This window comes from Candidatus Hydrogenedentota bacterium (assembly GCA_016791475.1).
GTDB lineage: Bacteria > Hydrogenedentota > Hydrogenedentia > Hydrogenedentales > JAEUWI01 > JAEUWI01.
In genome coordinates, this window is record JAEUWI010000058.1 from 1 (window position 1) to 42,893 (window position 42,893).

The window sequence follows — 42,893 nt, forward strand, 5'->3', positions numbered from 1 at the left end:
ACCTCCTTTCCGAGATCCACAGTATGGGGACATTTTCAAAGAGTTAGCAGGGGGACATTTTCAAAGAGTTTCGACACGGACCACGGCGCGCGTAGAGGCGCATGTGGCCCGGCACCCGACCCGCACGGCATGGAAAGTGGAAAGTTTCACGCCGATCATCGTAGCGCGGGCTCCACCCGCAACCGAACGTTTCACCACGAAGGCTTCAGAGCAGCCGTTGGCCGCAACCAAAATACTGGATCATCCGGTTCGAGCGTACATTTCGCGTTACCGGCAGATTCATCGACACGTTGCTTGCTGCATTAGGAAGATCTGAACCACGAATGGACACGAATCCACACGAATAATGAACCGGGATTCGACTCATGAAATGGACGTCTTCTCAGGATCGCAATCGGATCTCCAGGAAATAAAGGTTCATCCGGTTTGAGGGTGCATTTCCATTTGACTGAGAATTGTTTGTGTGTTGTGTTATGTTCTGCTTCATTGACAATCAGGGATTCGGCTCAAGGGCCAGTCGCCGCGCCTAATCCGTATTCGTTTTCGTTTTTGCCCCGGAGGGGCTGAGGAACTTAGCCCAGGGTGAGCGAGGTACGAGCGAAACCCTGGGATCGGGGCCAATAATAACAGCTAACCCCCGAAGGGGGTGACGGAAAACCCGCCAAGGCAGTCAAGATATAGCGATTGGGACACGTTCAGACAATCACGCTACGCGAGCATATCGGACGATGTACCGGTAATATTTTGCGTTGCGATTTTTCCGCCACCCCCTTCGGGGGTTTGAAATTCTTATTGCTTCATACTCAGGGTTCCGCTTAGGCTCCATTCGCCGCGGCGAACTAAGTTCCTCAGCCCCTCCGGGGCCAAGACAAATACCCGTTGAGGCCGAATGATGCCTCGGCATCTGGGCTGGGCTAAGTTCCGCGACCCCTCCGGGGCCAAGAACTTCCTCGATAACTTGAGCGTAAATCATGGCGCGCCTTGCAACAAACGCGAAAAGTACCCTCAAACCGGACGAACCATAAGCTTCACGCGCCTGAGATTCTTGCTGCAATCGAGGCGATTCCCGACTGAACTTGCCCCGCTCGGAACGTTGCGCCTTCGCGTGCAAGAAATACAGGCCTGCAACGTCCCACGGATCTGTGTAAATCTGTGGGAAAGTTCTTGCTTGCGGCCTGCGGCTGCCCAAGGCAGGTATGGCCCGAAAGAGGGGTCAAACGTTGATGGATCCGCTGATCATCAGCGGCTCGGGCTCGCCCAGCGTCTCGATGGTGCTCTTCTCCGTGCGCAGATAGGTCTGGCGCGCGGGAATGCCGTTCTCCCAGGCCTTTGTGACGATCCGGCTCCGGCCCATGCCCTTCTCTTCGTCCAGCAGGTGGCGCCAGGCGCAAATGACGATGCCGGGCGTGAAACAGCCGCGCGCGCGCGCGCCGCCCACCGCCCAACCCTGCAGCACGTGATCGGGCAGGGACACCATGTACTCCGTCCACAGGCGCTCCCGGAGTTCCTCAATGCGGGCCGCGATCTCACGGCAGCTCGCCAGGTAGCCCGTCACGCGCGACATGCGGATTTCCATGGTCCGGAGCAGCACCTTCACATAACGGTCGTTGGCCCGCATCTTGAATAGATCCGCATCGGGCCGTTTGCGCGCCGCCGCCAGAAGCTGGCGCAGCATTTCGACTCGGGAGCACTCCGCCTTCGCCCGTTCCAGCAGCGCGGCCCGGCCCATGGCCCGCTCGATCTCCTGCTCGTCCCGGGCGATCGCCTGGGCCAGCGCGTCGAACTTCTCCTGGACCTCGTCGCACTTGGCCAGCAGCCGTGAGAGCACCTGCTCCACCCCCTGCGGCGCCAGGCCCTTTCGTTGCAACTTGCGGCCCAGATAGAGCACTTCCTCCTTGTCCGCCTGCAATTCGGTGTCGATGCTGCCCTCGTTGGAGAGCATGGTCAACTCCCGGCGCAGATCATCCAGCGTCGCCTGCTCCTCCGCCGAGCCGCTCGACGCCTCCGCGCCGTTGCCCTTCATGGAGGCCATCAGGTTCAGGCGATCCTCCGCCGCCACCATCACCGATCGGATCCCGGAAAGCAGCCGCTCCAGAAAGGAGAGTTTGCGCCGGAGCTTCTCCACATGGTGGACCTGCTCCTTCGTACTTTCCTCCCCCAGGATATACATCAACACGTTGCCCGCCAGGTTGTCCGCCTCGCGTTCCGTGATTTCGATAAGCTCTTCCACATTCGCGAGGCGCTGGCGAAGTTTCATGGCGGAATTCAGCATGCGCCCGGATTCGAGGGTGAGCACTTCGCCGTAGTCCTGGCAACTCAGACCACGCAGCAGGCAGATGTTGATGTTGCGCTCTTCCGTGCACACAAAATTCGCGGCCTCCGCCCACTCGGTCGCGAAAAGTTCGCCGCCGACAAAGTCGCCTCCCACCGTGATCTTCCGGCCGAAGTAACGGCCTCCGATGGCGTTGCCGGTGATTTCGATCTCCCGCGCCGCGAATATCATTCGCGGGTTTTCGGCGGCCATCGCCCGCACCGAATTCTCCTTGGAGATCACCGTGGCCTGATTGAGAATATCCTTCGCGCCCACGCTGCCCCGCCGCGCCACCACGACCCCCGCGAGATTCCCCATGATCTCGCAGCCGACCGTTGTCGCCACGTTGCCCTGGACATCGCCCCGGACATAGCAACTGCCCTTGTCCACCACCACCGTGCAATCCGGGGGCACATCCGAAAGAATCAGGAGATCGCCTTCCCGCATGCACACCGGCCCGCGGATGGGATGATTGATCCCCCCGAAGGTGCGAACATCACGCATTTCCGCCGACTTTAGTTCCTCCGCCGAAAGTACGGCGAGGCGGCGGTGCAGGGCGGGACATCCGGGTATGACCGGTTTGTGTTTGCGCGCATGCTCGATATCCCGCGTGTGGGGCGCAAGGCAGCCCATCGTCCGCCGGAAGAGATCCAGCTTGCCGCTCCGTCGGGCCAGGCCCGCGGCAAAGGAGAGAAAGTCGAGCTCGTCCCGCTCCAGCCGCGTTACGTTGCCTTCGGAAAGCTCCTTGATCAGCGCGCGCGAAAGGGGCTGCTGGCGGTAGCCCATCGTATCCGTTCGGGGGGCCTTGACCTCCGTGACCCAGATATCAAAGATCTGGCGGAGCAATTTGTAGGACTCCTGGACTTCCGGGTTGTCGTGGTGCGATTCATACCAGGCCGCGCATAGAGCGATGTCGTCCAGGAAAAGTTCGGAAACCTTTTCCCTGGGCAGATTCATCACATGGTTTGCGAGGGACTCGTACATGGAGGCCGGCGGTATCCTTCAGGTCGTGTCGAGGCGCCGGAATATCCGGCTCAAACTGATATCGTAAGGCGGGGTTACAATCCCGTACTCAGTGATTATACCCGCTATCAGCGCCGCGGGCGTCACATCAAAGGCGGGATTGTACACCGAAATACCCTCGGGCGCCGTGGACCGGCCGAATCCATGGGTTACCTCCTCCGCGGCCCGCTCTTCAATCGGAATAGCTTCGCCGTCGGTCAGCGTTCCGTCCAGCGTGGAGGTCGGCGCCGCCACATACAGGGGGATATCGTGGGCCTCCGCCAGCACCGCCAGCCCGTAGGTACCGATCTTGTTCGCCGTATCGCCATTGGCCGCGATGCGGTCCGCGCCCACGATCACCAGATCGACCCGGCCTTCGCGCATGACCTGCGCCGCCGCATTGTCGCATATCAGCGTCGTGTCGATTCCCGCCCGGTGCAACTCCCACGCCGTCAACCGCGCGCCCTGCAACAGGGGCCGGGTTTCATCGGCAAAAACATGAAAATTTCGCCCTTCCGATTTCGCCTGGTACAGCACGGAGAGGGCCGTACCCAGGCCGCCCGTCGCCAGGGCGCCCGCATTGCAGTGGGTGAGTACGCCCGCGCCCTCGTGCACCAGGTGGGCCCCAAACTGGCCGATGCGGCGGCACTGTTCGAGGTCTTCGGCAAGAATTGCGAGCGCCTCCGCTTCGAGCGCCTCGAAGAACGCCGCAGGCGTCGCGTTGTCCGCCACCGAGGTTGCCCGGCGCTCCATACGCGCAAGCGCCCAGAAGAGGTTGACCGCCGTCGGGCGGGAACCAGCGAGGCTCCGGGCAACTTCCGCCACCGCCGTCCGCGATGCCGCCAGGCTCTCCGGCTGCCGCTCCGCCAGGCCCACGAGCACGCCAAAGGCCGCGCAGATGCCAATGGCCGGCGCACCGCGCACCTTGAGTTGCGTGATGGCATCCCATACATCCGTCACGGAAGCCAGCTCGATCCAGCGCAGTTCTCCAGGCAGGAGCGTCTGATCGATGATGCTGAGGGTGCCCTCGGTCCAGTTGACTGGTTGGCAAGTCACACTGCTACTCCTTTGCCTTGCATACTCCGTATGCTACCCTAATTCCGATTATAAAACAAATTGCTCACCTATTAATGGATTTTTACCCTATTTCCAGTGCGGCGACGGCGGCAGGCGAGAGGCGCCGGCGAAACACCATGGCAACTGGCGCGCGGGCGGAAGGGTAAGGGGCAGAGGGCAGGTGGAAGGACGGCTAAATCAGCACGAGATTGTCGCGGTGTACAACTTCGTCGTAGAGCTTCGCCCCGAGAATTCCCGCGATCTCGTGGCTCTGGCGCCCCATGATCTTCCGCAGGTCCTCGCTCGAATAGTTTACCAGCGCCCGCGCGATGAGGCCCCCGTCTTCGCCCCGGATCTCCACCGCGTCGCCCACGTGGAAGTGGCCCGTGGAATCGGTGATACCGGCGGAAAGAAGGCTCTTGCCGTGGGTCTGTATGGCGTCGCAGGCGCCCCGGTCGATTTTCAGCGTGCCCTGGGCCGTGCGGCCGAAGGCAATCCAGCGTTTGCGGTGGGAGAGGGCGGACTCGGCCGGTTTGAAGTGGGTGCAACGGGCCTCGCCCGAGAGTACGCCGTGAAGCACGTTGGGCGTGTGGCCGTTGGTGATGATGGTGGGGACGCCCGCCGCGAAAGCGATCCGCGCGGCGTCGAGTTTGGTGCGCATGCCGCCCGTGCCGGTGAGGGTGCCCGCGCCGCCGGCGTACTGAATGATTTCGGGCGTGATTTCCTCGACTTCGGGAATATGGGGCGCATCGGGATTCTTCTGGGGATTGCCCGCGTAGAGCCCGTCGATATCGCTGAGAATAATCAGAAGTCCGGCATTGAGCTTCGCCGCGATCTTGGCGGAGAGGGTGTCGTTGTCCCCGAAGCGCAATTGCTCCACGGCGGTGGAGTCGTTTTCGTTCACGATGGGGATGATACTCTTCATGTTGAAGAGGTTCTTGATCGTGTTGCGGACATTCAGGTAGCTGTCGCGCAGGTCGAGATCGCGCAGGGTGAGGAGGACCTGGGCCGTGTGGAGCCCCTCGCCATAGGTCATGAAGAGGGTCTCATAGTAGTGCATCAGCGTGGCCTGGCCCACGGCTGCGACGGCCTGCTTGTCGGGCAGGGCCGAGGGGCGCTCGGTCATCTTGAGGGTGTTCATTCCGCAGCCGATGGCGCCCGAACTCACGATCAACACGTTGATCCGGTGGTCCTTCTTGAGGGCGCAGATCTCCTTGACGACCGACTCCATCACGTGGCCTTCGAAGGCGCGACGCCCGCTCAAGAGGCTGGTTCCGATCTTGATGACGAGAGTTTCCAGGGCGTCGGGATCAAATTTCATAGGAGTCGATGCTTCTCAGGGCCGAGATTAACAGGTCGCTGCGGGCGCTAGTATGGCCCTTAGTCCGGGTGATACTCAAGTTCCAGATCGCCGATGAAGATGGACTGGCCCTCTTCCGCGCCGAGGCGCTTCAGGGCCCGGAAAATGCCCATCTTCTCCAGCACCTTTTGGAGGTGCTCGGCCCCTTCGGGATTGCCGAAGTCGGTCATGCGCACGGCGCGCACGGGGCGTTCGCCCTCGATACGGAAGCCGCCCTTGATCCGGATGACGTCGTAGGGCGCTTCGTAGGTGTATTCGCGCTCCGGCTCCGGCGCTTTCTCGCCATAGAGCTCCGCGTTGCGGGCCGCTTCCACCTCCGTCCAGAGGTGTTCGAGCAGGGCGGGAATGCCCTCGCCCGTGGCTCCGGAAATCAAGTGCGCATTGGGGAAGGCGTCCTTCACTTCTTCATAGCGCTTCCGGTTTTCGGTGATGTCGGACTTGTTCAGGGCGTAGACCGCCGGACGGCTTTCGAAGACTTCACTGTGCTGGCGAAGTTCGCTCTTCAGCGTTTCCAGCGTCTCCACGGGATCGCCATCCCCCAGATCGATCAGGAAAAGGAGGACCCGCGTGCGCTCGATGTGGCGCAGGAAATCGAGCCCCAGGCCCTTGCCCTCCGCCGCGCCCTCGATAATGCCGGGGATATCCGCCACCGCCAGGGTGCGGTGGTCGCTCAATTGGACGATACCGAGATTGGGCGTTATGGTGGTGAAGGGGTAATTGCCGATCTTCGGCGTCGCCGCCGAGATGGCGGAGAGCAGGGTGGACTTGCCGGCATTGGGCAGGCCGACGAAACCCACTTCCGCGATCAGCTTGAGTTCCAGCACATACTCGCGCTCCTCACCCGGCTCGCCGCGCTCTGCGAAGCGGGGCGCCTTGTTGGCCGAGGTCTTGAAACGCGTGTTGCCCTTGCCCCCCTTGCCGCCCCGGCTCACGCGAAAGGACTGCCCTTCCTCCGTCAGGTCGGCCAGCAGTTCACCCGTCTCCGGATCGTGGACCATGGTGCCGCAGGGCACCGCCAGGATGATGTCGTCGCCGCCCCGACCGTGCAGGCACTTTCCTTTGCCGTGAAGGCCGCGGTTCCCCTTCCAAAGGGGATGGAAACGCAGGTCCATGAGGGAGGTATAACGAGAAGAGGCAGCGATATAAATATCGCCGCCTTTTCCTCCGTCTCCGCCATCGGGGCCGCCGAGGGGGACGTATGCTTCTTTTCTGAAACTGCAGCACCCGTCGCCGCCATGGCCACCGATAACTTTAATTCGGACGCGATCTACAAACATGGCTGCCGGTGCTGCCGGCCGTTATTCGGCCGCCGGTACGATATCAACGCACTGCCGGCCTTTCTTGAAGAACCGGAACTGCACCACACCGTCGGCGAGGGCAAAAAGGGTATGATCCTTGCCGAGGCCGCAGTTCTTGCCCGCGGCAAACTTGGTGCCGCGCTGGCGAACGATGATATTGCCCGCGATGGCCTTCTGGCCGCCGTAGAGTTTTACACCAAGGCGTTTGGACTCACTGTCGCGACCGTTGCGGGAACTGCCGCCTGCTTTCTTGTGTGCCATTGAGAAACCTCTCCCTTATGCTTTGATTTCGCGAATCATGATTTCGGTGAACAACTGGCGGTGGCCCTGGGTGCGCATGTAGCCTTTCCGGCGCTTCTTCTTGAAGACGCGGATTTTCTTGCGCTTGCCTTCGTCGGTGATCTCGGCAATGACGCGCGCGCTGCTGAGCGCGCCCGGTTCGGCCGTGATGCCGTTGCCGTTCACCAGCAGGCAGACCTTGCCCAGTTCAATCTGGCCGCCGACGGGACCATCCAGCTTTTCCACCCGCAGCCGGTCGCCTTCGGCAACCTTATACTGCTTTCCGCCTGTAACCACTACAGCGTACATGGTTAATCTCCATTCTTAACGATGCCCGCGGGCCGCTATGGCGCGCAGGGGTCATGCTCCACGTTTCCTGGGGGCCTGTCCACCCCAGGGGGTCGAATCATGCCCTACTTTATGCACTCACCGCGACCGCGAAAGCGGCCCGTTTCTTATCAGGACTCTTTAAACTGCCGGCAAAACGCCGTTGCGGCCACCCGGAGTTCCGCGCTCGCCGAAAGCGACGCCAGATAGCTCGATTTCGCATTGCGCGGCGACGGCAGATTGATCGTTATCGCCTTCAGGCTCCCAAAGGCGCCCTCGGCATCCACTTCGTGGCTGTTCCGCGTCGCGTTCGGATCGGCGATGACGCAAACCCGCGTCTCCTTCGGCCCGATACCCATCAGACTCAGCGCGCCGGCCACGTTCACGTTGGCCGGAAAGGCTTTCACCGCTTCCAGAGCATTGCCTTCAAAGACGACTCTGGGCTCGGTCAGGTTACTAATATCTATATTGTTCTCAATGAGATAGGGCGCGCCGGCCAATCCTTCCGGCGGCTTGCGCGTGGTCAGCGTGACCATATGCAGGCCGCCTTCCATGGCGGCGCGGATTCCGTCCAGGCCGCACAGGGCGCCCGAAGGTATCCGTACCTGTATTCCGCTCTGCTTCGCCCGTTCGATCTCGTCCGGGAGCGCCATCAGGCCGCCCACGCTCATGACAAGACAGTCCTTGTGGTGGCGAATCGCCACTTCCAGGACGTCCTTTACGACGCTGGCAACCGCGCATTCTACAATAAAATCGACCTGCTCCGCCAGTTCGTCCAGCGTGCAGATTCGGGCATTGAGCTGAAAGGTGCGCACCAGCACGGCGGCTCGGTCCGGATCCACATCCGTCAGCGCCACGACTTCCGCCGGAATCCCCCCTTTATGAAGGGCGATGCAGATGTCGGCGCCGATATTGCCACACCCGACCAAACCGATCTTCATCTTGGTCATGGTGCATCCTCTCATTGCTCAGGTTTTCCCCGCGCGCGGGGCATCAGGAAAGCGCGCCTCGCGCCGGGTCATCGCGCACGGTTCAAAGCGCGCGGCCCGACATTGGGCACAAACCCGAGGATGATAGCATGCGTGGTTCGGGCAAGTCAATGTTGGGACGGTCTTTACATCGCACACCGGGCCGGGGCGCCGTCATAAAAAAGGCGCCCCCGCCTGGGGCGGGGGCGCCGGATCAGATTGCCTGGAACTTACGGATTGATCTGGATGAAATCTTCCTTCGTTTCCGCGATGGACATGGGCGCACCCGTGATGGCGTGGGTGAAGTCCAGCGTCAGGGTGACGTCGTAGATTCCAGCGGTTTCATAGGCGTGGGTCGGATTCTCGCCCGTCGCGATGAATCCATCACCAAACTCCCACAGGCGGCCTTCAATCGGCTGGCTGTTGGTGTCGTCCGACTGGTCGAAGAACTGGATGGCCGTGTCCCGGGTCGCAATGCGGGGGATCGCACTGAAATCGGGTACGGGCGGTTCGTCGATGGCCACATCGTGGGTTGCGGTGGTCACGCTGGTCGGCGTGGTGACCGTGAAGACCACGGTGTAGGTGCCGCTGTTCGCATAGGTGTGGGTCGGTTCTTCCAGCGTGCTGGATTCGCCGTCGCCGAAGTCCCAGGCATAGGAGAAGTCCGCCGCTTCCGTTTCCGTGCCGGGCGTAATCAGGCTCGTGAACTGGAGCGAGTCCGTCGTCAGGGCGCCGTCTTCCAGCACATCCTCGCGCGGCGTGTCCTCGTCCGTTTCCACGGAGAAGTCAACCGTCGGCGGGTCGAAGACGATGGTGACCACCTGAGACGTCGTGACTTCCCGGGTGCCCGTCTGAACGGTCAGCGTCACCGTGAAGTTTCCGGCCGTGGTGAACTCGTGGGTCGGATTCTCCGAGGTGCTCGTGTTGGCGATGCTCGTGGGGTCGCCGAAGTTCCAGAGGTAGACATAGCTGGAACTGGGTTCGCTGCCGGCCACAGTTTCATTCGCGAACTGGACGATGTCCGGGCGGTCGGGATTGGTCGTGCTGAAGGAGAACGCGGGCGTGGGGGCCTGGACCACCTGAATGTACGACGTCTTCGTTTCCGTGTCCGAGTTGTCCGTCGTCACCGGGGTACGCACCGTCAGGGTGACGGTGTAGAAGCCCGGCGCGTTGTACGTGTGGGACGGATTCTGGAGAATACTCAGGTTGTCGTCGCCACTGTCCGGATCGCCGAAGTCCCACAGCCACTGGTTCACCGCCGCGGTGCCGGGGATGGAAAGGTCCTGGAACTGAACCGCCTGGCCCACACTGGGACTGCGGGGCGCGCCGGAGAAATTGGCCGTCGGGGGCTGGAAGGACACGGTAACCACTTCGGTGGCCGTGTCGGAGCCGTGATCGCTGACGACCGTCAGCCGCACATTGAAGGGGCCCGCGCTGTTGTAGGTGTGGGTCGGGTTCTGCTGTGTGCTGCTGGAGCCGTCGCCGAATTCCCAGAGGTACTGCTCGATGGGCGCGGAGCCCGCCAGGGAGCCGTTGGTGAACTGGACTTCCGTCAGGATGAAGGGCGTCCTGTCGCTCACGCTGAATGCGGCCGTGGGCGGAACCGTAACCACGGTAACCGTCGTGGTCACCGTGCTGCTGCCGTGGGCCGAAACCACATAAAGGGACACCTCATAGTCGCCACCGGCGGCGAAGGTATGGGTCGGATTCTGTACCCGGCTCGTCGCGCCGTCGCCAAAATCCCAGAACCACTGCTGAATCTCCGCCGAACCCGCGTCGGAAATGTCCGAGAAGCGCGCCGTCGTCAGGGCGACGGGGCTGGAGGGGTTGACGGCGATCCGGGCAATCGGGGCAAGCTTGCGCTGCACCACGATAAGATTCGTCTTGGATTCGGTGCTGCTGCCGTTGGCCGTGTTGACCGTCAGGCTGACCGTAAATACGCCGGGCTCCGTGTACTGGTGGGTCGGGCGGGATTCGGTGCTGGTGCGGCCATCGCCGAAGTTCCACAAGACGCCGGTGACGGGTTCGGTGGGGGCGATGGAGAGGTCGGTAAAGGTGACCGATTCACCCTCGTAAATATTGGTTGTGCTCGCTTCGAAGTCCACCACGGGCGCGGGGCTGCCCACGGTGACCCACGCGGCCTTGCGGATCGTCTCTTCGCCGTTGGCGGTCGTCACCGTCAGTGTGATGCTGTAGAGTCCCGGCGTGCTGTAAACGTGGATCGGGTCGGTCGCCGTGCTGGTGTTGCCGTCGCCGAACTCCCAGAGCCGCGAAACCACATCGCCCGCCGCATCGGTTTTCTCGCTGGCGTCTTCGAAGGTTACCGCCTGGCCCACGGCGGGGCGGCGGTTGTTCACCCGGAAGTCGACCTGGAGCATATCCTCCGCGTAGACCGTGATCTTCTGATCCGCCGCGCCGCCCGTGCGAACGATGATTTCGCCCCGGTTCGTGCCCAGCAGCATCAGATTGCGATCAACGCGGACGGGCACCAGAAGGCGATCAACAATGCCAACGCCGAGGCAATTGTCCGCCGAGTCGGTGCACAGTTGGGGAATGATCCAGGGCTGATTGCTCGAAACGACCACGGGCTCCACCGGCGAATTGGTTAAATTGCGGTGCACCTGAAAGGTGAGGGTGTCCTGGTCGGCCTCGAAGTTCAGAACCTGCGGTGTCAGCAGCAGGGCCAGGCCGTTATCCCCCTTCCAGGGGCATCCGGCGAGGATGGCCGTCAGACAAGCGGCTAACATCAAACGAGTTACACTACCCCGATTCACAAACATGCAACAGACTCCTTGCTTCCGCGACGGTTGTATATTACGGCGGATCCCACTGGTCCAATCAGGCACCACGATTCATGTTGGCATCATGCCATTTTCACAGTTCAGTGTCAACAATATATTATACGGCAATTTACCTGTTCATTCCCCAATGAGAACCATCATAAGAAATCACACCCACCGATTGCACACTTTGAAGTCCGGACTGGTATAATGGGGAAATTCCAGCGCCTCACTATCGGGGGCGCGCCCCCTGTAACAGCCCCGCCACAGTACTGCGGGTACCGCCCGAGTGGTGGTGGTATCCGCCGCGGTTCGCGTAATAAAGGCCGCGCGCGCAGGTATGGTGTGGCGACCCTTAACGGCCCCAGCGTTGTGCGGCAGGCCGCTCCCCCCGCCACCGAGACCAACGCTCCCCGCGCTCCGGCGTCGTAGACGAAAGGAAATGATTCTCCCATGCGAAAGACCTTGTGCTGGATTCTTGGCACCGCCATGCTTGCGGGCCTGGCTGGTTGCAACCAGTCGGAAAAAGGCACGGTCAGCGCCTTGAACGCGGAGAAGCCCGCCCGGAACCCCTTTCTGGTGGAGGCTTCGAAGCCCGAGCGCCGCGACATCTCCGAATATCTGACCGAAACGGGGAACATCACCGCCGAGCGGCAGGTGGAGGTACTGGCCAAGGGTACGGGGCATTGTATGGAGATTCTGGTGGAGGAGGGCGATCATGTGGAGAAGGATCAGGTGCTGGCCGAGATCGACAAGGCGGAGATGCAGGTCAATATCCAGCAGTCCCGCGTCAATGTGAAGCACCAGGAGAATATCTACCGGCGCACGGAGAATGGCTGGAAGCAGGGTATTTTCAGCGAGGCGGAGAAGGACAACGCCAAGTCGGCCTTTGAGCAGGCGCAGGCCTCCCTGGAGATGCAGGAAGTGCAATTGACCTACCTGACGATCCGCGCGCCCATCTCCGGCGTCGTCACCCACCGCAAACTTCAGGCGGGCATGCTCGTCAGCACGGGGATGCCCGTGTTCAGCATTGTGGATCCCTCGTCCTTCATTCTGCCCATCTTCGTTACGGAGCGCAGCCTGCCCCGCCTGAAACTGGGCCAGGAAGCCCGGGTGACCATCGATTCCTCGGGCGACCGGGAATTTGTGGCGAAAGTCCGCCGTATCAACCCCGGTGTGGACGCCCAGACGGGCTCGGTGAAGGTCGTGCTCGATTTCGACCCCAGCGATCACGAATACCTCCGCGAAGCGGCCTTCGCCCGCTACAGCCTGGTGATGGACACCCACACGGATGTGCTGGTGGTGCCCAAGGATGCGATCGTCGAAGAGAACGCCCGGCGCTACGTCATGGTGGCGCAGCGCGGCGCGGCGTCGGCCCAGGCCGCGGAGGCCCCGGCCGCCGCCGAAGGCGGTGCCGCGGCGCCCGCGACCACGGACACGCCCGAGTGGGTTGCCGCCCGCGTGGAGGTTGAAACGGGCCTGGAAGACAGCAACTACACCGAGGTCCTCTCCGGAATCAACGACGACACGCTGGTGATCACGCTGGGCCAGCAGACGGTGAACGAAGGGGACTTGCTTCAGGTGGGCAACCTGGAAGAAACCTTGAAAACCCGCGGCGAAATCTCGGCCGATGCGGCGCTGGACGAGGTGGAGAAAGAGAAGGCGGCCCAGGAAGCCGAGACCGCCGCCCGGGCCAAAGGCGGCGCCTGACCGGGCTCCGCGCCGCCCGGTGACGCGCGGGCGGGCGCCGGAGCGACGACGCCGGCCGGGTCCCGTTCACCCCTTTTCAGCAATGCGCCCCGCGACCAGCGCGGGTTCAACTTCGACCCCGACACGGATACCTCATGACCGAAGCACAGCCTGAAGCGCCGAACAACTACCGCCTGGCCATCCGGCGCCCCGTGACGACGGCCATGATCTTCCTCACCATGATCGTGTTCGGCGTTCGCTCCTACCAGCAACTGCCCATCAACCTCATGCCGGACATGGACTACCCGACCCTCACCGTCCGCACGGAATACGAGGGCGCGGCCCCCGAAGTCGTGGAGAATCTCGTTACCCGCCCCCTCGAAGAAATGCTGAGCATCGTGACCGGCCTGGTGGAGATCAGCAGCGTATCCTCACCCGGCACTTCGGAAATCATCCTCGAATTTACCTGGGATACCGACATGAGCGCGGCCCAGCAGGACGTGCGCGATCGGCTTGACCTCTTCGAGGCCCCCCAGGAGTTGACGGAGAAGCCGGTCATTCTGCGCTACGACCCCACGCTGGATCCGATCATGCAGGTGGCCATCACCACGCCCGATCTGGCGGCCCAGGGACGGGATGTGGATCCCGCGATCGAGAAGAAGCTGCTGACGGAAATCCGCGAGGCCACCGAACGCAACGTAAAGAGCGATCTGGAGGCCAAGTCCGGTATTGCGCAAGTGCTGGTCAAAGGCGGTCAGGAAGCGGAAATCCAGGTGCTGGTCGATCCGCAGCACGTCAAGAGCCTCGGACTTTCCATGGAGGCCATCGGCAACAGCCTGGCCCAGCAGAATATCAGCCGCTCCAGCGGCAGCCTGAAGGAAGGCAAGTCCGAGTACCTCGTCCGCACCTACAACGAGTTTGAGACCGTGGAGGATATCCGCGAGTCCATCATCACTTCGGCCATGGGCCGGCCCGTGCGCCTGGCCGATGTGGCGGAAGTGTTCATGGGAACGAAGGAAGTGGAGACCATCGTTCGCATTAACGGCCGCGAGGCCGTGGCCCTCGAAATCTACAAAGAGGGCGATGCCAACACGGTCGACGTCTGCAACATGGTCAAAGATCTCCTGGGTTTCGAGCGGGAGCTCGGGTTCTGGGAGAAGATCATCAAGCAGGTCAAGGAAAACGTGCGCGAGGGCAATCGAAAGGCCGGTCGCCCCGCGCCGCTGGAAACCCTGGAGGCGTACACCCTCCTCGACGAGCTTCCCGACGGCACCGGCCTGACGTTGATCAGCGATCAGTCCCGCTTCATCCAGGGTTCCATTGACGAGGTCAAAGACGCGACCATCATGGGCGGTATCCTGGCGCTCATCGTACTGTTCCTCTTCCTGCGCGAAATGAAAAGCACCATCATCATCGGCGTGGCCATTCCCATTTCCGTGGTGGCGACCTTCGTGCCCCTCTTCGCCGGTGGCGTGACGCTCAATATCATGTCCCTCGGCGGTCTGGCCCTGGGCGTGGGTATGCTCGTAGACAACTCCATCGTGGTGCTGGAAAGCATCTTCCGCTGTCGTGAAGAAGGCGACAGCCCCGTCGACGCGGCGGAGCGGGGTACGCGGGAAGTCTCCGGCGCCGTTATCGCATCCACCCTCACCACGGTGTGCGTGTTCTTCCCCGTCACCTTTGTCGAGGGCGTGGCCGGTCAGTTGTTCGGCGATCTCGCCTTGACGGTTTCCTTTTCGCTGCTGGCTTCGCTCCTTACCGCGCTCTACCTCATTCCCCTCGTGGTCTCCCGCCAGGGCTTGAAGCTCGAGCGCACCGGCCAGGTCTTCTGGGCGACGCGCGCCTATGATCACCTTCGCGGCACCGAAGGACGCGGGCGGGTGGCCGCCGCACTCGGCGTTTTTCCGCTGGGCTTCACCTATGCGCGAGGCTACTTCGTAAAGACCGTGTCCGAGGCCTTTGTGCCGTTGACCGGCTTTGGCGCCCGCTGGCGTGAAGGCGGGGCCTCCGGCAAGCTGATTTGTCTGGTCGGGCTGCCAATTATGTTGCCCTTTCTGATCGCCCTCTGCCTGCTTCAACTTGTTCTTGGCTTTCTCGGGGGTATCCTGGCAACGGGGCTCTTTGTGGTGCTGCTAAATTGTTACGCGGTATACGCCATCATTCGCGCCGCGCTCCGGGTCATCCTCTGGCTTCCTCTCGAAGCATTCGATCTGGCCTACGGCACCATGTGCCGGGTATACCGCGCCGTGCTGGAGCAGGCGCTCCGCTTCAGCCCCGTCATTCTGCTCTTGACGGTGCTGGGCGCCGCCCACGCGCTTCAGACCCTCATGGGCCTGGGCAGCGAACTTATTCCTCCGATGAAACAGGGTGAATTCCATGTGCGGCTTGAAGCGCGCGCGGGCACGCGCATCGAACAGACCGAACTGCGCGCCCGCGAGCTTGAGAAGATTCTCCGGGCCGATCCCGATGTGGATCGCGTCACCGTCGAAGTGGGTGAAGAAGGCACCCGGGGCACCACGGAGCGGGGGGAGAACGTGGCCGAGTTCACGGTCATGTTGCGCGACCCCGAGCGCCTGGCCCTCTTCCAGGACGAGATCATCGAGCGCCTGCGGCCGAAACTGGTGCCCGCACCCGGCGAGGAGGTCACCTTTCAGTTGCCCTCCCTGTTCAGCTTCAAGACGGCCATCGAACTGCAGATTGTAGGTGATGACCTCGTAACCCTTCGGACCATGGGCGAAAAGGCTATCGAGTTGGTTTCGGCCGTTCCCGGGGTCAAAGACGCCGAACTGAGCGTCAAGTCGGGCTTTCCCGAAATCATCATTTCGCCCGATCGCCTCGCTTTGGCGAAGAAGGGCCTTTCCACCAGTCAGGTCGCCTCCCGGGTGCAGTCGGAATTGCAGGGCGATGTGCCCACGCGCTTCAGCCTGGCCGGCGAAAAAATCGATATTCGGGTGCGCGCGGACAAGTCCTTTCTCAAGAGCAAGTCCGACCTGCGCCAGCTCAACCTTACCGAGGGCCTCGCATCGACTCCGCTCGACTCCGTGACCCTGATCCAGCAGCAGGAAGGCCCCAGCGAGATCCGCCGCGTGGGCCAGCGCCGGACCGTGGTCATTACGGCAAATCTCGAAGGACGGGATCTGGCGGCCGTGTCGCGCGACATCCTGACGGCCATGAACACGATGGAGCGCCCCCAGGGCTACCTCTTTGAACTCGGCGGACAGAACCGCGAGCTGGAGACCTCCTACGAGAGCCTGCGCTTCGCCCTCCTTCTGGCCATCTTCCTGGTCTACGTGGTCATGGCGTGTCAGTTCGAATCCATGTGGCACCCGGCCATCGTCATGTTCAGCGTGCCCCTCGCCTTCTTCGGTGTGGCCTACGCCCTCAAGTACATGGGCATCGACCTGAGCATCATGGTGTTTCTCGGCGGCATCATTCTCGCCGGTATCGTGGTGAACAACGCCATTGTGCTTGTGGACTATATCAATCAGCTTCGCGAGCGCGGTTACACGAAGCACAAGGCGATCGTGGAATCCTGCGCGGTCCGCCTGCGCCCCATTCTCATGACCACGATTACCACGGTGCTTGGCCTGTTGCCCATGATCGTGGCTTCCGGCGAAGGCGCGGAGATGCGCCGCCCACTGGCCGTCACCGTCATGTTCGGCCTTTCGTCGGCAACACTCCTTACCCTCTTCATCATCCCCATGATCTACTACCTCGTGGGAGGACGTGACAAAGTCCCCGCAGGGGAGACCCCCGCGTCTTGAAGTTTTCCCTGCCTGATTTCGCGATACGCCGCCCGGTAACGGTGACCATGCTGAGCATCAGTGTGGTGATTCTCGGCGTGATCGCGGCCACGCGGATTCCCCTGCAATTCCTGCCGAATGTGGACCCGGCCTTCCTCGGCGTCACCATTCCCTATCCGGGCGCCACGCCGGCCCAGGTGGAGCAGCAAATAGCGATTCCCGTGGAGGGCGAATTCCGCACGGTGTCCGGTTTGGACAACATCCGGACCATTTCCAACGGCGACGGCTGCTTCGTAAGCATGATGTTCACACCGGAAACTGACATGGCCCTCGCTGCTGCGGAAGTCCGGGATCGCATGGAGCGCCTGAAGCTGGTGTTGCCCGACGATGTTGAGCGCATGGTCATCCAACGATTTAATTCCCGGTCGATCCCCATCATGGCCTTTGGCCTCTTCCGGGAGGGGGGAGACTCGGCCTTCGTGGATATGCTCCGCCGCACGATGGAGCCGCGACTGCGGCGTATCGATGGCGTGGCCGATATTCAGATGCAGTCCTCCAGCCCCGAGCGCGAGGTCATCATCGAGTTTGAGCAGGATTACCTGCGCAACCTGAATCTCGGCCTTTTCGACGTCATCTTGCGCCTTCGGGAGAGCAGCCTGAACGTGTCCGTCGGCGAGCTCGTGGACGGTACGAATAAACATATCGTGCGCGTGGTGGGCGAATACCACCGCCTGGACGAGCTGGGCGATCTGGTGGTCACGCCCGGGGGCAAGCGGCTCCGCGACGTGGCGAATATTCGCTATGGCACCCGGGAAGAAAACCAGCACGTGTCGCTGGATGGCCAGGGGGGGGCGCTGGTTCTGGTGACCAAGGAGTCCGAGGCCAACGCGGTGAAGACCTGCCGGCTGGTTCGCGAAGAGATGGAGAAGATTCTGGCGGAGGAAGACTACCAGAATGTGGGGCAGAAGGTTTTCTTCGATCAGTCCGACTACATCACGGGCGCCCTCAAGAACCTGATGAAAGAGGGGGTCTACGGCGGGGCCATGGCCCTCATCGTATTGTTTGTTTTCCTGCACCGCATCGTGCCCACCATTGTCGTGGCGCTGATGATCCCGACGTCGCTCGTGGTCGCCCTGGTATTTATGTTCTTTGCAGGAATGAGCATGAACATGATCACCATGGTCTCCTTGATCATTGTTGTGGGCATGCTCGTGGACAACGCCATTGTCGTCGTGGAGAACATTATCCGTCATCGCCAACTCGGCGAGAGTCCAACGGACAGCGCCTTGAAGGGCGCCAAGGAAGTGGGGCTGGCGATTGTTGCATCCACGGCGACCACGGTGGTGGTGTTTGTCCCCATGTACTATATGGACACGGGAAGCATGTCGGTGTTCATGGAGGAGCTCGGGCTTCCCCTGATTATTGCGCTCTCGGGAAGTCTGGTGCTGGCGCTTACCATCGTTCCGCTGGTGATGAGCCGCATTAATATGGCGCACCACGCCAATTTTTTTCATCTCCTGTCCGGCGCGCGTGATGGTGAACGCGCCACCGGAATCCTCGGGGGGCTCCTTGGAGCGCTGGGTAATCTACGCGCGGTGGAGCGGACTATTTCGTTCTACTCTTTCTGCCTGCGCTGGTCGCTGAGCAACCGCCTGGCCATGTTGCTGCTGTTGATTATTGTCGGCGTGGTCACCGCTGTTGTGCCCTTCCAGCACGTGGGCATGGGCGGCATGCCCCGGCTGGATACCCGGGAGGTGGAAATTCGCGTCGAGCTGGATCAGAGCTACGACATGGAGCGGGCGGAGCGTCTCTTCAGCACCATGCAGGCCGAGCTGGACAGTCGCCGCGAAGAATTGGGCATCAAGAACATCATGACGCTCTACGGCGCGATGGGCGGCTCGTTCAATATTTACCTCTACACGGAGGAAGATGGGCCGGAGTGGGTGGACCCGCCCTATACGACGGACGAGGTCATGAAGATCACCTCCAAGCTGATGGGCACCCAGTTGCCGGGGGCCGAAATCAAGCATAGTGTCACCGATGCCGGATCTTCCAATGACAGCGAGACGGTCACCGTGTACCTATATGGCGACGAACGCGACGAGCTCCACAAGCAGGCGAACAACTTCAAGCTCCGGATGGAGGCCCTGTCCGACGTGAGCGATGTGAAGACGGATCTGGAGCGCGCGACGAGCGAGATCCAGATCCAGATCGACGAGCCCCTGGCGCAGCAGTATGGAATCACCGCGCAGGCGATTGCCGTAACCGCCGATGCGGCCCTGCGCGGCGCGCGGCTCCAATACATGAAGCAGGGCATAAGGGAAATCCCCGTGTGGGTCCAGTTCCGCGAGGAAGACCGGAAGTCGCGGGCGAACCTGGAGAATGTGGCCGTTGTGGGCGCGACGGGCACGCTGGTGCCCCTCAGCCGTCTGGTTACTTTTCCCAAGGAGCGCACCGCCGCGACCATCCAGCGCTACAACGGCAAGAACGTCATCGCCCTGACGGCCCACGCGGACACGGAAGATCTGGGCACGGTGCGGAATTCTCTGGCCCGGGCGATCAAAGAGTTCCGCATGCCCACCGGCTACTACATCGACTTCGGCGACGCGCTACGCGAATTGGGCGACAACATGTCCAACTTCATGAGCACCTTCATCATGGCGGTCATTCTGATTTACATCGTGATGGCCGCGCTCTTTGAATCGGTGGTGCTGCCCCTTTCCGTGCTTTCCACCGTGCCCCTGGCCATGGGGGGCGCGATCTGGATGCTCTATCTCACCGGCTCGCAATTCGACAGCGTCACGCTCATCGGGTGTATTCTCATGGCGGGCGTCATTGTGAACAACGGTATCGTTATTGTGGATCACATCAACACGCTTCGGGCGGAAAAAGGCGATCTTGCCGAGGGCATCGTGAACGCGGGCGCGGATCGATTCCGCCCGGTGATGATGACGGCCCTTACGACCATTCTGGGTCTCGTGCCCATGGCCGCCGCGACCTCCGGAAGCGGCGCGACCTTCGCCGGACTGGGGCGCGCGCTTATAGGCGGCCTGACCGTGGGGACGGTGCTGACGCTCGTGGTCGTGCCCGTGTTCTACAGCCTCATCGACGAGTTCCAGGGGTGGTGCATCGGGTTTCTGGGGAGCTTCAAGCGACGTTTACCAGAGAAGGGTGCTGTGGCGACCGCAGATTAGTAGGACAGATACGACGAATACGACCGATGGCGCACACAATGTCTTTTTGGGGGGTTGGATAGCGCCGCCCCATCTGTCTTATCGGTCCAATCCGTCTTATGTTTTTCCTACGACGCCGCGGCCATTTCTTCTTCCGGATTGCGCAGGGCCTCCTCGAAAGCCGCCAGCTCACGCTCGATCTCTTCGCGCTTGCGCGCTTTTTCAATCATGGTCTCGCGATAGCGCTTCAGGAAATAGCCAATCGTCTCTACGCGGATCTTGATCGCGCCCTGGGGCTTGTTCTCGTCGATGTCCTTGAAGTAGAAGAAGGGTGTGCCCGAGTTTTCCACGATCTCCTCGATTACGGTGTAGATGGGCGCGTCGTGGCCGCACTTGAAGTTGCTCAGTTCCAGGGCCACGAGGTTGGGGTGGCGCGCGACATACTTCGCGGCCCACACCTTGCGCGAGGTGTTTTCGGAGTAGCTATTCTTCCAAACGTCGTCGATATCAAAGCCGCTCTTGATCTCGCCCCGGGCCACTTCCTCGCCAAAGAGCCGATCGATGATGTCTTCGTCGATGGGGAGGCTGTCCTGGGTGAACACGGGGTAGCCCAGCTTCTGGAACTCGTCCATGATCTCGTGATTGATGCCGGGATCGTTGTGGTAGGGGCGGGCCAGCAGCACGATGCCGAGGCGCTGTTCGCGTTCAAGCGTGTCGAGCATCGCCCGGGCCTCGTCTCGACGGGCCTGATAGAAATCGGCCAGGGCCTTCAGGCCCACTTCAGTAGCGCGAACGGCCTCTTCTTCCGAAAGGCCGAGCTCCGCGCCCCAGTCTTCATACATCTGGCGGGCGCAGAGGGGGCCGTTGTCCATGTTGATGAAGGTTTTCTTGTAGACCACACCCTTCTCGACGAAGAGATCGCTTTCCTTGGTGAAGGCCGCGTGGACCGCTTCGGGCGTCGCGGTGACGGTGGGGCAAGCGCGGCTGCCGAGAATGTTCTCGAGCCAGGTGGGGAAGGAATCCACCATGGGGAAAAGGATGAAATCCAGCGGCTTCTTTGCCGTGTGCTTGTGGTAAAGCAGGTTGTGTACGTGGGGGATGCCCACCTTGCTCGGAAAGCAGGGATCGATGCTGCCGCGCTTCGCGCCTTCCTTGTAGAGGCCCTCGCTGGTGTAGTCCGACCACACGAGGTTGCGATCCCGGATGCCGAGGCTCTGGAAAAAGGCCATGAAAAACGGCGCCTGGGAGTACATGTTCAGCACTTTGGGCATGCCGATGCGGATCGCGCCGCGCTTCTCGATCGCCGCGCGCCGCGCCAACAGTTCCGCGCGCTTTCTGCCGCGATGATGCCACCGGATTTCCGGGAGCGGGTCCGCCACGGAGTCTACGGTAACGGCCATGAAGGCCTTGGTCGCGGAATGCTCCACGAGATTGGGATAGCGATCCTTCAGGTCGTCGAGGCCCTTCTTGATCTTCTTCATGTCCGCCACGTCTTCCACGGTGCCTTTTTCACAGGTGGCGATGATGAGGCGTTGCTCGTCTTCCGCCAGCGGCACTTTGGACTCGAAATCGGGCGACTTTTTCTCTTCTTCGGTCGAGCCGCGCTTGAGGCGCGTGTGACTCACCGTGGAGGTGTTGAGCTTGAGCGTGCTGGCTTCGACGGCTATGGGTTCGGCGACTTTCGACGCCGCCGATTTCACATCGATGAAGGTGCGGAGGCAGTTGTTCTTGCAGAAGTAGCAGCGCGTGTTTTCGTCGCGCGTGGTGCGGTACTCGATAGAACGGACCGCCTCCAGCCCGATGAAGCTCGTGCGTCGGCCCTGCTCGGTGGCCAGGCGATGGGCTTCGAAGGCCGCTCCGATAGCGCCGGATTCACCGCAGTGTTTGTGCACCACGATGCGGGGCTCGATGCCCGTGCCGTGGAAGCGGCTGCTAATGAAGTCCACTTGGGCCTTTACCGCCGCCATGTTGTTCTGCGTTCCGCCCTGGAGGATAAAGGTGCTGCCGAGCTTGGGCAGGTTGGGAATTTGGGAGACGTAGAGCCAGATGTTCTTCGGCAGCACATCGGCCAGGCCCGCCATGATCTCCTGGGCCTGCCAGCCCTGGCGCTGGAAGTCCACAATGTCGGACTGCATGAAGACGGCGCAACCATAGCCGAACTCCGGCATGGCTTCGGCTTTGAAGGCCACATCGGCGTATTTGCGCACGTCCACGCCGAAGTCCTGCGCGGTGGACTGAAGGAAATAGCCGTTGCCCGCCGAACACTGGGTGTTGAGCTTGAAGTCCTTCACCGCGCCATTGCGCAGGATGATGACCTTGATATCCTGGCCGCCCACGTCGCAGATCACATCGGCGTCGGGGTAGAAGTGGAGGCCGCTCTGGGTGTGGGCCACCGTCTCCACCAGCGCCACATCGGCGTTCAGCACGTCCTTGAGCACGTCCTTCGCGTAGCCCGTCGTGCCCACGCCCAAAACCTTCAGCGTACAGCCCTGCGCGGAAATCTTTTCCTCCAATTGGGCGAGGATGTCCATCGTGTCTTCGATGGGGTTGCCCTTGGAAAGCTGGTACACCTTCGCGGTGATGTTCTTGTTGTGATCGATGAGCACGGCCTTGGTGCTCGTCGAGCCGCCATCGATGCCGATGTAGCCCTCCACCACCGTGCCGGGCGTAAAGGCGAAAGGCTCCCACGACTCAATCGCGTAGCGCTGGTTGAAGGCGTCGAGCTCTTCCTGGGTCTTCGCCAGGCCGGTTCGCCCCGCCGCTTTCTTTTCCTCGATGCGGCCCACTTCCAGATACCACTGGAGCTGCTTCGTGCCCTGGTACACGCCCATGTTGATATCGTCGTCCACCTCGGACTTGCCAAATTCCACCGCGCCGATGGCCGCGAAGTATTGGGCGTTGTCCGGCACCTTGATCAGCTCTTCAATGGGCCGATCGGGCACTTCGACATTGCGCTCTTTCCAGATGAGGGGGATGTTGTGACGCCAGCACTCGGCCATACCCTTGACGTAGCAGTTGGGTCCGCCGAGCAGGAGCACATTGGGCAGGAGCGTGTGGCCGCGCGTGAGCACAGAGAGGTTCTGCTGGATGATGGACTCGAAGAGGGAGGCCATGAGCTCTTCCGAGGGCACGCTCTGCTTCTGCAGGCCGTTGATGTCGGTCTCGGCGAATACGCCGCATTTGCCCGCGACGGGGTGGAGCTTATGGCCCACATAGCCCATCTGGCTCAGGCGCTCGGCGGGGATGCGGAGCTTGGCGTTGATCTTGTCGATCACCGCGCCCGTGCCGCCGGCACACTTGTCGTTCATCGAGGGGATTTTCTTCTTACCGCCGCCTTCTTCGTTTTCCTTGAAGACGATGATCTTCGCGTCCTGTCCGCCGAGCTCGATGACGCTCATGACGTCGGGGTAGAGCTTTTCCACGGCGAGGGAGACGGCGTTAACCTCCTGCACGAAGCGCGCGCCGATGTGGCGTCCGACGGCGGTGCCACCCGATCCGGTGATGAAGATGCGCAGGGCATTGTGGGGCACGCCGGGAAAGGCAAGCTTCACTGCTTCGAGCAATTCAAGGCACTTCTCGGGCTGTTTCGTTTCGTGGCGCTGGTAATCCTTCCAGAGGATCTCGTCGGTGGCGGGATCGATGACCACGGCCTTCACCGTGGTGCTGCCCACGTCCAGGCCCATCATGAGGCCCTGGGGATAGGCGGCCGTGCTCTGAAAGGGCACAAACTCATGTTGCGGCGCGCGCACGGGGGGCAGCGGCGCGGATTTTGTGCTGCAACCGCAACCGCCGCCCGAGCCGCAGGAAGATTTCGCGGCGGACGCGGGCTCCGAGGCGGGTGTCGAACATGTGCCCGTACTGCACCCGCCGGAGGTCGATGTTTTCGTGCTGCAACAGCCCATGATGTGATTCCTGATCTATGATGAGGTGCCCAAGGTGGGCCACTTGCTTTATTCGTTTTCAGGGACGACAGGGACGGCAGCGACAGCAGGTGAGGAACCATTCCCGGTCCCTGCTGTCTCTGAAGTCCCTGCTGTCCCTGTGCTCAGGACTCCAAACTCCAGACTAGACAGCCGCCTTACGCTCCGTCTCCGTCGCCACTTTCCACGCCGTGTCCTTTTTCATCAACTCCGCCACATACAGTACAAAATTCGCCGCGCGGCTCACCACGCCCTCGTAGTGGGGCAGATGCTGGATCGGCACCTGCAGTTCAGGGTGTTCAGCAACATACGTCCGGATCTGTTCGACGGTGTATCCGCAACGCTTCACGCACTGCTGGAATTCCTGCTTGCACTTGAGCTTCGCCTCGCCCAGGGCCATCTGCGCGCGGCTGTGGGCGTTCACATCGCCCTCGCCGGAGGTCTCGATGGGGATGTAGATCATGTCCGGGAAGTGGGAGGTCACCGCCGCCTGGGCACCGTCGGATTGCGCCGAGGGCATGCACCCGAAGGGCTTCAGGCTCATGACCATGTGGGCCAGGCTTTTGTTGGCGTAGTAGATGTTCTTCGCGACCTCCAGGTGGCCTTCGCCGCCCGCGGCCTTGCTGTTGTAATAGGGGTGGCCCATGCGCTGGAGCTCAAGCTGGCACACCTGCGCGTGCGCGGTTCCGCCCAATGCCGCGCGGAGGCGATCATACTCGCGGTTGAGAAAATGCTTCGCAATGTTAATGCGCGCAAGCTTGATGCGGTGATTCAAATTGCCGCGCAGCTTGCCGAAGAAGCCCTTGGAATCGTGCAGACCCTTCGTGTCCACGATCTTGCCGCGCGCCTGATTGATGAGGTAATTCACCCAGGTGGTGATGGTCTCCACGAGCACTTCCGAGCCCTGGGACTCCAGGAATTCGAACATGTGAAAGTTGCCATCGCCCTCGGTGGTCTGGGCCCAGAACTCGCCCGTGACCTTGCAGATGGGTTTCGGCCGCGTAAAGTCAACGCGCACATTGGCTTCGAGGATTTCGCGCGCTTCCGCCATCAACTGGACATAGAAGGGCTCCCAGCGCTGCTGGAGGATCTTGGCAACGTCTTTCTTGCGCCATTTTTCCGGCAGGTGCTTCCACCAGCCGGGGGCCGAGCCCACCTTATCGCCGGCGGTCCGCATTTCCGTGCAGATGTGGTCCATCGCCTTGTCGAAGGCCCGGTTTACCATGCCCGGTTCGGTTTCGTAGGGGCGGAGCTGATAGGCCACTTCGTTGAGCAGGTCACCCATCATAATCGCATTGAGCAGACGCAGGGCGAAGTCCACGTTCAGCTCCAGGCCCGCATCTTCCGCCGACTGGCCCAGGCCGCCTGTCTGCTGGAACAGCATCACGCGGAAGCCGTCGAAGCCGCTGTTGCGCAGGGCGAGGCGGTACTCGGCTTCATACATGCCGAAGCGGCACGGCCCGCAGGAACCGGCGGTGATGTACATGTAGTTCTTGAGAATGTCTTCCGTTGGGACGCCCTGGTTGTCTCGGAGGTCCTTCAGGTAGTTCACCAGTGAGCCCACGGTGAAGTAGGTGGGGTTGCACTGGCCATTGTTGCCGTATTCCTTGCCCGCCTGGAAGTCGGCCTTTTTGGGCGTGGGCACAATGGTCAGGTTGTAGCCGAGGGAGCTCATGGCCGCCTGAAGCAGCTTCTCATGGCGCAGGGTCAGCCCGCCGAAAAGGACCGTGTTGGTTTCGCGGTCCTTTTTTGTAAAGGGGCGCTCCACCGGGCGCTTGAAGTGCTTTTTGGGGGCCTCATGCAGGCCCGCTTTCGCCATCAGACGCTGCCGTTCGCGTTCGACGGCTTCGGCCACATAGTCGCGGACGGGAGGGGTGTCGGTCAATTGGGTTGGGCTCATGTGAGGTATCCCTGTGCTGCGTTGAGTCGGAGCTTCTCAATAATACGGTTGCCCGGGCGTGGGAACAAATTCTGCCATTCACCCGCCCGCGGGACAGGGGGCCAGGGCGCACGTGTGGCGTCCTGGATAGCACTGCTTTAGCCGAAGCGGTGCGTGGTGACAATCGCTGCTCACTGTCAAGTGTTTTTATAGCACATGGCAGGTCTGGACACAAGTGTTTTGGCCCGCCGCCAGTCACTATCTCGGCGATCCGAGTGCCCGCAGCCGCTCGATGCGGTCCGGCTCGTGCGCGCTCAACCAGCTATCCGCCGAAAGCAGCGCATGGGCCTGGGCAAAGTGGCGCGTGGCCTCGTGTGGCCGCGCGCACACCAGAAGGCACTCGGCGATCTCCTCGTGGACATAGCCATCCTTCTCTCCAAGTGCGTCGAGGTCGCCCAGGAGCTTCAATTGCATCCCCAGGGCCTCTTCAACGCGTTCCAGCGACCGGAGTGCTCGGGCCACGGCCCATCGCGCGATGTGCACCTGTTGGGGCTTGCCGTTTGACTGAAATGCGGCCAATGCGCTTTCAAAGGATTGGAGGGCGCCTTTGAAGTCCCCCGCGTCATGCCGGGTCCAGCCCAGGTTGTTGTGGAGGGCGCCCAGCCAGCCGCGCGCCTTGGGATCATCGCTCGATTCCGCCCGGTGCACGCCCTTCTCCATCCAGTGGCGTTGCTCCTCAGGCGGCAAGGCTATCGCCAGCATGTGGGCGGCGTCGACGGCATAGAAGTCCAGCTCGGGCGCCTGGGCGCATTCCCAGGCCTGGAGAAAGAGGAGAGCCGCCTCCGCCTTGTCGCCCGAGGAATTCAATACCCGCCCGCGCTCCAGGAGATTACGTACACGCACCCGCGGACTGGCGTCCACAATGCCGGGGTCGATTTCGTCCAGTATACGGTGGGCTTCCGCAAAACGATCCTGCAGGCCGAGGGCACGGGCCCATTGGGTCTGCGCTTCGGCGCGCAACGCGGGCTGCTGCTTCGCGTCAATATCGGCCAGCAAGCTTTCGAAGCGCTGGGCCGAGGCCGCAGGATCACCGAAGTCCCACAACGTATCCAGATTGTCCGATCGAATATCTTTCAAATCGCCAATCCCGTTGAATCTGGTCCTATTGCTTCAACGAACCCAGCAATTCCAGCACCGTTGCCTGGATCGTGTTGGCCGCCGTCACTTCGAGGTAGCTCGACCGGGCGCGCCAGGTTTCGTAGCCGCCGTAGCGGTGCTGTTCTTCTGTCGGCAGATAGCCGTTACAGCCGTTGGCCAGCTCGATGGTGAAACTCTTGCCGAAGGGCGTTTTTTCTTTGATGGCGAGACCAATTTCCACGAAGACTTCGCAGGGGATGGCCGCGATGCCCAGATCGCCGATCTGCACGGCCTGAAGGATGAGGGGCACCGTGTCGGGGTAGTCGGCCAGGGCGACGGTTTCGTTGGCATAGATCTCGCGCAGGCCCTGAAGCTCGCGACCCTGCGCGGCGGCGAGGAGGCCCTTCGCTTCTTCCACTTCCTCCGCCGTGGGCTTGCGCACGCCGAGGGAAATCTCCGTCTGGGCCGATTTGAGCGGCACCCAGTCCTGAAATTGAACCGTCTGCCAGGCGCGGTGCACTTCCGCCGCCACTTTGTCGGCGACGAGCTTCATCTGCACATAGGGCGGCTGCGCCGGACGCGGCACGGCGAAGCTGATGTTGTTGATGTTGCCACTGGTGCCGTTGGACATCATGGCGAGGAAGGTGTCATCGGCATCCAGCAGGCGGGCAATCTCCTCCGAGAAGACACCGAAATAGTCGGCGGAGATGTCGGTGCCCAGGGTGCCGCCCACGTAGTGGAGGGAATAATTGGCCAGCAGGCCCAGCGGTTTGCCTTCGGTTGTCTGTACGGCCAGGAAGGCCACTTCCGGGTCAGTCGGCCCCGCTGGTTTCACCAGATTCTCACTGCCGACCGGCGGGTTCATCTGCACGGTGTCATTCTTCCTGCCGAAGGGATCCTCTCCGATGGCGCCCTCTTTCATGAACCAGCGGCGGTTGAAGACCTCGTCCGGCACGGAACCCGCGCCCCAGCCGATGCGCGCGGGCACGCGCTTATTCCACGCGAGTGTGACGGCGTCCGCGAGGCGATTGGTGAGAAAGGCGTCGTAGGCCGGGTCGGATTTCGACTGGAATCCGATAAAGGTGCAGGGTGCGGAGTGGGTGTGGGTGGCGGAGAAGAGCATATTCTCCACGGGCACGCCTGTGGCCGCCTGGGCGCGCACTTTGGCGTCGTCCATGATTTTCCGCGTTACGGCGCAACTGTCCACCACGGCGAAGGCCAAGGCATTGGCGCCATCGTCCAGCACCAGCGCGCGGACATGGATCTCGTCGTGGATCGCCTCCACCTTACGGTCGTTCATATAGCCCACGATGGACAGGCCGAGCCACGGCGTTATGTTTACTTTGGCGACTCCGGCCTGGAAGGTCTTCGGGGGATCCTGGGCGCGGGCCGAGAAGGGGGCGGCGACCAGAAGGGTGACGAGGGCCAGTGCGGTGCGAAGTGACAGCATCATATCGGAGTCTTCCTTGGTTGGACCAGAGCCGGTGGGGGGGATTGTACTACACGGACGGTCGTGGGAAGGAATGGGGCGGGAGTCTCCGAAGAATCGATTTGAGTCGTTGCGTTACGTGATCGGTGGTCTGGATGCACTTCGGGCTGCAAGGAGTTGTCCGGCGCCGGACGCATAGGGAAGCCTGGGTATCTCCGTGAGGCATGAGAACGGCCCGCGGGCTGGCTGGCGCACCTTCGGGGAGGTCAACTAGTATTGCTCCAGGAAGAATGGGCGCAACGCAGGGTCCACGGGTTGTCGTTCCATGCGGTTCGGGAGGGGAACTCCGGTTCGGAATTCTCCACAGGCCTCCTATAAGTATGGATCGGGCGTTGCAGTTTTTTTGCCCTTGACGCCAAACCGCCCTCATGCTTTCCATCGCCTGAACCCGCGGCACAATAGAAACGGCGCGCTCTGGGGATGAATTCCCGTGAAGCGCGCCGTGGGGCGTCAAACTCAATCGAAGTGATTAGACGGAAGCGGTGGTCTTCTTGCCGGTGATGGGGCAAACTTTGGTTTCGCCTTCGGAAGAAGCCGCGTTCGCCTTGCTCGGGCAGGTCTTGGCTTCGCCTTCGGAAGAGGCGGCCTTCGCCTTGTCGGCGCAGCAGCCTTCCTTCTTCTCGCCCTCGGAGGAAGCGGCCTTGGCCTTGTCGCAGGTCTTGGCTTCGCCCTCGGAAGAAGCGGCCTTGGCCTTGTCGCAGGTCTTGGCTTCGCCTTCGGAAGAAGCGGCCTTAGCCTTATCGGCGCAGCATTCCTTCTTCTCGCCCTCGGAAGAGGCGGCCTTGGCCTTGTCGCAGGTCTTGGCTTCGCCTTCGGAGGAAGCAGCCTTGGCCTTGTCGCAGGTCTTGGCTTCGCCTTCGGAGGAAGCGGCCTTGGCCTTATCGGCGCAGCAGCCTTCCTTCTTCTCGCCTTCGGAGGAAGCAGCCTTGGCCTTGTCGCAGGTCTTGGCTTCGCCTTCGGAGGAAGCAGCCTTGGCCTTGTCGCAGGTCTTTACTTCGCCTTCGGAAGAGGCGGCCAGCGCGATGGCTTCGGAACGCTCAAGACCCGCCTTCATCACTTCCTGGCGGCGGTGGCACGGGACCGGGGTACCGGCCTCTTCTTCCGTTGCCGCTTCAACCTTGGTCGCGGTTCCGCCGACGAAGGCGAGCACCGCCTTCTGAATTTCGCAGGTGCCGCCGCTGTTCGCAGCACCGCCGAGCGCGCCCGCCGTGGCCACACCGGAAATCGCCACCATAGTCAGAACGAAGGCCGTCCATTTCAAACGGCTGCTTCCAGACTTCCGTGCGGCAACTGTTTCCGTGGCCGCTACCTGTTCTTCGTGGTGTTCTTCATGCATGGTTTCTGCTCCTGACTCGGTTTGACAAGGATACACATGGGCGCCCGGAGAGGGGCCCTAAATTTCTCAGGTCTCGTTACACTGTATTCATGAAGGGTGGGGATTCATTTCACAACATGCCACCAGCCCAACGCCTTTTAGAATAGCAGACAAGGTTGAAAACTGCAACCACGCCACAGCCCGTGGAGCAGGGACGACTCGCGCTCCGGCAACGGGCTAAGGTATTGATTTTGAATGTCTTCGGTGCTCCTCCGTCCCCTATGGCGGGTCTTCGCAAGGCCGCGGGGTCCCGGTGGTGCGCCGATGCCCCGAAAGATCGTACCATGACGCCTCCGGTCCGTCCCCTCGCGACGGGCCAGACCATGAAGGTGAAACCTTGACCGATTTGTTTGAGATAGCCGCCGCCGAGCGGATGCGCCGGGAGGCTCCCCTGGCCCGGCGGGTGGCACCGCGCACGCTGGATGATTTTGTGGGGCAGGAGCACATTCTGGGTCCTGGAAAGCTTCTCCGGCGTGCGATTGAGGCGGATCGCATCACCTCGCTGCTCCTTTACGGCCCCCCCGGCACCGGGAAGACCGCCCTGGCCCGCATCGTGGCCATGCGGACCAAATCGGCCTTCGAGCCGCTGAACGCGGTGACTTCCGGCGTGAAAGAGCTCCGGGAACTTCTCGCCCAGGCGAAACAACGCCGCATCCACGAACAGCGGCGTACGATTGTTTTTGTGGACGAGATCCACCGCTTCAACCGCGCCCAGCAGGATGCCCTCCTGCCCGACGTGGAGAATGGCAACATCACCATGATCGGCGCCACCACGGAAAACCCCTTTTTCTCCGTGGTCGCGCCGCTCTTGTCCCGCTCGCAAATTTTTGAGTTCAAACGCCACACCGAGGAGGCGTTGATCGGTCTTATGCGGCGCGCGCTGCGCCACCCTGAGCTGGGCATGGACCCGGAAGCCATCACGGTGGATGATGACGCGCTGGAGCACATCGCGCGTTACGCCGAGGGCGACGTGCGTCGCTCCTTGAATGCGCTGGAAGTGGCCCTGCTCACCACGCCGCCAGTAGAAGGCCGCATCCACATCACGGTGGAGGAAGCCCGGGAGTCGATCCAGCGCAAGCTGCTCCATTACGACGGCACGGGCGACGCGCACTACGAAGCGGCCTCGGCCTTCATCAAGTCCATGCGCGGCAGCAATCCCGATTCGGCGCTCTACTGGATGGCGCGAATGCTGGAAGCGGGGGAGACGCCCCGCTTCGTGGCGCGGCGCATCTGCATCGCTGCGGCGGAAGACGTGGGCAACGCCGACCCTATGGCGCTGGTGCTGGCGAATGCCGCGTTTCAGACCTGCGAGTTCATCGGCATGCCCGAGGCGCGGATACTCCTGGCCCAGGCCGTGACGTATATCGCGTCGGCACCCAAGAGCAACGCATCGTATACCGCCATCGACGCCGCTATTGCCGACGTGCGCGAGGGAAAGACGGTGGAAGTGCCTCAGCACTTGATGGATGCCCACTACAAGGGCGCGAAGCGGCTGGGCCACGGCAAGGATTACCAGTACGCCCACGACTTCGAGGAGAACTACGTGCCCCAGGATTACGGCGTGGCCCGGGGGACGTACTACCAGCCGACGACCAACGGGAAAGAAGCCGAGATCAAAGCCAGGATGGACCGGCTCGACGCGCGGGACCGGGAAGAGTGAGGGGGTCGGTCAGTCAATCTGATTCCCTCTCGGCTATCATTTCTTGGCCGGATGCCAAGCGATTTCGAGTTCACGTTTGGTTGTGGCGCAGTCCCGCAGGTACAGGTTAATCAGCGACTGGTAGGGAATATCCTGTTTCTCAGCCAAGGCCTTGAAGTACTCGATCACACTCGGATCCAGCCTCAAAGTAATTTGCTGCTTCAGCCGACGGGCATAGGGGTTGGGGCGAGATTTCATGTTCGAAAGATCGTATTCTTTTTTCATATTGCTAACCTCGGTAATACGTCGATTCGGTCCGAGTGGCTTTGCGGGCGGAAATGATGCGAATTACATCATCCTGCTCGCGAAAGCAATGGCAAACGAGAAGGAGCCTGCTTTTCTGGCTCATTCCAAGCAGCAAGAACCGCTCTTCCTCCTCCGCGTGGTCTTCATCGAAGAATTCAGTGGCAAAATCATCCAGGAAAACGGTTTTTGCCTCTTCGAAAGACACCCTGTGCTTCAGGCGGTTGACACGATCCTTTTCAGGATCCCAAGTGAATCGGATTGGACTCATGCTTACATTGTAACTACACTTTTCCAGTTTCGCAATAGGGTCGATGCTCATTTTTTTGGCGTGCAACCAGACCCGGTGATGGTGCAGACTATAGGCTTGGAATGAGCAGGCGGGGCCTCCGGTGGCATTACCCCATCGGGGCCGCGAGCCTCGTTAATTGAGGAGAAGCTTGTAATGGAATCGTGGGTCCTATTTCTGGCAATCGTGGTGACTTCACTGGCCTTCGTCATGTGGCTGGCCATGTTTGCCCTCAGCCGAGGCATGAACTCCAATCTCGAAACGGATGCCGAGAGCCGCCGTATCGCGGGCCGACAAATTGTTTTCGGCGCCCTGCTTCTGGCCGTCGCTGTCGCCCTGAGTATCTGCTTTTTCAATATGGATCGCCCCGAGATAATACCGGAAATTGGTCCCGGTCTTCCGGATAATGCGCCCCTGGTGAAGAAGGAAATGGGAGCGCATTCGGGTGCCCGGATCGAGGCGCCGAAAGTCGCCGAACCCACGCCCCCGGCACCGGCAGTTCCTCCAGTCAACCAATCTGGTGAAGGGAAGCCGCTGCCCAATCCGGCCGTGATCTGAGCGAGAACAAGACTTTCACCACGAAGCTCACGAAGAGCACGAAGGAAGAATCATTGGCAATGGACACGGTTCCGCTATGATCGGCGAGCGTTTTCGCTATTTTCTTGTCATCGTGCTATTGGCGTGTCTGCCGGTCTTCGCCGCGCCGACGCTTAGCATGGTGCCCATGGGCGACGGGACGAAACTCGCCACGGATGTCCACACGCCGGAGGGAACGGGCCCCTGGCCGGTGATCCTCATGCGCAGTACCTATGGCCGTCTCGAAAATGTGGCGGAGGAGTGGCTGAAGCAGGATTACGCCGTGGTGATTCAAGACGTGCGCGGCATGGGGTCGAGCGAGGGCGAGCCTCACGTGTTTTACGCCGAGGGCTGGCGCGCGGGCTTTACCGATGGCGCGGACACGGTGACTTGGATCAAGGCCCAGCCCTGGTGCAATGGGAAGATCGGTACCGTCGGCGGATCGGCCCTGGCGATTACCCAGATGCTTCTCGCGCCGAGCACGGATGGCGTGCTGATCCAGAATATGGACGCCGTGCCGTCGAGCCTCTATGGCGACACGGCCTACACGGGCGGCGTGTTCCTGAAGAATATGATCGAGGGCTGGCTGACCATGATCAAGCAGCCTCACCTTGTGGAAGTCTACAAAAGCCATCCACGCTACGACGACTACTGGGCGCACTTCGACAGCATCGCGAAGGTGGAGGACATCAACGCCCCGGCGCTCTTCGTGAACGGCTGGTACGACATTTTCCAGCAGGGCACGATCAACGGCTTCATGGCGCGGCAGGCGCTCGCGAAAGAACCCGCAAAGGGCAAAAACTTTCTCATCATGAAATGGTCGAGCCATGGGCCCGATGTGGAAACGGACTACAAGCTTAACCCCAATCGCTTTGATTTGAAGGTGAGCCAGATCCGCAACAAGATATTCCGCCATTACCTTCAGGGCGATGAAAAGGCGATTGAGGGCATTCCGGCGGTTCACTACTACGTCATGGGCGCGGACACGCCAGGCGCGCCGGGCAACGAATGGCGCACGGCGGACACCTGGCCTCCCTATGAAACGAAGGCGACGGCCTTCTACCTCCACCCGGATGGCGGCCTGGCCACCAGCGTGCCCCAAGCGGTCAACGGGGAACTCAGCTTTGTCTTTGATCCGGCGAATCCCGTGCCCACCCACGGCGGCGCGAATCTGCTCATGCCCTCCGGGGCTTTCGATCAGCGGAAGAAGATCGAGGGACGCGCGGATATCCTGCGCTTCGCCACGGAGCCGCTCGACGAGGCCGTGGAGATCACGGGCCGCGTTACGGTGAAGCTCAACATCAGCTCCGACGCGCCCGACACGGATTTTACCGCCATGCTCGTCGACATCTATCCCGATGGCCGGGTGCTGAATGTGCTCGACGGCATCCGCCGGGTGAAAACCCGCAACGGTTTCACGGAGCCCGCACCCCTGCTGATGGGGCCGGACCAGATTGTGGAACTGGAAATCGACCTCTGGAGCACCGCCTGGATCTTCGACAAGGGGCATCGGATCGGCCTGCACATTTCCAGCAGCAATTTTCCGCGCTTTGAGGTGAACCCGAACACGGGCGAAGATTTTCCCGGCGCGGAATTGCGCAAGGCGACAAACGCGGTCTACTTAAGCGCCGAACACCCGAGTGTGCTGGTGTTGCCCGTGCGCTGAAGGGGACGGACACGCGCCCAGGATGAATCCGAGGGAGAGGAACTTGATGCGCCCCTCCTGTCCTCAATCCGACGGGGTGTCTGCAATCGCGCGTGCCTGTCCCTGCGGATGTATCCGCGTGTTTCGATCTCGTTCGAATCACGATTTCAACATCCACGGGGACATGCCCCCGCGTTGGTGCGGGCTGACCGGGTGGTTGAGGGAGGTTTGAGTGGTGTGTCGCTTGTCGCCGAACCCGTGCGGTGGTTCGTCCCTGCGGCCGTTGTTTTTTGCGTGCGTCATCGCTTATATGCTACTCTTCACCGTTCAAAACCCCCAATAGACCTGAATACGCCCGCCGGTGCGTCCTGCCTGGCGGGTCATGCGACACTAAGGTGTTGCGCCATGGGAAGATACAGATTATGAGCGGAACGAGCAGAACGCCCCTGGTTGCGGGCAACTGGAAAATGAACAAGCTGATCGGCGAGGCCGTGGCGACGGTGGAAGCGCTGAAGCCGCTGGTTTCGGGCGTTACGAATGTTGATATCGTGGTGTGCCCGGTCTTTACCGCGCTCCATGCCGCGAGCCAGGCGGCTCAGGGCAGCAATATTGAAGTCGGCGCGCAGAATGCCTACGTCAAGGAAAGCGGCGCCTACACCGGCGAGCTCAGCCCCCAGATGCTGAAGGACGCGGGCTGCACGTGGACCATTCTAGGCCATAGCGAACGCCGCCAGTATTTTGGTGAGACGGATGCCTTTTTGAATGAGAAGCTTCACTTCGCGGTGAACGCGGGCCTCAAGGTGATGTTCTGCATCGGCGAGACCCTCGAAGAGCGCGAAGGCGGCAAGATGGACGATGTGCTGACGCGCCACGTGGTGGAAGGGCTCAAGGGCCTGACCGAGGCGCAGTTTGGGCAGGTCGCCATCGCTTATGAGCCCGTCTGGGCCATCGGTACGGGCGTGACGGCAACGCCGGAGCAGGCGGAGTCGGCCCATTTGTTTGTACGTGATTTGGTGCGCAAGCACTTTGGCGATGTGGTGGCCGACGCCATCCGCATCCAATACGGCGGCAGCGCCAAGCCGGACAACGCGGCGGAGCTCATCTCGCAGCCCAACGTGGACGGTTTCCTCGTGGGTGGCGCGGCCCTCCAGGCGGACAGCTTCGCGGCGATCGTGAACGCGGTCAGCAACCACGGCTGAGTCCGGACATTTTGTAAACGAAACTAACTTTCTGGTGCGGTGACAGTGCGTCGCCGGCCAAAAACGTCGGGAAGGCCGGACACGGTTGCGACCCCGGTATCGCAGAGGAAATTAAGTAACATGCTGGATACGATTTTTAGTTGGAATACCGTGTGGTATCTGTTGTTGTTTCTTTATGTGCCGGCCTGCATCTTTCTGATCGTCATTGTGCTGCTCCAGAAGGGCAAGGGCGTGGGCTTTGCGGGCGCGTTTGGCGCGGGCCCCGGTGGCGCGGATGCCGTATTCGGCCCCCGTTCGTCCAAGAGCCTTCCCCAGAAGATTACCTATACCATGGCCGGGATCTTCATGACCCTGTCCCTGGCCATGTCCATGTTGTCCGGCAATCTGGGCAGCAGTGTGGCGCCTTCCCTCGTGGAAGACACGGGTGTTGTGCCCCAGAACAACAGCGGCGGTGGCGTAAGCAGCATCGACGATCTGTTCAACGCCGCGCCGGCCGCCGAGGCCCCCGCCGCCGCGCCTGCCGCCGCTGCGCCCGCCGCTGAAGCGCCCGCGGCTGCCCCGGTCGTAGAGACGCCGGCTCCCGCCGCGGAAGCCCCTGCGCCGGCTGAAGCCCCCGCCGCCGAGGCCCCGGCCGCTCCCGCCGCTCAGTAACCAATCTCAATTTAATCAAATCAACGGCGCATCTCCGGAATGGGGATGCGCCGTTTTCTTATGGTTCGTCCGATGGCGCCCGACGAACACGGGGCCCGGCCAGGACAAGATGGGTGGCGAGTCCTTTCGGTTTGAAGGGATCCGCCGCAGACGCGCGAAGGCCATTTCCTTGACCGGCGGTGGGTGGGCAGGCGGTCATTTCCCGGGGGTGGCGCAATGCCGCCTTGGCGGTTTTCTTACAACATCCCCCGCAGGGCCGTGAGCAGTTCGTCGCACTCCTCGTCGGTGCCGATGGTGATGCGGAGCGCGTTTTCCAGCCTGCGGTAGTTGAAGTAGCGCACGAGGATGCCGTTCTCGCGGAGCTGTTCGAAGATCGTCTTCGCATTGGGCTGGCCGTGCCAGTGGGCCAACAAAAAGTTGGTCTGGGAATCGGGCACGTCGAAGCCCATGGCGATGAGTTCTTCGCGGACGCGCTCGCGGGTGACGCAGACGTTACCCGCGGAGATCTCCATGTGGGCGTAGTCGTCCATGGCGGCGATGCCGACGGCCTGGGCGATGGCGTTCATGTTGTAGGAGTCTTTGGTTTTGAGGAATTCGTTGATGATGGCGGGATTGGCCACGGCGGTGCCGATCCGCATGCCGGCGAGGCTGAAGGACTTGGAAAAGGTCCGCATGACGATGACGTTGTCGAATTGCTTCGGCAGATCGATGCAGGTGTCGTCGGCGAAGTCGGCGTAGGCTTCGTCGATGACCACGATGCCGTCGAACCCGGCGCAGAATCGCTCTACTTCCTTGCGGCTCGCCGCCACGCCCGTGGGCGCGTTGGGCCGCGTGAAGAAACACAGGCGCGCGGGTGTGTTGAAGAACTCCTCGGTTAGTTCATAGTTCTCGCCGAGATCGACGTACTTCAAGTTGCAGCCGTGGAGGGCGCAGAGCACCTCGTAGAGCGTGTAGGTGGGGTACATCGCCAGCACGTCGTCGCCGGGATCCACGAAGGTGCGCAGGGCCAACGCCAGCAACTCGTCCATGCCGTTGCCCGCGATGATCCAGTCGGCGCTTTCGTAGCCGTAGCGCCAGGCGCAGATCTCGCGAAACTCGCGAAAGACGGGATCGGGGTATTTCCGCAGGCGGTCGAGATCGAAATTGACCAGCGCCTCCTTCACGCGGGGCGAGGGCGGGTAGGGATTTTCGTTGGTGTTGAGCTTTACGAAGCGGCGGCCCTGGGGCTGCTCGCCGGGCACGTAGCCCTCCACGGGCTTCAACAATTCTCGCTGGTACTTCACTGGCGAACCTCAATCGAGCGGGCGTGGGCCTGCAATTCTTCGGCTTCGGCGAAGGCGCGGATGTCGGCCGCGTCTTTGTGTAGCCGTTCCTTCGAGTAATAGAGCACGCTGGTCGTCTTGCGGAAATCTTCCGCGGTAAGGGGCGACGCAAAGCGCGCTTTCCGGCCGGTGGGCAGGATGTGGTTGGGCCCGGCGTAGTAATCGCCCACGGCCACGGGGGTCATCGCGCCGAGCATGATGGCCCCGGCGTGCCTGATCTTGTCCACCAGATTGCGGGGATACTCCACCTGCACGCTGAGGTGCTCGGGGGCGTAGAGATTGGTCAGATCGATGGCCTCCTGCATGGTACGCGTCTGGATCAGCACGCCGCAGTGCGATAGCGAGTGCTCGATGATCGTCTTGCGGGGCAGCCGGGCCGTCTCTTCTTCGAGCCGCTTCTTTACGGCCTCGACGAGGCGCGCCGACGGCGTGATCAGCACGGCCATGGCCTCTTCGTCGTGCTCCGCCTGGGCGAGCAGTTCCGCCGCCACGTAGTTGGGGTTGGCGTGATCGTCCGCGAGCACGACCACTTCCGAAGGGCCCGCTTCACTGTCGATCTCCACGACGCCGCGCACGAGGGCCTTGGCCGCCGTGACAAAGGTGTTGCCCGGGCCGGTGATCTTGGTCACGGCCGGGACGGTCTCGGTTCCATAGGCCAACGCGGCAATGGACTGCGCGCCGCCGATGCGGAAGATGCGCGTGGCCCCGGCAATCCGGGCCGCCGCGAGCACCACGGGGTGGATGCCGCCCTTGTAGGAGGGCGGCGAAACCATGATGATCTCTTTCACGCCGGCCACGCGGGCGGGGGCAATGTTCATCAACACCGACGAGGGATAGAAGGCCTTGCCGCCGGGCACATAAACGCCGGCGCTCTCGATGGGCGTGATGCGCTGGCCGAGGACCGTGCCGTCGTCATAGGTTTCTTCCCAGGATTCGCGGAGGTGCTTGCTGTGGAAGCTGTGTATGTTTTCGTAGGCCCGCTTGAGGATCTGGATCATGCGCGGTTCGACCGTCTTGAGGGCCGCTTCGATCTCGGCGTGCGTCACCTCAAACTGGCCCGGCTCCAGTTCCACGCCGTCGAAGCGCTGCGTGAGATCGGCCAAGGCCTTGTCGCCCTCTTTGCGCACGGCCTCCACAATCCAGCGGGTCTGATCCAGTTTATCCTGGATCAACTGGCCCATCGTCTGCTTGTCGCCGTGCTGGCTCACCTGCCGCTTCAGTTTCTCGAAGGAGGCGTCGTCTGTAACCACGAATTCTTTCATACGGTATCCTGTCCAGAATATTTTTTTCGAAGGCGGCCTCGCGCGCAAGTCTTACCCCCCTTCCCCCCCCGCAATCGGGGAGGACCAGGAGGCTCACTTTGACACGCAAGGTTCCCCCCGCTTGCGGGGGGCCAGGGGGGTAAGCTCCCGGTTTGGCAAAGGCCTTTTCGACATTTTTATGGCCTCTCTAATATATTTCCAGAGCAGTATTGTCTACTCCCGCACCCGTTCGATATCCGCGCCGAGGCTGCTGAGCCGTTCTTCTATCCGCTCGTAGCCGCGGTCAATATGATACACTCGCGAAATCGCCGTCTCCCCCTGCTTCGCCATCAATCCGGCAATCACCAGCGCGGCGCTGGCCCGCAGGTCCGACGCCATCACCGGCGCGCCGGAGAGCTGCTCCACGCCGCGCACGATGGCGGTGTTGCCGTCGAGGCTGATGTCCGCGCCCATGCGCGCCAGCTCCGCCACCTGCATGAAACGATTTTCGAATACGGTTTCTTTAATTCGGCTGACGCCCCGGGCCCGTGTCAACAGGGTCATCATCTGGGCTTGCAGGTCCGTGGCAAAGCCGGGGTAGGGCAGCGTGGTGATATCCACCGCGTTGATGCCGTTGGGGGCCGCCGCGCGGATCTTGTTGCCGTGGGTCTCCACCTCCGCGCCCGCCTCCTGCAGTTTCTTCAGGAAATTCGGCAGGTGATCCGCATTCGCATTCGCCACGGTCACGTCGCCGCCGGTCGCCACGCCCGCCACCAGAAAGGTGCCCGCCTCGATGCGGTCGGGCATCACAATGTGCTCCGCACCGCCCAGGGCATCCACACCGACGATGGTGATCATGTCCGTGCCGGCGCCGGAGATGCGCGCGCCCATGGAATTCAAGAACAGGGCCAGATCTTCAATTTCCGGTTCGCGCGCCACATTCGTCAGGCGCGTCACGCCCTCCGCCAGCGTCGCCGCCATCATCAGGTTCTCCGTGGCGCCCACGCTGGGGAAGTCCATGGCGTGGTTTGCGCCGGTCAACTTGCCTTCCGCCAGCACATACCCCTCTTCTATGCGTATCGAAGCGCCCAGGGCCTCCAGCCCTTTCAGGTGGATATCCACCGGTCGCGCGCCGATGGCGCATCCGCCGGGCAGGGACACCTTGGTCTTGCCGAAGCGCGCCAGCAGCGGACCGAGCACGAAGAAGGAGGCCCGCATGCGACGCACGAGGTCATATTCCGCTTCGGGTTTGTTGATCGACTTCGGATCCAGCGTCATGGAGCGGCCCGTGAAATCGATGCCCACGCCCATGTCGCCCAGCAGCTTGTCCATGGAAAAAATGTCGTGCAGACAAGGTACGTTGTGCAGCACGCAGGTATCTTCGGCCAGCAGGGTTGCGGCCATGAGGGGCAGGGCGGCATTTTTTGCACCGCGCACCTGAACGGTGCCGTTGAGTGCCTTGCCGCCACGAATGAGAATTTTGTCCACCAGGTCGTCCTTCGGTTGTGGTCGCACGGATTATCCCGATGAAAAGCGGGAAAAACACGCGCTTCGGCCCGACGAAACACAACCGGCGGGCCGACTTAGGGTTGAGGGGAGAATTATGCCACAGCGGCGTGGGGCATTAATACCTTGCGGCGGGGTGGAAGGTTCCGCGGGGGATAAGACGGATAGGACGGATAGGACCGATGAAATCTGCCATCCGTCTTATCGGTCCTATCGGACGTATCCGTCCCAGGGCGCCACAAAAACCGAACCCGTTCACTTTTCTTGACAAGATCCTCCGGGCAAGATAAAATGAACATGTTCAACAAATGAGGAGGTTATCATGAGCCCGCATCCCTTCACCCGCCCATGCGTCGCCGGTCTGCTTGCCGTTAGCCTGTTGCTCTTCATGTTCGGACTTTTCGCCACCGAATGGGTCGGTCATTACGGTTTCACGCTCTTCCAGGTACTCCCCGCGGCCGGCGGCTTCCTCGCGGTCCTGATCGCATCGCGGCCCGCCCGCGTTACCTTCGGGTGGGGCGTGGGGCTCAGTCTGATTCCCGTGGCCATCGGCGGCCTGCTGTTCCTGGCCACGGGCTTCGAGGGCTTCATCTGCCTGGTCATGGCGGCCCCCATCATGGTCTTCTTCGCCGCGCTTGGGGCGGTGATTGCCCTGATCGCGACCGGCGTCATTCCCTGGGTCGAAAACTGCTTTCATGTCCGGGGCTGCGGCGGCGGAGGGGGGCCGAAGGCCAACACCACAGCCCTGGTGATACTTCCGCTCGCGATCGCGCTCACAGTGGAGCCCCGCTTTCTCCCCCACCCGCCCACCCGCGAGGTCCGTTCCAGCGTGGTGGTCCGGGGGGACATCGCGAAGGTCTGGGAAACGGTCGTGGCTTTCCCTGAGATCACGTCGGCCCCCGGAGGCATCTTCGACTATGGCATCGCCTACCCCATTCGCGCGACCATCGAAGGCACGGGCGTTGGCGCGATCCGGCGCTGCACCTTCAACACGGGCGACTTCGTGGAGCCCATCACCGCGTGGGAAGCGCCCCATCGCCTCGCCTTCGACGTGGTGGAGAACCCGCTGCCGATGAAGGAGTGGTCCTTCTGGGGCGATATAGACACGCCCCACCTCCACGGCTTCATGGTTTCCGAGCGCGGTCAGTTTGAGTTGACCGCGCAAGCCGACGGCACGGTGCTCCTGGAAGGGACGACCTGGTATCACCAGAACCTTTGGCCCAACGCCTACTGGGGGGCCGTTTCCGACGAAATCATCCACAAAATCCACGGGCGCGTGCTGGGGCACATAAGAGACGTGGTGGAAGGCAGATCGGGACTGTCTTGAGGGGAAAACCTCGCAGGACGCCGGAAAGACGCGGCCCCGCCCGGGCCCAACCCGGTAGGTCGGCGCCCCGCCGGCCTCAGGGAGCGTATTCCTTTGCAGAATGGACATCCGGCCCGCCCGAAGGTACACTTTCCGTGGTGCGTGTTTACCGGGTGCTGGCCAGGTGGCCCCGCGATCTCCCCGGTGCGGCGTGTAGAGAAGAAACGAAGTTCATGGGCAAGGCAAGCAGTACCCTCCAGTTATTGGCCGCGCTGTGCGGTGTGTTGCTCTCGTTTTGCGCGGGCTCGCAGGGCATCACCCAGATCTCCAAGGCTGTGCAGGTCGGCCGGGTCACCTGGATCGAGTCCATGGCCCTGGAAAGCATCGCGCAGATCGCAAAGGGCTACGAGGCCTACTACACGCTGGCCGCCACCACCGGGCCCAATTCCCTGGTGTACGCGCCGGTGGACCACACCCTTGACCCGCCGATTGTTGGCGCCTTCGCGGCTGTGCCCGATCTTGGGGCCGAGGCGGGCTTCGGCGCGATTGATTCCTTTGCGGTGGACAACGTTTCCGGCGCCTATTTTTTTGCCCATGAATCCGGGCTCTGGGGCGGCACCCTGACGCCGGGCAGTCTGCGCCAATACGCCGGCGGCGCCGTCGGCGGCCGCATCCTGGTTCAGGACCGCACGCTCGTATACACCACGGGCAACGCCGTGCACTTCGGGCAAATTGATCGCGCAACAGGATTTTACGCCGACGGACCGGTCTCCCCGGCGACGCTCTTTGGCACGGGCCCCTATCTGATCGCGGGCAATCCGGCAAATAAGCATGTCTATTTCTATGATATGGACCGGGAGATTTTTCGGTCTTCCGTGCCGCTGGCCAGCTTCACGGCCATTACCACGTTTGAGTCCATCGCGCTGCCGGTGGCGGTGCAGGTGGCCACGTGGAGCGCGTTTGGCATAGGCCCCGATGGACGGCTGTTTCTGGGAGGGCAAACCGGCGGTGAAAGCCCGACCAGCGTCGTCGCGTTTACGGACGGGGACGACGGCAACGGCTGGACGGTGGTGGACACGGGGGTGCCCGGCGGGGCTGGTCGAACCATCGAGTGGGCCGGGCTGCCCGAGGCCTACGAGATCTATTTTGGCCGTGCGGCCAGTGTCTTCAAGGGCGATGAGGGCACCTGGGAAGCTATCCCGCGCGGCGCGAAGTCGGAGCCCGTTCCCGATGATGGCGTGGTGCGCCGTGACGCGTATAACCCGAAGATGCTCTATATCACGACCGCATCAGGACTGGCCGTATCCTTTGATCGCGGGGAAACACTTGAAAGTTTGTCGATTGGCGGCGAGGGCGAGGGCGAAGGCGAAGGCGAAGGTGAGGGTGAGGGTGAGGGTGAGGGCGAGGGCGAGGGCGAGGGCGAGGGCGAG

At 61.8% G+C, this 42,893-nt stretch carries 28 protein-coding genes; 10 read left to right on the plus strand and 18 right to left on the minus strand.

Annotation, left to right across the window (positions count from 1 at the left end):
• Positions 1–1,213: 1,213 nt before the first annotated feature.
• From JNK74_23285 to JNK74_23320, 8 genes are all read right to left on the minus strand, one after another.
• Entirely contained in the window at positions 1,214–3,295 is a 2,082-nt protein-coding gene (locus tag JNK74_23285; GenBank protein ID MBL7649111.1) for a hypothetical protein, read from the minus strand.
• An 18-nt stretch (positions 3,296–3,313) separates the two neighbouring features.
• On the minus strand, positions 3,314–4,369 hold the full coding sequence (gene mtnA, locus JNK74_23290; GenBank protein MBL7649112.1) for an S-methyl-5-thioribose-1-phosphate isomerase: 1,056 nt from the start codon (positions 4,367–4,369) through the stop codon (positions 3,314–3,316).
• A gap of 193 nt (positions 4,370–4,562) precedes the next feature.
• The gene (gene proB / locus JNK74_23295; protein MBL7649113.1) at positions 4,563–5,690 is read right to left on the minus strand and encodes a glutamate 5-kinase; all 1,128 of its coding nucleotides are present in this window, start codon (positions 5,688–5,690) and stop codon (positions 4,563–4,565) included.
• Positions 5,691–5,749: 59 nt separating this feature from the next.
• Positions 5,750–7,006, minus strand: a complete 1,257-nt coding sequence (obgE, locus tag JNK74_23300) for a GTPase ObgE (GenBank protein MBL7649114.1) — start codon at positions 7,004–7,006, stop codon at positions 5,750–5,752.
• Positions 7,007–7,027: 21 nt separating this feature from the next.
• Positions 7,028–7,288, minus strand: a complete 261-nt coding sequence (gene rpmA, locus JNK74_23305) for a 50S ribosomal protein L27 (GenBank protein MBL7649115.1) — start codon at positions 7,286–7,288, stop codon at positions 7,028–7,030.
• A gap of 15 nt (positions 7,289–7,303) precedes the next feature.
• A complete protein-coding gene (rplU, locus tag JNK74_23310) occupies positions 7,304–7,615 on the minus strand; it encodes a 50S ribosomal protein L21 (protein MBL7649116.1) in 312 nt (103 codons plus the stop codon).
• 149 nt (positions 7,616–7,764) lie between these two features.
• Positions 7,765–8,583 (minus strand): DUF108 domain-containing protein, encoded by an 819-nt coding sequence (locus JNK74_23315; GenBank protein ID MBL7649117.1) that lies wholly within the window; start codon positions 8,581–8,583, stop codon positions 7,765–7,767.
• Between the two features lie 248 nt (positions 8,584–8,831).
• Complete coding sequence (locus JNK74_23320) at positions 8,832–11,381, minus strand: PKD domain-containing protein (protein MBL7649118.1); 2,550 nt, start codon at positions 11,379–11,381, stop codon at positions 8,832–8,834.
• Between the two features lie 453 nt (positions 11,382–11,834).
• On the opposite strand from JNK74_23320, the gene JNK74_23325 reads away from it, so the two are divergent.
• The 3 genes from JNK74_23325 to JNK74_23335 all read left to right on the plus strand — a co-directional run bounded on the left by JNK74_23325 (position 11,835) and on the right by JNK74_23335 (position 20,007).
• Positions 11,835–13,091, plus strand: coding sequence for an efflux RND transporter periplasmic adaptor subunit (locus tag JNK74_23325; protein ID MBL7649119.1), 1,257 nt, complete (start codon positions 11,835–11,837; stop codon positions 13,089–13,091).
• A gap of 134 nt (positions 13,092–13,225) precedes the next feature.
• Entirely contained in the window at positions 13,226–16,834 is a 3,609-nt protein-coding gene (locus JNK74_23330) for an efflux RND transporter permease subunit (GenBank protein ID MBL7649120.1), read from the plus strand.
• Complete coding sequence (locus JNK74_23335) at positions 16,831–20,007, plus strand: efflux RND transporter permease subunit (protein MBL7649121.1); 3,177 nt, start codon at positions 16,831–16,833, stop codon at positions 20,005–20,007. The genes JNK74_23330 and JNK74_23335 overlap by 4 nt, the downstream gene beginning before the upstream one ends.
• Before the next feature lie 107 nt (positions 20,008–20,114).
• On the opposite strand, the gene JNK74_23340 is transcribed toward JNK74_23335, so the two are convergent.
• The 5 genes from JNK74_23340 to JNK74_23360 form a co-directional block, all read right to left on the minus strand.
• Positions 20,115–23,672 carry a CoA activase gene (locus JNK74_23340; protein ID MBL7649122.1) on the minus strand — a complete coding sequence of 1,186 codons (3,558 nt, stop codon included), beginning with the start codon at positions 23,670–23,672 and terminating at the stop codon, positions 20,115–20,117.
• A 379-nt stretch (positions 23,673–24,051) separates the two neighbouring features.
• Positions 24,052–25,725, minus strand: coding sequence for an activator of (R)-2-hydroxyglutaryl-CoA dehydratase (locus JNK74_23345; protein ID MBL7649123.1), 1,674 nt, complete (start codon positions 25,723–25,725; stop codon positions 24,052–24,054).
• Positions 25,726–26,043: 318 nt separating this feature from the next.
• Positions 26,044–26,922, minus strand: coding sequence for a hypothetical protein (locus JNK74_23350; protein ID MBL7649124.1), 879 nt, complete (start codon positions 26,920–26,922; stop codon positions 26,044–26,046).
• Between the two features lie 25 nt (positions 26,923–26,947).
• Complete coding sequence (locus JNK74_23355; protein MBL7649125.1) at positions 26,948–28,375, minus strand: neutral/alkaline non-lysosomal ceramidase N-terminal domain-containing protein; 1,428 nt, start codon at positions 28,373–28,375, stop codon at positions 26,948–26,950.
• Positions 28,376–28,880: 505 nt separating this feature from the next.
• Positions 28,881–29,747, minus strand: coding sequence for a hypothetical protein (locus tag JNK74_23360; GenBank protein MBL7649126.1), 867 nt, complete (start codon positions 29,745–29,747; stop codon positions 28,881–28,883).
• A 412-nt stretch (positions 29,748–30,159) separates the two neighbouring features.
• Between JNK74_23360 and JNK74_23365 the strand changes: the two genes are divergently transcribed.
• Positions 30,160–31,446 (plus strand): replication-associated recombination protein A, encoded by a 1,287-nt coding sequence (locus JNK74_23365; protein ID MBL7649127.1) that lies wholly within the window; start codon positions 30,160–30,162, stop codon positions 31,444–31,446.
• Between the two features lie 36 nt (positions 31,447–31,482).
• Here JNK74_23365 and JNK74_23370 read toward each other — a convergent pair whose 3' ends face one another.
• Together JNK74_23370 and JNK74_23375 are read right to left on the minus strand one after the other, a co-directional pair.
• The gene (locus tag JNK74_23370) at positions 31,483–31,710 is read right to left on the minus strand and encodes a BrnA antitoxin family protein (GenBank protein MBL7649128.1); all 228 of its coding nucleotides are present in this window, start codon (positions 31,708–31,710) and stop codon (positions 31,483–31,485) included.
• A gap of 4 nt (positions 31,711–31,714) precedes the next feature.
• Entirely contained in the window at positions 31,715–31,999 is a 285-nt protein-coding gene (locus JNK74_23375) for a BrnT family toxin (protein ID MBL7649129.1), read from the minus strand.
• A 174-nt stretch (positions 32,000–32,173) separates the two neighbouring features.
• Here JNK74_23375 and JNK74_23380 point away from each other — a divergent pair, with 174 nt between their 5' ends.
• The 4 genes from JNK74_23380 to secG all read left to right on the plus strand — a co-directional run bounded on the left by JNK74_23380 (position 32,174) and on the right by secG (position 36,088).
• Positions 32,174–32,575 (plus strand): hypothetical protein, encoded by a 402-nt coding sequence (locus JNK74_23380; protein MBL7649130.1) that lies wholly within the window; start codon positions 32,174–32,176, stop codon positions 32,573–32,575.
• 76 nt (positions 32,576–32,651) lie between these two features.
• A complete protein-coding gene (locus JNK74_23385) occupies positions 32,652–34,259 on the plus strand; it encodes a CocE/NonD family hydrolase (GenBank protein ID MBL7649131.1) in 1,608 nt (535 codons plus the stop codon).
• A gap of 401 nt (positions 34,260–34,660) precedes the next feature.
• On the plus strand, positions 34,661–35,437 hold the full coding sequence (locus tag JNK74_23390) for a triose-phosphate isomerase (protein MBL7649132.1): 777 nt from the start codon (positions 34,661–34,663) through the stop codon (positions 35,435–35,437).
• A gap of 150 nt (positions 35,438–35,587) precedes the next feature.
• Positions 35,588–36,088 (plus strand): preprotein translocase subunit SecG, encoded by a 501-nt coding sequence (secG, locus tag JNK74_23395; GenBank protein ID MBL7649133.1) that lies wholly within the window; start codon positions 35,588–35,590, stop codon positions 36,086–36,088.
• Between the two features lie 236 nt (positions 36,089–36,324).
• Here the strand turns inward: secG and hisC are convergent, their stop codons facing one another.
• From hisC to murA, 3 genes are all read right to left on the minus strand, one after another.
• Positions 36,325–37,371 (minus strand): histidinol-phosphate transaminase, encoded by a 1,047-nt coding sequence (gene hisC, locus JNK74_23400; protein MBL7649134.1) that lies wholly within the window; start codon positions 37,369–37,371, stop codon positions 36,325–36,327.
• Positions 37,368–38,672: a histidinol dehydrogenase gene (hisD, locus tag JNK74_23405; GenBank protein MBL7649135.1), complete on the minus strand. Its 1,305-nt coding sequence runs from the start codon at positions 38,670–38,672 to the stop codon at positions 37,368–37,370. Before hisD ends, hisC begins: the two co-directional genes overlap by 4 nt.
• 213 nt (positions 38,673–38,885) lie before the next feature.
• Positions 38,886–40,139: a UDP-N-acetylglucosamine 1-carboxyvinyltransferase gene (gene murA, locus JNK74_23410; protein MBL7649136.1), complete on the minus strand. Its 1,254-nt coding sequence runs from the start codon at positions 40,137–40,139 to the stop codon at positions 38,886–38,888.
• 340 nt (positions 40,140–40,479) lie between these two features.
• Here murA and JNK74_23415 point away from each other — a divergent pair, with 340 nt between their 5' ends.
• A complete protein-coding gene (locus tag JNK74_23415) occupies positions 40,480–41,484 on the plus strand; it encodes a hypothetical protein (GenBank protein MBL7649137.1) in 1,005 nt (334 codons plus the stop codon).
• 134 nt (positions 41,485–41,618) lie between these two features.
• Positions 41,619–42,893: hypothetical protein (locus tag JNK74_23420; protein MBL7649138.1), on the plus strand; the 1,275-nt coding region annotated here is incomplete at its 3' end.

Bases quoted from the DNA above. Each gene is read 5' to 3' on its own strand.
- JNK74_23285 (MBL7649111.1), bottom strand. From the start codon at position 3,295: ATGTACGAGTCCCTCGCAAACCATGTGATGAATCTGCCCAGGGAAAAG.
- proB (MBL7649113.1), bottom strand. From the start codon at position 5,690: ATGAAATTTGATCCCGACGCCCTGGAAACTCTCGTCATCAAGATCGGA.
- obgE (MBL7649114.1), bottom strand. From the start codon at position 7,006: ATGTTTGTAGATCGCGTCCGAATTAAAGTTATCGGTGGCCATGGCGGC.
- rpmA (MBL7649115.1), bottom strand. From the start codon at position 7,288: ATGGCACACAAGAAAGCAGGCGGCAGTTCCCGCAACGGTCGCGACAGT.
- rplU (MBL7649116.1), bottom strand. From the start codon at position 7,615: ATGTACGCTGTAGTGGTTACAGGCGGAAAGCAGTATAAGGTTGCCGAA.
- JNK74_23315 (MBL7649117.1), bottom strand. From the start codon at position 8,583: ATGACCAAGATGAAGATCGGTTTGGTCGGGTGTGGCAATATCGGCGCC.
- JNK74_23320 (MBL7649118.1), bottom strand. From the start codon at position 11,381: ATGTTTGTGAATCGGGGTAGTGTAACTCGTTTGATGTTAGCCGCTTGT.
- JNK74_23325 (MBL7649119.1), top strand. From the start codon at position 11,835: ATGCGAAAGACCTTGTGCTGGATTCTTGGCACCGCCATGCTTGCGGGC.
- JNK74_23330 (MBL7649120.1), top strand. From the start codon at position 13,226: ATGACCGAAGCACAGCCTGAAGCGCCGAACAACTACCGCCTGGCCATC.
- JNK74_23340 (MBL7649122.1), bottom strand. From the start codon at position 23,672: ATGATGGGCCTGGACGTGGGCAGCACCACGGTGAAGGCCGTGGTCATC.
- JNK74_23345 (MBL7649123.1), bottom strand. From the start codon at position 25,725: ATGGCGAAAGCGGGCCTGCATGAGGCCCCCAAAAAGCACTTCAAGCGC.
- JNK74_23355 (MBL7649125.1), bottom strand. From the start codon at position 28,375: ATGATGCTGTCACTTCGCACCGCACTGGCCCTCGTCACCCTTCTGGTC.
- JNK74_23360 (MBL7649126.1), bottom strand. From the start codon at position 29,747: ATGCATGAAGAACACCACGAAGAACAGGTAGCGGCCACGGAAACAGTT.
- JNK74_23365 (MBL7649127.1), top strand. From the start codon at position 30,160: ATGCGCCGGGAGGCTCCCCTGGCCCGGCGGGTGGCACCGCGCACGCTG.
- JNK74_23370 (MBL7649128.1), bottom strand. From the start codon at position 31,710: ATGAAAAAAGAATACGATCTTTCGAACATGAAATCTCGCCCCAACCCC.
- JNK74_23375 (MBL7649129.1), bottom strand. From the start codon at position 31,999: ATGAGTCCAATCCGATTCACTTGGGATCCTGAAAAGGATCGTGTCAAC.
- JNK74_23380 (MBL7649130.1), top strand. From the start codon at position 32,174: ATGGAATCGTGGGTCCTATTTCTGGCAATCGTGGTGACTTCACTGGCC.
- JNK74_23385 (MBL7649131.1), top strand. From the start codon at position 32,652: ATGATCGGCGAGCGTTTTCGCTATTTTCTTGTCATCGTGCTATTGGCG.
- JNK74_23390 (MBL7649132.1), top strand. From the start codon at position 34,661: ATGAGCGGAACGAGCAGAACGCCCCTGGTTGCGGGCAACTGGAAAATG.
- hisD (MBL7649135.1), bottom strand. From the start codon at position 38,672: ATGAAAGAATTCGTGGTTACAGACGACGCCTCCTTCGAGAAACTGAAG.
- JNK74_23415 (MBL7649137.1), top strand. From the start codon at position 40,480: ATGAGCCCGCATCCCTTCACCCGCCCATGCGTCGCCGGTCTGCTTGCC.